Here is a 57671-nt window from a genome sequence, read left to right on the forward strand (position 1 = left end):
ATTCTAAGCGAAAATTATAATTTTGAAAATTTCATCATCGGCGACTCAAATAAATTTGCTTTTGAGTGTTCGATTACAGTCGCAAAAGAGCCCGGAATTCGCTTTAATCCGCTCTTTATCTACGGACCTAGCGGGCTTGGTAAAACTCACCTGCTTCAATCGATCGGAAATTACTGCATTAAAAAAGGCAAAACCGTCATTTGCGTCACCAGCGAGCAGTTTGCCAACGATTTTGTCTTTAACCTCAAAAATAACTCGATCGATAAATTTAAACAAAAATACCGTAATTGCGACGTTTTGCTCATCGACGACATTCAATTTTTGATCGGGCGCGACAAAGCTCAAGAGGAGCTTTTTTATACGTTTAACGAGCTGAAAGACAAAAATTGTCAAATCGTCCTTACCAACGACCTGCCGCCAAAATTCCTAAAAGGTTTTGAAAGTCGCCTGACGACACGGTTTGAAAGCGGCATAATAGCAAACATAACCCCACCGGATCTAGAAACTAAAATCGCCATTATCAATAAAAAGAGTGAAGAAAATCGCGTTAGAATCCCACACGACGTCGTAGAATATATCGCTGCAAATATGGGTGACAATATCCGCGAGATCGAAGGTGCAATTAATAAACTAAACGCCTACTCCTCAATACTTCGCACAAAGATCACGTTAGAATTTACCAAAAGTACGCTGCAAGATCAGATCCATCAAAAATATTCAAGCGTGAGCCTCGAACACGTCATAGAGGTGATTTCAAAAGAACTGAACGTAAAACCTAGCGAGCTAAAGAGCAAAACGCGAGCTAAAAACGTCGTCGAAGCGCGCCAAATTTGCATATATCTAACCAAACAGTTAACTCAAAACTCAATGCCTAAAATCGCCGCATTTTTTAATCTAAAAGATCACAGCGCCATCAGCAAAAATATCAAAAAAATCAACGAACTCATTCAAACCGACGAGATGTTAAAAATAAAGATCGAAGAGCTGAAAAACAAAATAACGAAAAAGGATAAGAATGAAATTTAGACTTTATGAAAATAAAGCAAAAAGGGTGAATGAAAGTGAATAAAACAAAGCTACTTACTCACTGGATAAACTACCTAAAGACAAGCTTTAGGGTAAGTTTTTCACAAAAACCACTTACCAACTACTACAACGATAAAAATTTAAAAGGATAAAAATATGAAAGTGTTAATCACTAAAAAACTTTTAGAAGAGATAGTTTCAAATACTAGTTCCTATCTTGATAAAAAAGATCTAAGCTCTATAACTTCGCATCTTTTAATGAGTGCTAAAGATGGAATTTTCAGTATAAAAGCTACCGATCACGAAATAGGCCTTAGCTATAATCTACAAAATATTTCAATAGAAACAGATGGAGAAGCTACAGCAAATGGAGGCAAGCTCCTTAGCGTTATTAAAGGTCTAAGCGACGATAGCGTTACTTTAGAAACTGTCAACGGAGCGCTATTTGTAAAGCAAAAAAAATCCAAGTACAAGCTTCCGATGTTTGAGACGAGGGATTTTCCGAGCTTTCCTACAATAAATGGTAAAAACAGCTTTGACGTAAATGCTGGAATTTTAGGCAGAAGCCTTAAAAAAATATATCCGTCGATAGACACCAACAATCCAAAATATGAGCTTAATGGCGCTTTAATCGACGTAAAAGAGGGCTTTATAAATTTAGTCGGAACCGATACGAAGCGACTTAGCGTTTATAAGCTAATAACTCAATCAAAAGCGGGCGAGCTCGATACTAAAATTTTAATCCCTAAAAAGGCAATAGGTGAAATTCAAAAACTATTTTCGGATAAAATTAAAATTTACTACGACGAAAACGTGCTATTAGCAGTGAGCGAGAATTTTGAGTTTTTTACGAAGCTTATAAATGGCAAATTTCCAAACTACGAGCGCGTTATTCCAAGCGATACGGCGTATAAAATTTTAATCCCGCGCGATAAGATGGTAAGCGGCGTGCGAGCGATAAACGCGATGTGCGAGGAGATGAAGGTTACCATTAAAAAGGACGGAATGATTTTTGAGAGCATTAATGAGGACAATTCCGAGGCAAAGACCGAAATTGAAGCGCTAATCGATATAAACGGAGAAATAGTTTTTGGTGTTAAAAATCGCTTCCTGCTTGATTTTTTAAGCAGCATCGAGAGCGAAATTTTTGAGCTTGATTTTAACAGCTCCGATACGGCGTTCGTGCTTAGCGCGGATGGTTTAAAAACGGTTATCATGCCGATAAATAATATTTAAAGGAAAATTATGAAGCAAAATTACGGCGCTAGTAATATTAAAGTTTTAAAGGGTCTTGAAGCCGTTAGAAAGCGCCCAGGAATGTATATTGGTGACACCAATATCGGCGGACTTCACCATATGATTTATGAGGTAGTGGATAACTCGATCGACGAGGCGATGGCAGGTTACTGCGACACAATCGATGTTGAAATCACTAGCGAGGGAAGTTGTATCGTTAGCGATAACGGTCGTGGAATCCCCGTTGATATACATCCGACTGAAAAAATTCCTGCCGCGACGGTGGTTCTAACCGTGCTTCACGCAGGCGGTAAATTTGACAAAGACACTTATAAAGTCTCCGGCGGTCTGCACGGCGTGGGTGTTAGCGTCGTAAATGCGCTCTCAAAAAAGCTCGTTGCTACGATCAAACGGGATGGAAATATTTATAGACAAGAATTTGCCAAAGGAATTCCTACTACCGAGCTTGAAAAGATAAAAACTACTAATCGCACGGGTACTACGATTGAGTTTTGGCCTGACGGCGAAATTTTTGAAATTTTAGAATTTGACGATGAAATTTTATCAAAAAGATTTCGCGAGCTAGCGTATCTAAATCCAAAAATTACGATAAATTTTAAAGATAATCGCACGGGCAGGGACGAGCACTTTCACTTTGAAGGCGGTTTGGAGAGCTTCGTAAACGATATGAATAAAGCGCCTGCCATATCCAAAGCCGTATCGTTTAGTGATAGCGCGGATGATGTTATGGTGGATTTTGCGCTTATGTATAACGAAACATATAGCGAAAATTTATTAAGCTTCGTAAATAATATCAAAACTCCGGACGGCGGTACGCACGAGGCGGGTTTTAGAGCGGGTCTTACTCGCGCGATAACAAATTATGTCGCGGCAAATGCGGCTGCGCGTGAAAAAGACACTAAGATCACCGGCGACGACGTTCGCGAGGGACTCATCGCGGTAATTAGCGTAAAGGTTCCCGAACCACAGTTTGAAGGACAGACGAAGGGAAAATTAGGCTCCAGTTATGTTAAGCCGATCGTGCAAAAGATGGCGTTTGAGGTGCTTAGTAAGTATTTTGAAGAAAATCCAATCGAAGCGCGCGCTATTATGAATAAAGCTCTTTTAGCCGCGCGCGGTCGCGAAGCGGCAAAAAAAGCACGCGATCTAACGCGCAAAAAAGACAATATAAATTCCGTCGGCACCCTTCCGGGAAAGTTAGCAGATTGCCAGAGTAAGGATGCAAGCATTAGCGAAATTTATCTAGTCGAGGGCGATAGCGCTGGCGGTTCAGCAAAGCAGGGAAGAGACCGCGTGTTTCAAGCGATCCTGCCGCTTAGAGGTAAAATTTTAAACGTAGAAAAGGCGCGCCTGGATAGAATTTTACAATCCGAAGAGATTAAAAATATGATTACGGCCTTTGGTTGCGGTATCGGCGAGGAATTTAACGAAGAAAAGCTCCGCTATCACAAAATCATTATTATGACCGATGCGGACGTCGATGGCAGCCACATCCAGACTCTGCTTTTAACATTTTTCTTTAGATTTTTGCGCCCTATCGTAGAAAACGGCTATGTTTATCTGGCACAGCCGCCACTTTTTAGATATAAAAAAGGCAAAAAAGAGATTTATCTAAAAGATGAAAAGGCGCTTAGCGAGTTTTTGATCGAAACTGGCATCGATATGGGCGAGTTTGAAGGCATCGGTAACGAGGATTTGATCGATTATCTAAAAATCGTCTCAAATTATCGCTCGCTTCTAAATGAGCTTAAAAAGCGCTTTAGCGTGCTTAGCGCGATCAGATTTTTGATAGAAAACGACGAAGCGCGAAGCCTCGGCTACGAGGAGCTATTTGAAATTTTAAAACCGCGTTTGGAAAGTGAAGGATTCAATATCTTAAATTCCTACGTAAATGATGAAGGCATTAGAATTTATGTCCAAACTCCGAGCGGCTTGGAACAGCTTGTGATAGATGAAAATTTATTCGGCAATTATATCTTTGAAGAGGCGATCAGAGTTTATTCAAAGATCAAAGAGCGAGATGTAAGCTTTGGCAAGGATTTTATTGAAATTTTAGATGAAATCGAAAAAAGCTCGAAAAAAGGCGCTTATATTCAGCGCTATAAAGGTCTTGGAGAGATGAATCCGGAACAGCTTTGGGAAACCACTATGAGCCCTGAAAATAGAAGGCTTTTAAAAATCAGCATTGCAGACGCACAAAGTGCTAGCGATACCTTTAATCTTTTCATGGGCGATGAGGTTGAACCGCGTAGGAATTACATTCAAGATCATGCCAAAGATGTTAAACACTTGGATATATAATGTCTGTTCTATTTAGTGAGACCAAAGAGCGCGAAAACCGCTTCATAACGGCGCTTAAAATTTCGGTGCCGTTTACCTGCGTTTTGATTGTTTTCGGAATTATTTTATTCCGAAATGGCGAGTTTAAATTTGATGACGTAATTTTGTTTTTGATACTTTTGATCTGCTATGTTTATTATGTCATCTATCAAATTTACTTCGGCTTTCAAAAAACGCTGATTGATCCCGTTACTCACGTATTCGTGCGCGAGGAGATCGAAAAAATTTTAAGCAACGATCTAGCTAAAAATCGTCAAATAAATATCGTTCTTTTGCGAATTAAAAATATCATTGACATAAACGATCGATACGGCTACAAAAACGGCGATGAAATTTTATACGAGTATTGTAAGGAACTTTCAAATTTTATGGCGGAACAGGGCTTTAAGGACCTTCCGATCGGGCGCTTTATAAACGGCTACTTTGTATTCGGCGTAGAATCAAAAGCTACAAATTTAAGTCATATTTTGCGAATGTTCGAGCATAAAATTTCAAGTCAAACGATTAAAAATGTAGAGATAAAAAGCGAATTTGCAATGCTTCCAAGCTCCTATGATCGCAATCTAAATAATATCGTAAATGCGCTATTTTATAAGATAAATCACCTGGACGACGAAGAGCACGGCGAGAAAGCGATCGACGTTGAGAAAGTGCTAATCGATGTGTTTTCCGCCGACGTTATGGAAGCGATCGATAGTGAAAATTTTAGCTTTAAATATCAGCGCGTTGCAGATAAAAACGGCGTAAAATCGCATATAAATTTGATCCCGAAACTCGATCTAAGAAGCGGCGAAAAGATCACGAAAAGTAGAATTTTAGATATTTTGCTTCTAAATCATTACGATATTAAATACGATATTTCGATGATGAGGCAGATTTCTAGGATCATCTATTTTAAAGATATTGACGCTAAAATTTTTATCGAGGTCATGCCTCAGACCCTGCGAAATAACGAGTTTCGCAATGAAATTTTAAAGCTCATCGATAATAATCTGATTGATCCGAAAAAGATCGTGTTTGAGTTTAACGAAAAGCTTATTTATTCGGAGATCAAGCGCTTTGATGAAATTTTAATTAAATTCCGCGAACTTGGATTTAGCTTCGCGCTGTCGCAGTTCGGCGGCTCAAACGCGAGCTTTGAGTATTTAAAATTTCTAAATGTCGATTTTATCGTTTATGACATAGAATTTAATAAAAATTTAGACGATGAAAAGATAAAAAATATTTTTATAGGCATCAACGAAGCCTGCGCAAAATCGGGCGTCAAAACCATAATGCGCTTTGTAGATAAGCAGGAATTTCAAATGAAACTTTATAAAATGGGTATCGATTATATTCAGGGATTTTGCGTCGAAAAACCGAATGATATATCGAATTTAAGGAGATCATAGTGAGATACGGCGAAGAGAAAATTGAGAAATTTGACATCGAAAATTTAGAAGTTTGGCCCAATAAACAGGAGCGTGATTATCTAATAAAAATCACCCTGCCCGAGTTTTGCTGCCGCTGCCCGCGTTCGGGCTATCCGGACTTTGCGACGATCTATTTGGAATATATCCCGGACAAGCTCGTAGTCGAACTTAAAGCGATTAAAATTTACATAAATTCCTTTATGAACCGCTATATCAGCCACGAAGATAGCATAAATGAAATTTACGGCGCGTTGCAAAGCAAGCTAAAGCCTAAATTTATGAAAATCAGGGGCGATTTTAATCCGCGTGGCAACGTCCATACGGTAATCGAAATAAACTCGGATCAAATTTACCGATGATAAGCTCAAATTTAGTCGAACAAATTTTTAAATCCGCAAGCATTAGTCGCTGGAACGATTACCCAAAGATGGTAAGTTTAGTCGAGCTCGACAAGCAGGCGCATAAATTTATCATCGCTTATTTTATTGCTAGCTTTGAGCGCGACGTGGATATCAACTACGTGATAGAAGCGGGGATTTTCGAGTTTTTAGCGCGCATTGTCGTGACCGATATCCGTCCGGACGTCTTTCATCAGATACAAAAAACCAAGAAAAAAAAGATCAACGAATGGGTTTTAAGCGTCCTAGAAAGCGATCTTTTGCCTATTCAAAATGGCGCGTTTCTCGAGCGATTTAAAAAATATCTAAATTCCAAGGATCATAAGAAAGAAGCAGTGATCTTAAAGGCGGCAAGCTACCTCTCTACGCGGTGGGAATTTAATATCGTATATCAAACGAGCCAGTTTTTAAACGATATTGAAGAGCTAAAATCCAAGGTCGAGGAGGAGCTCGAGGATTATTACGAGCTAATCGGCGTGCGAAAGATCGTGATGAATAAAAAACTTGCCCGCATAGTTGATCTTAGTGGCAGACTTCGTTTTCAAAAACGCTGGGCGCAGACGCCGCGAATTCCTGAGACATCGGTGCTGGGACACATGCTGGTAGTTGCGATTTTAAGCTACTTTTTCTCGCTTGAAGTGGGTGCGTGCCGCTCGCGCACGGCATATAATTTTTTCTGCGCGCTATTTCACGATCTGCCAGAAAGCCTCACTCGCGACATCATTAGCCCCGTAAAATACGGCGTCAAGGGCCTTAGCGACATCATCAGCGAATATGAGATGCGGCTAATAGACGATAAAATTTTACCTTTCGTGCCGGAACATATGAGAGATGATTTCAGTTATATTTTGGGTATCCGTAAAGAGGGCAGTAAATTTATAAAAGACGAGTTTGAAAACCGCACCTTCGAGCTAGGCAAGGAGCCTAAATTTGCAGAGGGCAGCCTGAAGATGTTTAACGAAGATAAATTTCGCGCAATCGACGGCAAAGCGCTTAAGTATTGCGACAAGCTAGCGGCGTTTTTAGAGGCGGGGATTTCGATCAGTTACGGCGTGAAAAGCAAGGAGCTGCTTAGCGGGTATAATTCGATGTTAGAGTTTTTCAAAGCCAAGCCGAAAATTGAAGGCGTCGATTTTCAGAGTGTTTGCGAGGATTTCAAAGAGCATTTCGGACTTAATAGGATCGATTTATAGAACCCCTTCCCAGATGGCTGCGGCACATGCGAGATCTAAGTGCTCTGCTGTATTCCTACCCTGAAGCGGTGCCTAAAAAAAGCATTGCACAGGTCTAAGAAAGGGCAATCGGGATTATATGGAAATGTTTCTTAAAGTAAGGTTATAAATGAATTTCAAAAATCATCTTTTATCCGTATTTCGCGAGGTTTTTATCCCTCATCATCGCTCTATCGAGTTTAGAGCCAAAATTTTTGCCGCTATGCTGCTTGCCAAAAAAAAGCAGACCGACGAGGATTACGACGTGATCAAAGATATAGCGGGCGAAATTTATCCGGGCGACGAACAGCGCATCGGCGTGCTGGTATCTATCGTAAAAGAGTATATTATAAAGGCGAAGACCTATAAAGGTCTAAATTTAGACTCGCTTTTAAAAGAGATCGACAGGGATATCAAAAATAACAAAAAATATATCAAAAAAATCGATTTTTCGCATCTGCGCCGTCTAATCGGCGACGATGACGAGGACGCGTTGATCCAACAGCGCGTGTATGAGTTTTTTGTCTGCGAAGTCAAAGAATACTCGTAAATTTTTATCTTAAGAATTTTTTTAGTATAATCATCAGTTTTTGAAATTATAAACGGAGAAAAATTTGGAAAATATCAGAAATATTGCGGTTATCGCGCATGTCGATCACGGCAAGACCACTATCGTAGATGAGCTTTTAAAACAGTCCGGCACCTTCGGTAATCACCAAGAGGTCGGAGAGCGCGTGATGGACAGCAACGACATAGAGCGCGAGCGCGGCATTACGATACTATCCAAAAACACCGCCATCCACTACGGCGGCGTTAAAATCAACATCATTCACTCCGGGCCACGCCGATTTCGGCGGCGAGGTCGAGCGCGTGTTAAAAATGGTAGACGGCGTGCTTTTGCTCGTCGACGCGCAAGAAGGCGTTATGCCTCAGACAAAATTTGTCGTGAAAAAGGCACTATCTTTAGGACTCAGACCTATCGTAGTCGTAAATAAAATCGACAAGCCTGCAGCCGATCCGGACCGCGTGGTAAATGAAATTTTCGATCTTTTCGTAGCGCTTGACGCAAACGACGAACAGCTTGAGTTCCCCGTCATCTACGCCGCGGCTAAAAATGGCTACGCAAAATACGATCTAAACGACGCAAGCACCGATATGAAGCCGCTTTTTGAGACGATTATCTCTCACGTTCCGACCCCTAGCGGCAGCGACGATAATCCTTTGCAGCTGCAGGTTTTCACGCTCGATTATGATAACTACGTCGGTAAGATCGGCATTGCTAGAATTTTCAACGGCACGATAAACAAAAACCAAAGCGTTATGCTAGCTAAAGCCGACGGCACGCATATTAACGGTAGAATTTCAAAACTGATCGGTTTTAACGGGCTTGAGCGCACCGACATTGATACGGCGGGCACGGGCGACATCGTGGCGATTGCGGGCTTTGACGCGCTTGACGTAGGCGACAGTATCGTCGATCCTAATAATCCGATTCCACTTGATGCGCTGCATATCGAAGAGCCGACCCTTAGCGTAATTTTTAGCGTAAATGACGGACCGCTAGCCGGCACGGAGGGTAAATTCGTAACCTCAAATAAGATCGACGAGCGCTTGGAAGCGGAGATGAAAACCAACATCGCGATGCGCTATGAAAACGCGGGCGAGGGAAAATTTAAAGTAAGCGGCCGCGGCGAGCTGCAGATCACGATTTTGGCTGAGAATATGCGCCGCGAGGGCTTTGAGTTCTGCCTCGGGCGCCCGGAAGTCATCATCAAAGAGATCGACGGCATCAAATGCGAGCCTTTCGAGCATCTAGTCATCGACGCGCCCGATGATTGCACCGGTACCGTCATCGAAAAGCTCGGTCGCAAAAAGGCCGAGATGAAGGTGATGAATCCTACCGGTGACGGGCAGACGCGCATGGAGTTTGAGATCCCCGCGCGCGGTCTCATCGGCTTTCGCTCGCAGTTTTTGACCGATACTCGCGGTGAAGGGGTGATGAATCATAGCTTTTTAGAATTCCGCCCCTTCATCGGCGCGGTCGAGAAGCGACAAAACGGCGCGCTCGTGAGCATGGAAAACGGAGTAGCGCTAGGATATAGCCTGTGGAACCTGCAAGATCGCGGCGTGCTTTTTATCGCTCCGCAGGCGAAGGTCTATCTGGGCATGATCATCGGCGAGCACAGCCGCTCGAACGATCTGGACGTAAATCCGATCAAGGGTAAAAATTTAACCAACGTCCGCGCCAGCGGCAGCGATGATGCGATCAAGCTCGTGCCACCGCGAGTATTAAATTTAGAGCGCGCGCTGGAGTGGATTGAAGAGGACGAGCTTGTGGAGGTTACGCCGGTAAATATCCGCGTGCGCAAGCGATACCTAGATCCTACGACGCGCAGACGAATGGCTAAAAAATAGAATTTCCAAAGGTTAATTATGGATTTAAGCGATTTTGTTTCTAAGGCCATACCGCATTTAGTAAAGGAATTCCTAAGCGATAATTTACCATCTAAAGCAGCGGGAATCATATCAAAACATGCTAAATTTGCAATTGCTCCAGCCCTTCTCGGGGGAATATTTCCCGTTGTGAACACCTTTGCAACTCCTACCATAATTACGATTACAGTTTGGCATATGTATGTTGAACTTAGTGATTTATTGAAAGTAAAATTTTCAGAGAATACGATAAAATCTATCGCTACTGGGGTAGTTTCCAATTTATCTTCTTATTTAGCTGTATCTCTCGGTTTGAATACAGCACTTTCATTTATCCCTTTTGTTAGTTCTATTAGCGGTGCCGCCGTAACTTTTATATCTGTTGCTATGTCGGGAATAATTTATTTAGAGATTATAGATAAACTCTTTGTATCTTATGGCGAAATTCCAGAAAAAAGCGCAGAAGAAATAAAAAGAATGGCGGATGATATAATACAAAAAGCAGATATTGATTCAATGACGAAAGATCTAAAAGAAATTTATACACAAAACGAAAATTATATAAAAGAAATAGCAGAAAAATAAAGTTAAGTGCCTTTATAAAGTCTACGTATAATTTGCACATAAAGTTAAATCATTTTCATATTTTTAACACAGAATGGAGGGATATATAATACAATGAATCTTGTTTTATTCGACTTTGACGGTACGATCACGCGCGATGATTCGCTACTTGAGTTCGTCGCCTACGTAGTCGGATTTAAGAAATTTTTTCGCGGGATTTTAGTGCTATCTCCCATTTTAGCGGCGTATAAGTTAGGTCTTGCGAGCAATAATTTTACGCGCAGAAAGCTCTTGGGCTACTTTTTTGCGGGCATGAGCGCCGATAAATTCGATAAAATTTGCAAAAAATACTCCACCACTCACATCGAAGATATCCTAAAACAAAGCGCGATGGACAAGATCGCAAGCTATAAAGCCGCGGGCGATAGGGTCGTTATCGTCACCGCCTCGCTCGAAGACTGGCTACGTCCGTGGTGCGAGGCGCAGGGCTTGGAGCTTTTAGGCACTAAAATACGACGCAAAGGCGGCATCATTACGGGCGAGATCGAGGGACAGAACTGCTACGGCGCGCAAAAGGTCGCTCGCGTGCGCGCAGCATATGACGTGAGCGCGTTTGATCGCGTCATCGCTTACGGCGACAGCAGAGGCGATCGCGAGATGCTCGAGTTTGCCGATGAGGCGCACTACAAGGCGTTTGAGTAAAATTTAACGCTGAAAGCTGAATAATACATCTGCGGCGACTGCGCTTTTGCTGAGAGCTAGATTTCTCCTCACGCAGAATTTTATCCTTTTAAATTTATCGCGCTTATCTGCGGAATTCTATACCGCACGATAAATTTTATATTTTATCGCAGCGCAAAAGCCATGAGTTACGAAATTCTGTTGCAGCACGGGATTTTAAAATTCTCGGTGCGGGTAAAATTATATCGTAGCGTGGAATTTCGTTCCGAATAGAATAGATATTTTGAAACCGAGCGTAAGATAAAATTTAAAATTTTACGGAATTTATTGGTTACCAAAATTTCAAAATTTGCAGATTTCAGAATTCCGCTCGCCGCGTGCGAAGCGGAATTTTAAAATTTCAAAATTCCGCGCCTTAGAATTCTAGGGTCTAAAGCATATTATAAATTCCGTCTAGCAGGAAGTATTTTTTATCCGCAGTGCCGCGGTAAAATGGCTCGAAAGTGTCCTCATAAGCCTTTTTGAAAAATCCCTCTTTGCTTAGCTTGATCAGATCAGCATTAATGAAATCAAGCAAGCTTTGATTGCCTTTTTGCACGCCGACGCCTAAGAATTCCGCCGCGCCTAGGTTTTTAAACGGCACTTCGAGCGTATCGTCCACGACGGCGTAGGCTAGGACGATGATGTTGTCATTGGCGTAGCCGTCGGCTCTGCCGTCTTTCATCATCGCATAGCACTCGGAGGTATTTTTGCAGTAAACTAAATTGCTAAATTTTTCCTTTCGCAGATAGCGCTCGGTCATCGAGCCGTTTGGGTTCTTTTCGATCGAAATCCTCATATCGCGAACCTGCGCGAAGTCCTTCACTTGATCCTCTTTACGCGTTACGATGCCAAAATTTACCGATAGATACGGAAGTGAGAAATCTACCTGCTTCTTACGCTCTTGCGTAATCATAAAGGTGCCGATAACCATATCAACCTTATTATTTTTCAAAAACGGTATTCTCTCGCCTGCAGTTACGGCTACGAACTGCACTTCGCCCTTTTTATCGCCGAAAATGTCTTTGGCGATCGAGCTAGCAAGCTCGATTTCAAAACCCTCAAACTTGCCGTTATTAGACTCGCTTAGCGGCGGACGACCTTCGCGCACGCCTACTCTGATGACCCCTGCCTGCCTGATTTCATCTAGTGTATTTGCAAAAATGCTAGCGCAAAATAAGGCTAAAATAAAAAGTAATCTCATAAAAAGCCCCCTACTTTTTAGTTTTCGGAATAATTATAGCACTATATATTTTAGAGAAAATAAATGCAAGCGGTTTAAAATTCAATTACTGCGCGTATGGAGGTTTGAAATTTAGAGGCGAAGTGGGGATTTAAAATTTCGCAAATTCGCTAAATTTTAAATCCCAAGATTTATTCGTTATGCAAGATGCCTACGATAAATTTTATATTTTAATTCCTAGCTCTACGCTTTTATAGCAAGTCATAAATTCCATCTAGCAGGAAGTATTTTTTATCCGCCGTACCGCGGTAAAAAGGCTCAAAGGTGTCCTGATAAGCCTTTTTGAAAAAGCCCTCTTTGCTTAGTTTGACAAGCTCTGCGTTGATGAAATCAAGTAGCTCTTTGTTGCCCTTTTGCACGCCAATACCTATGAAATCGGGCTTGCCGAAGTTTTGAAACGGCACTTCGAGCGTATCGTCCACGACGGCGTAGGCTAGCACCGTGATATTAAGGTTGATGTATCCATCAGCCTTACCGTCTCGGATCATCGCGTAGCATTCGCTAGTGCTTTTGCAGTAGCTTACGTTGCTAAATTTCTCTTTTTTGAGGTAATTATCTACGGTCGTGCCCTCTTCAGTGATGAGCCTCATATCACGCAAACGCGATATATCTTTAATGGCGTCCGCTTTGCGAGTTAGCACGCCGAGATTGGTCGAAAAATACGGCATCGAGAAGTCTACATGATTTTTGCGCGCCGAATCGATGACGAAGGTAGCTGCGACCATATCGACTTTATTATTGACTAGATATGAGACGCGATCGGCGGCGCTTAGAGAGACAAACTGCACTTCGCCTTGTTTGGCGCCGAAAATCGCCTTTGCGATCGCATTGGCAAGCTCGATCTCAAAGCCTTCAAATTTACCACCGCTAATCTCGCTAAAAGGCGGTCTGCCGTCTCTGACGCCGACTCTAATGACGCCGCTATTTCTGATCTCTTGCAGCGTGTTTGCAAAAAGCCCCGCACAAAGCAAGATCAAAGTAAAAAGTAGTTTCATTTGCTGCTCCTTTGTTTAGGTTATTTACGGCTAATTCTAGCGAAATTAAAATCAAAAGGCGCTTTTTTAGGCTAAATTTATTTGTCATTTGCTTTTTATGAAATTTCAAGACGCCGTTAAATTTAGCCTTAGATTTGATATAATCGCGCAAAATTTAAACGAGGGCGATATGAAAAATTTTATCTTTTTGTGGCTTTTACTTGCGGTCTGTGCTTTCAGCGCTGCTAAGGATGACGCGAGAGTTTCTGCTTCACAGCAGGCAGAGTCAAATTTATCGCAGCCAAATTTTGAAATTTTTTACGATGAAAATGCTAGCGATGCGCAGATAGATGCGGGCTTGGACGCGCTTTTGGAATTCGCGGCGCAAAACAGGGGCAGGATCGACGAGGATTTCGGGGAGTTTAAAGATAGAATTTTTACCGCTTTCATTTTTAATCCGAAGGTGCTGCGAAATTCAAAATTCGACTTCGAGCGGATAGAAAAAATCCTCAAATTTAAACCAAATCTCAATTACGGTGGAGACGGCGGTTATTTCTCGCCGCTAAAGCTCGCGATCTTTTTCGGCTCGAAATTTAGCGGTGAGATGGCGAAGCTTTATCACTTTGATAGCACCGATGCGATGCGGCTTTTAGAGCTTTTGGTGCGAAACGGCGCGGACGTCAAGGCTAGCGGGCTGCTACGAGATGCCGCGGCAAACGATAATTTCGAGGCATTTAAGTTTTTGATCGCAAACGGCGCGCGAGATACGAAAGACGTGGTCGGCTCGGTTGCGGGCAGCGAATTAATATTTTTAAGTGACAACAACGTTTCTATTCTCGGATATAAAGAGGCGCTGCCGCTTGCTGCGAGGGAGTTTGCTGCGGGAGCCAAATTTAAAGAATTCCGCGACGAGAGATTACGCTATTTGGACGAAATTTTAAAATTCCAAAGCTTTGCGAGCATTGATAAAAAGGAGATCGAAACGCTTATCAAAGTAGCTGTGGTGCTGGATGACGAGATGACGGCGAAATTTCTGCTCTCGCGAGGTCTGTGCGAGCAGAAGGAGCTTTGCGAGTTTCTAAAAGCGCAGGCAAAAACTTACGACGCTGTAAAAATTTCTAAAATTTTAAGCCGCAAAGAGAAGTAAATTTTAAAATTTAAGCAGTTACGGCGTGGCAAGCGGATAAAATCGCTATTATAATTGCGCCAGTCGCAGCCGCCCTACTTTGTCATTTAACGCGAGCGAAAAAGCAAAATCTGTTCCGCCTAATCTACTCTCCTCCGCTTATCAAACAGCTCGCTATTAAGTTCATTCGAGATAAATTTTAATGTATTTGCCAAATAGCGCGGCGGCGGAGGCAAATTTTAAAATTTAGCCGCTCGCTACTAAAATTTCAAGGTTGCTTTCAGCTTTAGTGCGCCGCAAAAGCGCAATATATATTGTGTTCAGACACAATCAAATAGCTTGTAAGATGCGAGCTTTTCAAATAGTCTTGCATTAAATTTACATCTGCCACGCGAATTCAAACTATAAAATTTTAATCCTATTGCCCTTTAATTTCACGATCTTTTTGTCATTTACTAGCTTCGTAATCGCCTGAGAGACGTTTTGGCGAGGCGCGCCGAGCAGGCTTGCCAGCGTCATTATATTAAAGGGAAGCTCCACGATCTTATCTGCGTTTGCGATGCGGTTTAGAAAATTTAAAATCCGCGTCTGGATTTTCGCAAAGACGATCTCTTTGATTAAGATTCGCTGCGAGTAGATATTTTTGATAAGCGCGTTTATGATCGAGCTTGCAAACTCGTCTCCAAGCAGCTCGAAAAGCTCCGAGATATTGATCTGCAGCGTCTCGCAGTCGCTTAAAATTTCAAGGCTCGTGTTTTTATCCAAGCAGATGTAGGCGCCGCTTTTTACGAAGCTAAAGATAAATTCCTTGCCGTTTTCGTAGCAGTTTAGCTTCGCCCTGCCACGCAGCAGAATGATAAATTTAAACTTCTGCGCGTAGATCACGTCGCCGCGAGCGTAGCTTTCGCGCCTAAATTTAGCAATCCGCTCCCTACTTAAAAAGTCGAATTTCTCGCTGTAATCGTTATTTAGTCTATCTATCATAGCAGCTCTTTGCATAAAATTTCACGTAAATTTTACATAAAAAGGATAAATTCGTCGCAATCGCGACAAATTTAAATTTATCTTTGATTTATAATTCGCGTTAAAGACAACCTAGAAAGGATACTTTATGAGGAAAATTTTTATCTCATTTATCTGTGCGTGTTCGCTTTTCGGCGGAGAGGTAATCTCTAAAACCGCTACGATCTCGCAAGACGGCAAAGCAATCGGCGAGGCTGAAATTTTAACGCCGATCGAGGTGATATCCAGCGATGGCGGCGTTACCAAGATTAAAATCAAAGGCGTCGTGAGCGAAAACTATCAGCTTCAAATCCAAAAAAATATGAAAGAGGCTGAAATTTACGCGATTTTTACGAACGAGGCCGAAGCGAATTTTAAAAAGGGCAAAAAGCTCGAGGACGATTACGGCGAGATTTGGTATGAGGCGGAGGGGATTTACGAGATAAGTTCGGATGCCGTAACTAAGGACGCTAAGGCGCTTTATGCGGAGGCAAAGACAAACTACGAGCAGATCTGCTCGGCGTGTCATAGGCTTCACGAGCCGAATAGCTTCACGGCAAATCAGTGGCCTGCGAATCTGCAAGAGATGATCAACGCAAACTACGTAGCGCTTGAGGGCGATGATTTAAATTTGATCGTAAAATACCTACAACACAACGCAAAAAAACCTGAATGATAAAGGAGATCAGATGAAAAGGCGAGACTTTTTAAAGGCAGGGATTTTAGGCGCAAGCGCGGCAAGCGCTAGCAGGATCGAGGGGGTCACGCAGACGATTTTCGATAATAGAAAGGTATTCGGCGCAAATAGATTCGGCACTTTTTGGCTAAATTTAAACTCGTCGCAGATCGTTTCGGTAAGCGATTTCGAAGGCGATAAATTTCCAAACACGATGAATTACAGCTTGCCCGATTCCGTGCAGAACGAAAACCGCGTGCTCTATCCGATGGTGCGCAAAAGCTATCTAAAGGCAAAAGGCGCGGCAAAGAGCGAACTGCGCGGCAAAGAGGAGTTCGTGCGCGTTAGCTGGGACGTCGCGCTTGATCTAGCGGCGAAGGCTTTGAAAGAAAATTTCGACAAATACGGCGCCGAGGCGATCTACGGCGAGTGCTACTGGTGGGGCGGTAGCGGCAAGATCGGCTGGGGACGCACCGTAGCGCACCGAATGCTTAAAATTTTAGGCGGCTACGTAGAGGAAAGCGACGATTACTCCACCGGCGCGGGGCTCGTCATCATGCCTCATGTGCTTGGCTCAAGCGCCGTTTACGACGCGCCTACTACGTGGAAAGCGATCGTCAAAAACGCTAAAAACGTCGTGTTTTGGGCGACTGATCCTGCGGTAACCAATCAAATTTCATCTATTCCGCCTACGCACGACGGCTACATTGGCATGCAAGAGCTTAAGAAATCGGGCATCAAAACCTACAGCGTAAACGTAATGAGAAACGACACCGCGCGCTACTTTGACAGCGAAGATATCATCGTGCGCCCAAATACCGACACCGCGCTCATCATCGGCATGTGCCATTATCTGTTTACGAACAACCTCTATGACGAGGAATTTATCAAAAAATACACCGTCGGATTTAATAAATTTAAAGCGTATTTTCTAGGCGAGGGCGATAAAATCGTAAAGGACGCCGCTTGGGCGAGCAAAATTTGCGGGCTTAGCGAGAAGGCTATTGCGAAATTTGCTACGGCGCTTGCAAAGGAGCCGAGCACGATCCTAATCGGTCGCGGTTTGCAGCGTGCCGATCACGGCGAGCAGCCTTTCTGGGCGCTAGTGGCGCTCAATGCGATGCTAGGGTATATCGGCAAGGAGGGTCTCGGCTTTGAATTTAGCCTAGGCTACGGCTCTGCGGGCGCTACGAATAAGGTGGCTCCGATTTTAAAGGGACTTAGCACTCGTATAGATGAAAAATACGAAAATACGGGCTCTGCGCCTTGGAAAAACGCGAAAAATATCACCATCCCGTCCTCTCGCAGCATAGAGGCGCTGGAGCATCCGGGCAAGCAGATCGATTATGACGGCACCAAGATCAAGCTGCCGCATATGAGAGTCGCATATATGGCGTGCGGATCGATGTTTACGCGTCATCAAGACGTGAATAATATTGTGAGGCAGTGGCGTAAATTTGATACCGTTATCACCGCCGAACCTTACTGGACGAGCACGGCGAAGCTTAGCGACATCGTACTTCCCGTCGCGATCGAGGTCGAACGCAACGACATCAACCAAACGGGCGCTACGGGCGAATATATAGTCGCTTACAGGCCCGCAATCGAGCCGATGGGTGAGAGTAAGAGCGACTTTTGGATCTGCGAGCAGATCTGCAAGCGCTGGGGATACGGCGAGGTCTTTAGCGAGGGCAAGGATGAGCTAGGATGGATGAAGGAATTCTACGCCGATGCCGTAGAGCAAGCTAAAGGTCTAAATATAACGATGCCTAGCTTTGAGGAATTTTACGACAAGGGCTTCGTGCGCTTTGAAAAGGACGACGAGAGCAGCGCGCTATACACGCGCCTTGCGGCATTCCGCGAAAATCCCGCCAAAAACCGCCTAGGCACCCCATCTGGCAAGATCGAGCTTTACTCACCAACGATCGCTAAGATGGGCTATGCCGACTGCCCGCCGATGCCTACTTGGATCGAGCCTAAAGAGTGGCTAGGCGATGCGAAAAAGACGGCGAAGTATCCGATCCACATCGTTAGCCCGCACTCTCGCTACCGCCTGCACAGCCAGCTAAACAACTCGATCATCAGAAATTTTGCCGAGGTTAGCGGCAGAGAGCCCGTGCTCATCAATCCAAAAGACGCCGAAGCTCGCGGGCTTGCGAACGGCGACATCGTGCGCGTTTTTAACAACCGCGGCGAAATTTTAGCAGGCGTGCTCGTTACCGACATCGTGCCCGAGCGCGTCGCAGCGATCTGCGAAGGCGCATGGTACGATCCCGAGGTTTGGGGCGAGAAGAGCCTCTGCCAGCACGGCTGCGTAAACGTGCTTACGTTTGATAAAGGCACGTCAAGTCTCGCGCAAAGTAACTCGGCTCACACCGTGCTAGCGCAGATTGAGAAATTTAAGGGAGAGATTAAGCCGATTACGGCGTTTGGTAAACCTAAAATTTTGCAGTCGCTATAAAATTTAGCGCGTCGTCTTTTAAGCGTCTTTGAATGAGCTAGAAAATTTCGCCCTGCGACAGGCTAATTGCCTAGTCTTGGGACGAAATTTTCGTCGCAACATTCAAATCCATCTTAAAATACTTCCGCTTGTCTTTTTTGCGTTCAAATTTTGTAATCCGTCAAATCGCGCTGCATTTTGTAAAGTAAGCATGGCAGAGTTTTTAAAATTTCGCTAAAATTCGCTCAAATTTAACCCAAAGGTCGCGCCGTGCAAATTCCGAATTTGATCCAAAATTTTATCCGCAAACGTATCGTTTCAGAGTGCATTTTACTGCCTTCTCTCTACCCCGACGAGGGCGAGTTTGACAGTTTTCAGGAGGGGTATAGGCTCGCTAGCCGCAAAACGGGCGAGGAGCTTGCAGACGATACGCCAGGCCAGTGGCGCAAGAGCTGGCGGGTCATCGCGCGTAACGGCATGGACGATCCGTTTTTTGTAGATTTTGCCCTCGGGGACGCCTTGCCCGTGTATTTTGCCTACCACGGCGCCGGCTCGTGGGAGCCGATAAAGGTCGCGGACGACATCGTTAAATTTGAAGAAATTTTAACCGCCCTTACTGCGCTTAAAAAACCATGCTCGCTTGAAGCGATCGCGCCGCTTGCTGATTTAAACAACGAATTTTACCGCGAGCTGGCGGACGACTACGCGCGGGAAGATGAAGTGCGTGAGGAGCCGGGATATAGATATTTCAGCGTTTTTATCGAGGATTTGGGCGCGGATAAGGTAAAAACGCTCGTGTTTTTAAAGAAATTTTTTGAAAACGAGAACTTTACGGCGACTAAAGAGAGGACGCAAAACCTGCCGCTTTGCGTATTTAGCGGCATAGAGGAGCTGGCGAGCCCGCTGCAAAACAAACTCGCCTCGCTCGGAATTAAATTTTACGCACGAGAGATAACTTTTAGCGAATTTATCGCGCGGAGTAGTTAAGCGGGCAAATTTTAAAATTTCAACTCCCGCTGCTGCTAAATTTAAAATTTAGCAGCAGGCGATCCTATAAATTTCATGCTCGTTCGCTTGCTATCGCAGTGCGCTAACAGCTTTGCGTACGCTGGAGCGCAAATTAAAGCATAAAATCAAAATGTAAAATTGAAGTAGAATTTTAAGCGCCCTACTTCGTTTTTTACTTGCAGTAGGGCGAATTTGCTTAAAGTAGTGAACTAAAGCGAGGCGAAAATTATCCAAACCTTGGATCTATTATCTTGCTCAGTTAGAGCAGCTGTTGCGAGCGACGAGCTCTGCAAAATCCAGCGCTGCGTCGTAGTCGGGCTCAGAGGCTATGTCGCTTACGAGCTCTTTATAAACCACAACGCCTGCGGTATCTATGACGAAGATTGCTCTGGCGCTAAGACCTGCTAATGCGCCGCTGGCGATGAGGGTGCCGTAGCGGCGGCAAAATTCCTTATCGCGGAAATCACTTGCAACGCGTAGATTTTTGATTCCCTCAGTCGTGCAAAACCTCCCCATCGCAAACGGCAAATCCATCGAAACGACGATTACTTCGGTGTTGGGAAGCGATGCGGCGCGCTCGTTGAACTTACGTGCCTCTGTCGCGCAGACGGGCGTATCTAGCGACGGCACGGCGACGATGATTTGCACGTGCTTGCCGCTAGCGATCTCGATTTCGCTTAGATCTTGAGCTACTAAGCGCACTTGCGGCGCGCGATCGCCTAGATTTATCTCTTGCCCGCTTAGCTCTACGGGCTTTCCTTGAAATGTTACTGTTGACATTTTTGTCCTTTGTTTTGAATTTGTAGCGGCGAATATACAAAAATTCCTTAAATTTCAGGTAAAATTGCTTTAAAAATCAAGGAGAGCAGATGGGCGAAGATATTTGGGGCAGCAGCAATCCTGCATCGCTAGCCAGTATAAGACGTAAAAGCGGTGAAGAAAAAAGGCCCCTGGATGAGAAGCCACAGGAGCAATCTGAGAATTTAGATTTAGCGCAAGAAGAACTTGCGGCGGATGATACTATAGAGCAAAATTCTGCGACTCAGAATTCTATAGAGCAAAATTCCACTTCCATAAGGCAAAATTTTACTCCACAAAATTCTGCGGAGCAAAATTTAGCTTTTGCAGCTCAAGGCTTGGATGAAGAAAATTCTATTTTGCGAGATTCTGCCGCGACAGGCTCTAGCGAGCAAGATTCTAACGCTAAAAGTTTTAATTCTACCGAGAATGCCGCAAACTCGCAGAATTTTACAGAGCAGAATTCCACTTGGCAAAATTTAGCTTCCTCAAATTCCGATAGAATTAACTCTACGCAAAGCTCAGCTAAGGCTTACGATCTAAATAAAGCCTACGTATTTTATATGTTTCTCGGGCCTTTCGGCGCGCATAGATTTTATCTTGGGCGTATAATTTCCGCGATTTTTCAGCTTTTAGGCGGGCTACCATTTCTCATCTGGCTTTTTTTAGTAGTGGTTACTGTCATGTGGACGAGTATAGAAGGTAACGAGCTGTTGGCGCTTATAAACTCATCTCGTCCGGATTTGGGCGTGCAAGCATCAGACCTAAAGGATATAGAACAGAGCTTTTTTCATTTTATGGTTATTTTCTCGGTGCCTAATGTTTTGTTTTTAATCTGGCTTATTAGCGACTTTTTTAGGTTGCCTGAAATGGTGCGAAAGCTAAATGCCTCCGTGGGTGTGGGAGATATTACCTATCTTTATGTGGACGATGTTATGGAATGTGGCGAGAGTCTATCTAATGCCGAAACCGCTCTTTATATAGCATTTGGACTTGAGGTACTAAGTGCAGTGAGTGGATATATTAAAAATGCGGACAAGACTGGTGCACTACAAGGTATCGGGATTATTTTGGTAATATGTTTAGCTGTAGGGCTATATTTTTTAGCGCGCGCAATACGCAGCACGGATTTGCTATCAAATGCTGCGATTGCTGGAGTTTTTTCGACTATAAGTGCGTTAATCATCGTATTTATAGGCTTTGGGCTTTTTAAGCCTTCTGTCTTTGCACTGTGTGTTTCTTGCGTGTGCATGTTGGTATATTTGATTTATCGGTTATTAATTAGCAAGGAGCTTTATGATTGTAGTGGCGAGAAAGACTATTTGAGAGCGTTTTATGTTATCGCAGCTACGGAGATGATAACTCTAGTTCTTGCGATACTTGGCTCGCAGCTTTTAGTTCTAGTATCCACCATAGGTCAGGTTGTCGCAGCAGTTCTAAATGTTTCGGCGGTTTATGGCACTAGGGAGGTTACCACTTCAAAAGGTGGCTACAATCTAGCGAATCTGGCGTATCACGTAAGGCAGATGAACGGGCGGGAGTTTTAGGTATTTAAATTTAAGGGGCGATTAGTATAATCCTACATTATTTTAAAAAAGGAGTTTAAAATGACTTTTATGGAGTCTGTGCAAACTTGCGTAAAGCAAAAATACACCGCATTTAGCGGGCGAGCATCGAGGTCGGAGTACTGGTGGTTTTTTCTATTTACCGTGCTTGGCGGGATTGTTTTGAGCTTGATAGATGGCGTTTTAGGCACTACAATAGGGTACAATCAAATAATAGTCGGCAAAATAGTCCATCAAGAAATCGGCATTATAGATGCGCTTTTTCAGCTAGCTATGCTCGTGCCAGCCATCGCCGTATCAGTCAGGCGATTACATGACACGGATAGAAGCGGCTGGTTTTTTCTGCTTATTTTAACGCCGATCGTGGGTGCTTTTTTCGGCGATATCGGACTTTTGGTGTCATTTGTGGGTTGGATAGTGCTGCTTGTGTTTTTCGTGCAGCGCGGCGATAGCGGGTCCAATCGCTTCGGATACGATCCACTATGATACAGCTCTAAACTTTGCGGAATTTTAGAATTCTAAAATTCCGTGCAGATAAAATTCTTTGTATTATCGTTTAAAATTCTACGCATAAGCACTTTGTAGCGCTAAATTTTTCTTAAAATAAGCTTTTCAATTACGCTTTAATTGATTGCCGTTATCTGTAACTTAGAATTTTTATATTATAATGGCGCTCAAAATTTTATTTCGGAAAGGATGAAAATGAAAGAGAGAATCGAGGCGCTGTTTGCGCAAAATCCTAAAATTTCGATCGCGCAGATCTGCAAAGAGCTCGGCGCGAAGGAGATCGACGTGCTGCTAAACCTGCCCGAGCGCTTCGGAAAGAGCGCGGGCGGCGATAAATTCTGCGAGGTCATTAGGGAGCTTGAGGGCTGGGGCGAGGTACTTTTCGTAAAAAATACGCCGAGCTTTATCATCGAGTTTAAAACCAAGATCCCAAGCGGCAAGAGCGCGCGCGGATATTATAATTTCGGCATGGGCGCAAACGGCGATGAGGCGCACGGGCTGGGCATTTTAGCGGGTCATCTAAAGACGGATGAGATCGATAAGATCATCCTCGTGACGCAGACTTTCATGGGGATGCTTTCGAAATTCGTGGGCTTTTACGACAAAGCGGGCGAGAATATCTTTAAAATTTACGTCTCGCGCGATGAGAAAGGACAGCTTCTAGCCGAGCAAGACGCTAAATTTGAAGCGCTAAAAGCCGCGATTTAGCGCTCGCACAAAACTCGTCTTGCGCGGCTCGCTCATCGCTTGCTTAACGGCGCGTTGAAATTCTACGGGGTGCCAACCAAGGCGCTTTAAGCTCGCCAATAAGATTTCAGGCAAAATTTTAAATTATCGTTGATGATAAAATTCCAAACTCGCCTCGTCACTATTTGCGTCTTAAAGGCGTTTGGAATTTCACGGGCTCGGCTAGCGCCCACTTTATTTGAAGCGGAATTTTGCCGCTTCAAATAGCTATTCTTTTCAAATTTACTTTCAACAATCTACTACTAAATTTTCAAAAACTAGGTCTATATTATCTTTGTACTGCTTATCGTCAAATTCTAAATTATTATTCGTAATTTCCCACCCGGTAATATCTCCAAGCTCCATAAGATACTGCTTGAGCTTTTCTAAAAATTTATCTGCATTTGCCTTTTTGTCGGAGCTCCACTCGTCTGAGCTAAAATGAATATACGCGATAATTTTTTTGCTTTTAAGATAATATTTCGGTTGATAAATTCCTGATTTCGGAAAATATCTCGACACTTCCCCACTCAAACAAAGGCAAATATCGATCTTTTGCAGCGAGTGCATTTCAAAGTTGCTAAAAACCCTTTTAATCTCTTGCCTTACCGCTCTTATAATATCCGGCATATAGATCGGCACATCATCCGCCCCGCCGATAACGGCATTTATGTTAAATTTCACACGGCACCTCGTCCTTAAATTATAAAGTGATATTATTCAAAATTTTGGCTCATTATATCATCTTCATAATATTTATCGAGTATCGGGGTTTCGAGGGTTTTAAAATCGGCATATTTTTCCTCAAAACAGAGCCGAATAAAGATAAATTTTATAAAATCTACCATTTTAATTTCATATTTCAAAAACGTTTCGCCGTTACGCAAGGAGCGACAAATTTTAAAATTGAAATTTTATACGTTAAGCTTAAAGTGTATAAAACTCCGATATTTAGGCAATGCAGACATGAATTTTTATCTTTTACTGCTATAATTCTCTCATAAATTTAAATTTTAAGATTAAAAAGTATTCTTAAGAATTTTATAAGACGGAGGAGATCTTGAATAGATTGATTTTGAAGATTTACGCGTGGCAAAATACCGCTACGCCATGGTTTTGGCTCTTTGTGATAAGCGCAGGCTATCTTGCGGTATCGTATTTTTTCTTTCAGCGCTGCCTTTTTATGTCGCCTACGCAGACGAGCGCCCTCGTGCGTCTGGGCTTTGCCGTAGCGGGCGTGGGCGCGCTCATCGGCTTGCTGCTGCCGTTTGACTTCATAACAAGGCTTGTTGCTTACGCGCTTGGCTTTGCGGGCACGATATACGGCTATTTACAAAGCTCCGCGCCGCACCCCGCCGCAGATACCGCAAATTGCCTCGCCGCACCCGCATTTCCTTTTGCGGCACCGCTTGATAGCCTGCTGCCGGAGCTATTTCGCCCCGCAAGTTGCACGGGCACCCCGTCCTTCCCCACAGGCACCGCGCTTAGCGATGTGCAGAGCTTTTTTGGCGGATTTTACGGCGAGGGATTTTATCTGGTGCCGAGCATTAAATTTGCAGACGCGGCGCAGTGCGCGCAGGTAGCGTTTGCGGCATTCGCGGCGATTTTAGCCGTGATGTTTGCGGGCTTTTTATACGGCAGATTTACGAGAAGTTTTTAAAATTTTAAGAAAGGATAAGCATGAAGTTTTTAAATTCTATTGCGGCCGTGGCGGCTCTTGCGGCTGCGATCGCAAGCTGTGCAAACGCCGAGGTTAAGGCGGGCGAGACGCTTTACGGCACGGTGCTAAAGCAGGTAAGCGTAAGCGGTGATTTGTCGCACAAGGACGGCAGGCTACTGCCTACGAATGCCATAGAGGTCTTGGAGGTTAAGGACGGAGTAGTGAAATTTTCGCTTACCGGCTATCAAAATCCAAAGGTGCCCAACGTTATTTATTTCACGCCTAAAGCGCGCATAATCGCGGTGGCGTTTTCGAAGCAGGCCAAATTTCAAAGCGAGAGTTTGGGCGAAGAGGACGGCTTTAATAAGGTTAAGATAACCGCCTACACCGACGAGGGCGCGCTAAGCGGCGACGTGGATAAAATTTTCGCCGAAGCCAAAGAAAAATTCGAAACCTCGTGTAGCGTCTGCCATGCCTTGCATCAGCCCGCAAGCTACGAAGCCAACAGATGGCCGGGCTACATCAAATCGATGCTTTCGCGCACGCCTATTAGCAAGGATGAGAGCTGGACGGTGGTGCAGTATCTGCAAAAGCACTCCAAGGACGTAAATTTAAAGGATATGAAATGAAAAGACGAAATTTTTTAAAGCTCGGCGCGGCGGTCTCGGCGCTTCCGCTCATTCCAAGCTCGATGCTTGCGGCAGATAAACTTACGGCGCTTAAGAAAAACGGCGAAATTTTAACCGCGGCGCGGTGGGGAATTTTAAAAGCAAGCGTTAAAAACGGCAAGATCATAAAATCCGCGCCGTGGAAGATCACCTCTAAAATTCCAAATACGCTTCAAAATACGATGGCGGATCTCGTTTATAACACGCGCATCAAAGCGCCGATGGTGCGAAAATCCTATCTCGCCGATCCCGATAATCCTAAGCCAGAGCTTCGCGGACTTGACGAATGGGTCGAGGTAAAATATGAAGACGCGATCAAACTCGTCGCGCGCGAGCTTAAAAAGACGCGCGAGCAAAAGGGCGCGGACTCGGTGTTTGCCGGCAGCTATGGCTGGCAAAGTACGGGCAACGTGCATGTCTCAAGGACGCTGCTTCATAGATTTATGAACTTAACCGGCGGCTTTACGGGCGTCACGGGCGATTACTCTACGGGCGCGGCACAGGTCATCATGCCGCACGTAACGGGCTCAAATCAGGTCTATGAGCAGCAAACCTCTTGGCCGGTGGTACTTGAAAATTCCAAAGTTGTAGTCTTTTGGGGATTAAATCCAATCTCTACGCTTCGCGTAGCGTGGACGAGCTCGGACGAGCAGGGATTTAAGTATTTCGAGCAGCTAAAAAACAGCGACAAAGAGATCATCATCATCGATCCGATCAAAACCGTAAGCGGCAAGTATTTCGAGGGTAAGGCGAAATGGATCGCCCCTCGCCCTAACACCGACGTAGCGATGATGTTAGGCATGGCGCAGCACCTATACTCGCAGGGTAAGTACGATAAGGAATTTTTGCAAAACTACACCGTGGGCTTTGAAAAATTCGTGCCGTACCTCACGGGGCAGAGCGACGGCGTGGCTAAGACGCCGGAGTGGGCTAGTGAAATTTGCGGCATTAGCGCGGACGTGATCAAAGAGCTTGCGATAAAATTTTACGAGAACCGCACGATGATAATGGCGGGTTGGGGTATCCAGCGCGCTCATCACGGCGAGCAGGTGCACTGGATGATCGTAACTCTATGTGCGATGCTAGGGCAGATCGGACTTGCAGGAGGCGGCTTTGGCTTTAGCTACCACTACGCTAACGGCGGCGCGCCTACCTGCGCGGGCGGCGTGATCGGCGGAATGAACGCGGCGAGCGTCGGCGTCGTTAAGGACGGCAAATTTTTAGGGCTTGTGCAAGATCAGAAGCAAGGCGGCGAAGCAGCCCAAGCGTGGCTGGTAAATACGGCGAAGGTTGCCTTTCCTTTAGCTCGTATCGCGGACGCGCTACTAAATCCTGGCAAGACGATCGACGCGAATGGCGAAAAGATCACCTATCCGAAGATTGACTTCATCTACTGGGTCGGCGGAAATCCTATCGTGCATCATCAAGACACCAACACCAACATAAAAGCTTGGCGCAAGCCGCGCACCATCGTAGTGAATGAAATTTACTGGACGCCTACTGCGAAGATGGCGGACATCGTGTTTCCGACCACGACGGAGTATGAGCGCAACGACATTACGATGAGCGGGGACTACTCCAACATGCACATCATTCCTATGAAGCAGGTCGTCGCTAAGCAGCACGGCGCGAAGGACGATTATCAAATTTTTACTGACCTTTGCAAGGCTTACGCTGAGGGGCTTGCCGAGGCTTATACGGACGGCGGCAAAACGGAGATGGATTGGATCAAAGAATTTTACGAAGGGGCAGCTAGCGCCGTGAATGCAAACACCGCTTTGGGAATACAGATGCCGAGCTTTGAGCAGTGGTGGGAGAAAAACGAGCCGACGGAATTTTACGAAACGCCAGAGAGTGCTGCGTACGTGACGTTTGAAGATTTTAGAAATGATCCCGTTTTGGAGGCTTTGGGAACGCCTAGCGGGTTAATTGAAATTTACTCCGATACGATCGCTGCGATGAACTACAAAGACTGCGGCGCGCATCCGATGTGGTTCGAGCCCGTCGAGTGGCTAGGTATGAAGGATAAGCCCGCGAAATTTCATCTGCTTAGCCTGCATCCGCTTGATCGCTTGCATTCGCAGCAGAGCAACACCTCAAATCGCAAGAGATACGCCGTCGCGGATCGCGAGCCGGTACTGATCAATACCGAGGATGCTAAGGAGCTCGGTATCAAGCAGGGCGATCTGGTGCGCGTGTATAACGCTCGCGGAGAAATTTTGGCGGGAGCCAACGTAAGCGACGACATAATGCGCGGCGTGGTGCAGATCTTTGAAGGCGCGTGGTACGATCCTAATGCCGAGGGGCTTTGCAAAAACGGAAATCCGAACGTACTTACGATCGATCTTCCTACGAGTGAGCTTGCCAACGGCAATATCGCGCACACGGCGCTGGTAGATATCGAGCTTTATAAACACAAGGCGGGCGAGGATATCAAACTAACCGCATTTATGCCGCCTAAAGGGGCGAAGTAGGGATTAGAAGCGGTCTGGGGTTTAAGACTGGCTCATTGCTGGCTTGGACTAGATACACCGATCCTCTACAGGCTTTAGCCAAACTCGCCGTGGTTTTGCTACGGCAAGGCATATCAATTTCGACTTGCCGCGGCTTTATATAGTCCGGCTGTGTATTGGGACCAATTTGCTTGCTACAGCCTCGCGACTGTAACGATAGGTCGCGGGGCTGATTTAAATTTTATAGCCTTGCGCTTGCAGTGATGACTGAGTTGATTTGACTTATCGTAACTTTGAGCTGTGGCAGGCTAGAGATAACAGCGAGCAATATTTGCCTCGCTGCCCCGCTCTACCCTATCTACTCGTGAAATTCTCGCTAAATTTAAGAACTTGCCGTTTGGGCTGGAATTTCAATCCAAACTAAAAAACCGCCTAAGCTTCCATTTAAAATTTTTCTTCGGAATTTGCGTATCGCTAAAATCGTCGCTGTAAATTTCGTTTTTATCGGTGAAATAGCCGCTGTTTTGAGCCTGCGGTATAAAGTCGGTCCGATCTTCTATTTTTACGTTTAGCGCCTTGAAATATTGCAGCAGCTCACGATACTCTTTTGCAGATACCGTATTTACTAAAAAGAAATTTCTGTTGTTAAATTTGATGACGAAATTTCTTTTTAGCAGCCAAGGTAAAATTTTGAAATTTACTGCTTTAAATCTGCACTGAATTTCAAAATTTTAAGCCATAAAATAAGATAAAATTTTAAAATTCTACGCCTTTTTTTGGTATGAAAGTTTTTATTTTGGGACAAATACTACCGCTTTGATATCGATGCTTTTGTACGTATTTTACTTATCTCCATAGTGAGTTTTACACTGAGCTATTTCTATGGCGCCATTAAATATCCTAAATACGAGCTGATTTTTTCCATCTATTCTAACACTATAAAGCCCCGATAAATTGCCCTTTAGCGCTTCGGGTTTGCCTATACAATCGTAGCCGTTACGCTCTATATCTAGGATTAACTTATTTATGCGCTTTAGAATATTTTTATCATTTTCCTGCCAATACAGATAATCTTTCCAAGCTTCTTGCGACCAGATTTTTTTCATTGATCCGCTTCTAACAAATCGTGCTCAATCCCGCTATTTTCCTTTAATTCGTCAAAAGAGCGCTTAAGATGAGATAAATTTTCGTGGCTGTAAAAGGGATCTGCCGTCAGCTCGAAAGGAATTTTGCGTTCTTGCAATACTTTTTTAGCAAATATTGTAAAAGCAGTAGTTAAATTTAGCCCCATTTCAGAGCATACTTCCTCTAATCCTTTTTTAAGCTCGGCATCCATTCTAAAATTTACGTTTATAGATCGCGTCATATTGTCTCCTTTTTGATTGCATTATACATTATTTATATGGATAATGCAATGATTTATAAATGTGCTTTGCTAAAATTCCATTACGAGAGAATACTATTAATGCTAAATCTAGCAAGATTTTAATTCAAAACGAAATATGCATACTAAGCGCGATTATGCATAAAAGTAGCGCCAGCGGGACATAAACAAAGCGCCCGATATCATACCAGAGCTTACCGCGAACCCTCTCTGCGCCCAGATTGATCTCATCTAAAATTTCATTCCGTTTGATTATCCAAAACCACGATATCGCGCCAATTACCGCTCCGATCGGAATGATATAAATCGATACGAAATCCATCCACGGCCCCCATGAACTTATCGCTTCCATACCAAGGCCCGCACCAAGGCAGATCGCGCACAATAACGCAAGCGTGAAGGCGCGGCTTAGCCTTGGAAACTTATGCATTAGCGATTCGGCGACTACTTCGAACATATTTTGAAGCGATGAAATTCCACCAAAAATCACGGCGGTAAATAAAATCACCGCAAAAATTCTACCACCTGCCATATCTTGTAAAATTTTAGGCAGAGTTACGAAAAGTAGCTTAGGTCCCGCCGCAGGATCCATTCCGTAAGCAAATACCGCAGGGATCATCACTAGCGCAGCTACCATCGCGGCTAGCGTGTCAAATAGCGCAGTATTTTTCGCTGCAGATACCACGTCTTCGTCCTTGGATAGATACGCGCCATAGACGATCATCCCTGAGCCCGTAATAGATAGCGAGAAAAATGCCTGTCCCATCGCAGAAATCCAAACCATCGGATCTGCTAGCTTAGTAAAATCGGCGCCGAAAAGAAACGCATATCCGCCTGCAGCGCCTTGCAGTGTCGCAACCCTAACCGCCAAAATTGCAAATAGCACGAAAAATAGCGGCATCATAATTTTATTCGTTTTTTCGATACTTTTGGCGCCGAAAAACAGCGTCAGCAACGTGCCTGCGACGATTATGCAGTGATAAGGCACCACGGAGTAGGGCGTCAGGGCAAAAGAGTTGAACCACGTATCGGTATTTTCGCTCATTAGCGAGCCGTCTATGGCTTGAACTAGCGCCTTTAAAACGTAGGCGATGATGACGGCATAGCCCACTGCAATACACATCGAACCGGCAAGTGGCAACCAGCCGATAACCTTACCGATAGCGCCCAGCCCGCGGCTTTTCCACGCGTATTCGTATGAGCCCAGCGTGCCTGTTTTGGCGCGGCGACCGATCGCGTATTCGGCGCTTAGGCCTACGTATGAAAACAGCGCTACGAAAAAAACGTAAATTAGCAAAAATGCGCCGCCGCCGTTCGTGCCGAGTTTATAAGGGAAGCCCCAGACATTTGCCATACCTACGGCGGAGCCCACGCAAGCGATGATAAAAGCCCAACGCGATGAGAATTTGTGTTTTGTCATAAAGCCATCCGTGCGAAAAATTTTCGTTATGGTAGCAAAAAGGAATTTAAGATTTATTTATGCGGAATTTTAAGGCGTGCCGATTTGATTACTTAGGAATTTTTAGAATTTAAAATCGCGAAGTTTTAAAGCAAGATTGGCGAAATTTTATGATCAAAATCGATAGAGTTAATTCTGCGATACTACGCGGCAAAATTTTATCTTTATAATTTTAGAATTTTACGCTTAGGCTTTGGCTTTAAAATTCGCTTAGCCTGGGCTTGCGGCGGGGATTGCTATTTAAGTTAGGCGAGAAATTTAGATCAATTGAAATTTTAAAATTCCGCAAAATTTTGAAATTTTCAAAATTTACGATCTCGCAAAATTTAAAAACAGGCTTATCAAGAAATTCTATCTAGCGCCGCTCTAGCAGAATTTTCGCGGTAGAATTTCGCCTTTCGTTTACAGCGCGCAGAAGGTTTATAAATAACACTTTTGTAAACCTTATAGGGCGCGGGCATTCCTGTGCTCGCTATTACGGCATCTATGTGGGAGCGGCGAATAAATTTTTGCCCTATATGGGGATTGAGAGCGTCGCAAGTGGCAGCATGTTTGAAATTTCCGGCGCACAGCATCGCAGGGCGGAATTTTATTAATCCACGCTCTTAGTTATTTTTCTCCGCTTCTTCGTTTTCTTTCGGCTGCGCGACTACTTTTTTGATCGCTTTTACGAGCGAAACTCTTGTGCCATCCATTCGCAGTACTTCGTAATCGCAGTTTTCATCGCTTATTTTATCGCCGATTTCAGGTAGGCTGCCGAAGAGATTAAAGACGTAGCCACCGATCGTTAGCTGCTCGGTCTCTTCGTCGAAGTCAATACCCATCACCTCCTCGACGCCTTCGATCTCGAAACGCCCTCTAAACTCAAAGGTATTCTCGTCTATACGTTTGAAATTTTGCGCATTCGCGTCGTGCTCGTCGTTGATGTCGCCAAAAATTTCTTCTATGATGTCTTCCATCGTCAAAAATCCCGCAGTGCCGCCGTATTCGTCGATGACGAGCGCGGCAAAAATGCGCTGCTTATTCATCATAGGTAAAATTTTAGAGATCGGGCTGTTTTCAGGCACGATGATGAGCTTGCGCACGATCTTATCGAAGCTTTTATCTCCCTTTTGCTGGATGATGTCGCGGATGTGGATGAGGCCTAGGACGTTATCTTTGCTGCCGTCGATATACGGAAAGCGCGTAAATTTCGACTGCAATACGGTTGCGTAGTTTTCGTCGTAGCTTTTTTGCTTATTTAGGCAAACTAGATCGCGCCTCGGCGTCATTATCTCTTTAGCGACGGTGTCGCTGAAATCGACGGCGTTTTTGATGATCTCGGTCTCGAGGCTATCGAGTACGCCGCCTTTTAGGCTCTCGCTTGCGATGATTTTGATCTCTTCGTCAGAAAGCGCGAGCTCGCTCTCTTTGGCGGGCTTTACGCCGATGATTTTAAGCGATACGGCAGCGATGAAGTCAAATGCCTTTATGATCGGAAAAAACATAATCCAAAAAATATGAAGCGGTCTGGAGATAAAAAGCACGATCTTCTCGGTTTTAGCAATAGCGATGGATTTTGGCACCAGCTCGCCGAGCACGACGTGAAATAGCGTAACGAGCGTAAAAGATATGACGAAGGCGATCGTATGTGCCGCCGCTCCGCCGCCTATGCCGATGGATCTTAGCGGCAGCTCGATCAGTCTCGATACCGCGGGCTCACCGATCCAGCCGAGGGCGAGCGAGCTTATCGTAATGCCTAGCTGAGTGGCGCTGAGGTAGGTGTCAAGGGAGTTTGAAATTTTAAAAGCGAGCTTTGCATTTGGAATTTTATCCTTGATAAGCTCTTCGAGGCGAGACTTCCTTACTTTGACGATTGAGAATTCCGAAAGAACAAAAAAAGCATTCATAAAGATGAATACAAAAGCTAAAACTAACATTAAAACCGAACTGTCCGTGTCCAAATTTTTTATCCTTTGAAATTTAAAAGTAAATATTTATGATTATATCTAAAAACGCTTTAAAATCCAAAAGATATGGAAAATGCCTCGCGCCCGCTCGTAGAATTTTGCGGTAATTTAAAATTTCGCGCCACGCCAGGCTTTTGTCTCAGCGAGATTTTATCGCGATAGAGCTTGCTCGCGGCGGCGGATAATCCTAGCGCCGCGCGCAAGTCCATTAAGAAATTTAAATGCGATGATAAAACCTGCTACTTAAAAAACCTCAGCGCGCAAACTCTAGCAAAATTTTGAATCACAAGACTATCTATTTCTTGTGGCGGCCTCGTAAAGCGGCAGAACTTTCGGCATCACCTCTTTTAGATCGGCGATGCGATCGTCGTTTGAAGGGTGCGTGGACATAAATTTAAGTGGATGACTCTCGTTTAGCTTATTCATCTTCTCCCAGACGTTTATCGCCGCCCTCGGATCGTATCCTGCGCGCGCCATCAGCTCGACGCCCATCAGATCGGCCTCCGTCTCATGCGTGCGCGAAAACGGCAGCGTGAATGTGTATTGAGCCGCCATGTTCAAAGCCGCTGAGCCTAGATCTCCAAGCCCTGCTGCGGAGCTTGCTACAGCGATACCGACATCTTTCATCTGTTCAGTCGAGGCTCGCTCGCGACTGTGTTCGCGCAGTGCGTGCGACATCTCGTGCCCCAAAATAGCAGCCAGCTCGGCATCAGTAAGCTTTAGTTTTTCGATGATGCCCGTATATACGACGATGCGACCGCCAGGCATGCACCAAGCATTGATCGTAGGGTCGTTGATGACGTTTACCTGCCAGTTCCATTTCAGTGCGTCTTTGCGAAATGCGCCAACTTGAGCGATTAGGCGCCTCGAGATACCTCTAACGCGATCAGTTAGCTTTTTATCAGTATTTAGGACGTGCTTGGCGTTTGCTTGGGCGGTAATCTGCCTGTAGGCAAGCGCGGCACTTTGATCCATTTCAGCTTCGCTTACTGTGATGAATTGCGAGCGGTCGATGCCTACGGCGCCGCCTTGCGTGGTGCTCGCGCAGCCGCTAAAAATCATCATCGCAGCAAAGGATATTAAAAGAGCTATTTTTTTCATCTTTTCTCCTTAAAATTTTGCGGCGATTTTAGCGAAATTTGATTAAATTTTTAGAATTTTATTTTGGATTGCCGGATTTTGCAGACGCGATCTATTTGGAATTTGTCCTGAAATTTAAGGATGCCCGTCGCCTTTAAAATAGGATTGGGCTTTGTAATTTAGGGATAAAATTTAGCGGTGATTTCGCAGAATTTTATCGCGGCGTAAACGAGGCATTGCTGTGTGAAAGTAGTGGGTTTAATCCAAGCGTGGCGCTGTATAAACAAGGCGCCTCTGCGCCTAAATAAAGCGGGGGCGCGGTTTTAAATTTATGCTGCGTAGGCTACGATAAATCCGGCGGAATTTTATTTGCACTAAGCGCTCGGTTTGGGCGGATAAGAGCAATTTGAAATTTATGTTTTCGCACAAGGCCGTTTTTGGTTTGGGCAGATAAGAGCAGTTTGAAATTTGCGCAATCAAATCGCGCGATAAAATGGGCTCGGATGTCGCTATGATTTGAGGTGAGTCGCGCTAATCTTTGCAATGCAAAATTCTAATTGTTAGCTTAGTGGTAGCTCCTCACATCGCATCTTACGCTGTAGCGGAATCGCGTTTTATTAGAATTGAAATGATCACAGAAATGTCAAACGCCATAAGTGCTTTTTCTTAGAATTTATCTCGCGAAATTTCATTTGCGCGTCGGGATAAAATTTCAAATTGCAAGTCGCACCGTATCATTTTGGATGGAATTTTAAAATTTTACGTGTTTAGAATTTTAAAATTCGGCTACGCAAATCTACGCGATGAAATTTTAAGCTTAAAAATCCGCGCCGTTTTTGGAATTTTATATATGCTCTGACAGCTATAAAATTTTACACTTAGAATTTTATCGCTGCGGCAAGATTTGGTTGGACCGGGGTCTCGCATCGCCGTAGGATTTTTGGCGGCACGGAATTTTGCAGCACGCATCTAAATTTAGCTATGCAAAATTCGTAAAATTCTTTATCAGTATGGAATTTTACAGCGCCGTTAAAACACATAAAGAATTCTGCGCAGGCCTCGCAAACTCTAACGAAAACTCCATTATTTGGAGGGTGCGGACTTTAAAGCAAGCGAGTAAATTTTGCAGCGCAAAGCAGCGAGCGCCGAGTGTTCGCCGCTAGGGATTTCGCACCTGTGGCGCCCATTTAGTCCTTTTTGGACTTTAGCTTGGCGATCGTTTCTTTTGCAGCCTCGTAAGCCTTAGCGCTCATCTCGCGCGCCCTTTCGCTTACGTTCTTGGCGACGTCAGAGCTTTTTAGCTCGGCAAATTTTTGGCTCATCTTCTTTTCAAACTCGCTAAGCTCTTTTTTGATTGCGTCCAGTTTCTCGTCCAGATCGAGGTTTTCGATGATTTTGGCGCTTTTTTGGCTCAGCTCTTGAGTGATTTCGCGCGCTTTGGCGCTCGCCTTTTTTGCGCGCTCGCCAAGCTCGATCTCGCCGATTTTGGCGCTTAGTTGCTCGGCAAGATCGCTTGAAATTTTTCTAAATTTAGCCAGGTAGCCGCCGAATTCTTCATCGGCGATCCTCGCGATCTCGCTTTTAGCGGGCTCCTCCGAGCTTGCGACCGCGTCGCTTAGCACGGCGCTAAATAGCTCGCTCATCTGCGAAATTTGAAGTCTTTCGTTCTCTAGGCTCTGTGCGTCGCTTGCTGGCGAGAAACTTAGCTCGTCGCGGTATCTTTCGGCGGCTTTGTTTATGCCGTCGTAGCAGCCTAAAATCGCGCCTCTAATCAGCGCAGAGGCGGTATTTTTGCTCTCGTTTGCGACGAAAATCGCGCGATTTATGATGATTTTTGAAATTTCTTTAGTGCGGAATTTCGTAAATTCTCCGTCGCAGATAGCCGAAAATGCGATGTTTTTCGCCGTTTCGTGCGCGGTATCCTCGATGTCGGTTCCGCTTTCGAGCACGCTTATGAAGGCTAGTTCGCTTGCTTCTTTTAGCACGTCCGCAAGCGGAAGTTTGCTCGCGATCGCTCGCTGTAGCGCCGAGCCTATGCGTTCTTTTAGCTCCGCTTCGCTTGCGTTTTGCAGCGCGGTATCCAGATCATCGTAGCTGCGCAAAACAAGTGCTTTAATAGCCTTTTGCTTACAAGCGATCTTTTTGCGCAGATCGTCGTAGTCGTAGATGAGCTTGTAAAGCCCCTGCTCGTCCTCGTCGCACAGCGCCTTTTTAACGCCGTTAAGTAGGGCTTCTGCCGTCTCATCGCTAAGCGCGCCCGCGTCTTTTAACTCGGCTGCGAAGTCTAGGATTAATTGCGTGCTTTTGGCGCTTTTACTCTCGTCGTCAAGCTCACACAAAGCCTTCGTGGCTTCTTGCAAGGCGAGCTCTTGCACATATGAGGCTAGCTCGGCTTGTGAAATTTGCGCGAGATCGGTGCCGAATTTTTTGATTATTGCTTCTTTCATTTCATCTCCTGTCACAATACATATTTAAAGTGGACTTTTAAGCGCTCGAAAATTTCGTTTCGATGCAAGTCGTCTTTAACGAAAACGCTTACGTTGAAGCTCATATATTTGCCGCCGTTTGAAAAGCGCGAAAAGTCTATTTTGTAATTTTCGCCCTTTAAAATTTCATCGATCTGCTCGCGCTTTTGGGTAGTCGCGTCTAGGACTACTTTATATTCCCAAAAGAGCGGATAGTCGATTTTTGGCTTTTCAGCCCCTAATATACACGCCACTCTTGCCCCCCTCTTTGCGTTGCAGCACGATGTCGGTAATCTGCATCGATTTATCTATCGCTTTTAGCATATCATAAATCGTCAGTAGCCCCACGCTCACGCCCGTTAGCGCTTCCATCTCGACGCCCGTTTTGCCCGTGATTTTTACAGTTACGAAAAGCTTAAATGCGCACTCGCTCGCAAGCTCCTCAATATCGGTTTTAATCGAAGTAATCGTAAGCGGATGGGTCATGGGTATGAGTTCGCTCGTCTTTTTAGCGCCCATTATCGCGGCAACGACGGCAGTTTGAAGCACGGGGCCTTTTTTGGCCGTGTTTTGCTTGACGGCGGCAAAAGCCTCCGCGCTCATTCGTATGATGCCGCTAGCGGTGGCTACGCGCTCGCTATCATCCTTGGCGCCGACATCTACCATGCGTGGCATATTGTTTTCGTCGATATGTGTAAGCATAAAATTCCTTGCAGTTTTTGGCGGGATTATAGCAGAATTTCGGGCATAAAAAAAGCCCGAGCTTTTAAACTCGGGCTTCATACAAAAAGGAGGTTTTATCTTGTCGGACAAAGACGATTATACTACCTAAACAGTAAATAGAAATAAAATATATCCTTTTTAGGCGAACTCTTTCGCGCTTAATTTATAGCCGTTTTTAAAATTTAATGGCATGCTATGGCGCGCTATGTGGGAATTTGAATGGGTAGCAAAATAAAACCGAGCCAAAGAGCGACTAAATTTAAAGCGGACGTTAAAGAGCAAAGACAAAATTTAAAGCAGAGTTTGTGGTTATTTTGGCTCAATATGGACGATCAAAAGAGCAGAGCAGAGCGCTCTGCAGAGGCAGCATAAATAAAATGCTACAAAGAAGCGGCTTAAATTTAAACGCCGTCTTGCTCTAAATTTAAGCTCGTTTTGCCTAAGCTCAAGACCTCGCGCGCAATGCAGTATAAATTTAAATTCTTCACGCGAGCGCTGTAGTGCGCAGGCGCGGATTAAAATAGCGCGCGCGAATTTAAACATCGCCGCGTTAAAATCCGGCCTGTATTTTAAATTTAGCCTAGTTTAAATTTTAAACGTTTTTAGCAGGCTGCCTAAATTTAACCCCTTGTCTTCGCCGTTTGCGCCGCCTCCTAAAAGATCGCCCAAAAAGCTACTTGCGTCGTTGATATCGATTTTGCCATCGCCGTTAAGGTCGAGCTTGGCGCTTGCGATTTTGCCGATCAGCGCGCTAAAATCCACGCCTTTGCTATCGACAGTGTTTGCTTGCACGTCCTCGCCGCCGCCCAAAAGTCCGCCCAGCATCGAGCCTAGCGAGCTAGATCCGCCGCTTTCGTTTTTGCTTAAAAAATTTGAGCTGATGCCCGCAATTATCGCATTTATCTGATCGTCGGGCAGGTCCACGCCTAAAAATTTTTCGATAAAAGCGACCGGACCGCTTTGAAATTCTCTTAAATTTTTATCGTCGCTTTTGAGCGCAGAGACCATATTTACAAGTCCGTTTATGTCCATTTACGCCTCCTTGATCTTGGCTTTCGGAGCCTGTTTTACGATAAGCTCTATTACTTTTAGAGCGTCCGCTTTGGCTTCAAAATCTTTGCTAACGGCGATGATCTGTCCGTTGCTGGCCGTTAGGCGAAAGCGAACCTTGTCTGCTTTATCGGTGTAAAGCTCAAATTTTGGATTGTTTAGCTTTTCTCCGCCCGCGATTTGATCCTCGATCTTATTTAGTGCGGCGTTTTTTGCGACGCTTTCGATGCCGTTTTTGCAAGCGGCCTTGCTCGTGTAAACCTCGGAGGTACATAGCACGTGTCCGTCATAAAGTAGATCGAATTTGCAGCCGTCTTTGGCGTCTTTGATTAAAAACTCAGCCATTTTTCATCCTTTCGTAGAAGATATCGTTATTTTAGCTAAAATTTTAATAAATATTTTTAATAGGTGCGGAATTTTCTGCTAAAATTGCGCACAAATTTCATTTACAAAGGAACATAATGATAAAGGCTCTACGTTTTAGCTTGATTTTAGCTGCTACTTTAGGATTTGGTGCGGATGATAGCGATGCATTATTTAAGGACATAAGGACGCGTCTGGGTTGCAATCTAGCCGCACAGGACTGCGAGACTAACGCTGGCGGGCAGAAGGCGCTCTTTAGCGTGGCGCGCCATCCGATCGAAGCGGGAGCAAACGAGCTAAAAATAAGCGGAATTTCGCGTGAGCTGAAAAATCCGAGCGTTAAAATTTCGGGCGTGAGTATGAATATGGGCAATGCGGAATTCCCGCTAAAGCGCAGCGCAGACGGCTATGAAGCGATGCTTGACGTTGCAGTGTGCACGCATGCCGTAATGCGCTACAAGCTTGAAATTTACGAGGATGGCGAGCCTAGTGGGCTTTTTGTGTATTTTGATCTGCGAAAGCGTGCTACGGATCGAGACCGCGGCGAAGACATCCACTTGCATCACCACGAGCATTAGACGCGCCCCGTTTGTGCGCGGGGAAAATTTACGCTTTTTTGAGACGTCTGCTAAAATTTACACGTTGCTCGAAAAAAATTTTATAAATTCTAAAGCGTCGCTCGCGATAAATTTTATGTATCTTTCGAGCGACGCACGTCGCGGGCAGATACGGGTGCCTGTGCGGCTCGCCGTAACGACCTGGGCGCGCTTCATGGGCGTTTGCAAGCACGTCATTATAAAAATCCCTGCGATTTACCGTACATTCGCCGCATATGTTTCGTAACCGCTACCGCAGCACATCAAATTTAGCCCCTCGCCGCCTTTAAATTTTAAAATTTTTAAAATTCGCTTGCGTTTCATACGCCTAACCTATGCGGAATTTTGAAATTCCTTGTATAATCTGAAACAAATTTTAAATCTAAGGAAAGCCATGCAAATATTAAGACAAAAGCACTTTAGCGGCGAGCGCGCGCTATTTTGCGCAAAGGATCTGCGGATCGAAAATTCCGTCTTCGGCGAGGGCGAGTCGCCGCTAAAACACAGCGCAAATATCGTCGCGCAAAACTGTAAATTTGAGTGGAAATATCCGTTTTGGTACGCCGAAAATATCCGCGCGCAGGACTGCTTATTCGACGAGGTCGCGCGCGCAGGGATCTGGTATAGCCGCGGCGTAGTGCTAAAAGACTGCCTCTACGGCGCGCCCAAGGGGCTTCGCCGCGTAAAAGATGCCGCGCTGCAAAACGTAGAATTTCATGATGCGCAAGAGACCTTGTGGCACTGCAGCGACGTGTCGCTTAAAAACGTTACCGCAAAGGGCGCGTATTTTGGGCTTGATTGCGAAAACTTAAGCATCGAAAATCTATCGCTCTTCGGGGATTACTGCTTTGACGGCTGTAGAAACGTAACGATCAAAAACTCCAAACTCCTATCCAAGGACGCGTTTTGGAACTGCGAAAATATCCTCATCGAGGACTGCTTCATCGCGGGCGAATACTTCGGCTGGAATTCTAAAAACGTAAAGCTGCGAAACTGCAAGATAGAGAGCCTGCAGGGCTTTTGCTATATGCAAAATTTACTCTTGCAAGACTGCGAGCTTATAAATACGACGCTAGCGTTTGAATACAGCGACGTCCGTGCCGAGGTAAAAGGCGCAATCGATAGCGTCAAAAATCCAAGCAGCGGGCTAATTCGCGCGGTAAGCATCGGCGAACTGATCCTAGACGGCGCAACGGACGCGTCTAAAACTGAAATCATTACTGAATTAAGGGCGTAAGATGGGACTTTTTGATTTTATAAGTGGCAAGGAGAAATACGACTTCGACACTCTGCCAAACCGCCGCGGCACGAAGTCGCTTAAATGGGACGTAGGCGAGAACGAGCTTCCGATGTGGGTCGCGGATATGGACTTTGCCGTAGCGCCCGAGATCATCGAGGCTCTGCAAAAGCGGCTAAATGAGCGGGTTTTGGGCTATTCGATTATCGATGATGAGTGGCGTAGCGCGTATCAAGGCTGGTGGCTCGCGCGCCACGATTATGAAATCCAAAAGGAGTGGCTGATCTATGCCGGCGGCACGCTGCCTGCGATCGATTCGATCATCCGTAAGCTCACCTCGCCCGCCGAAAACGTGCTGCTGATGAGCCCCGTTTATAACTGCTTTTACTACTGCATCAAAAATGCCGCCCGCGTGTCGATAGAAAACGAGCTTGCCTACGCTAACGGTGATTATAGCATCGATTGGGAGGATCTACAGGCTAAGCTCGCCGATCCACAGACGACGCTTTTTATCCTTTGCAACCCTCACAATCCGGTCGGCCGCACCTTTAGCAGGGACGATCTCGCCCGTATCGGCGAACTGTGCGAGAAGCACGGCGTGACGGTGCTTAGCGATGAGGTGCATTGCGATCTGACCGAGCCGGGCGTGCGTTACACGCCATTTGCTGCGGCAAGTAAAATTTGCGAGAGGATCTCGGCCAGCATAATCGCGCCAACCAAGGCGTTTAACATCGCAGGGCTGCAAAGCGCGGCAGTTTTTGCCGCGGATAAGCGCTTGCGTCATAAAATTTCAAAGGCGCTAAATTCCGACGACATCGCCGAGCCGAATTTTTTCGGCGTCCAGGGCGCTATCGCCGCATTTACGAAGGGTGCGGCGTGGCTGGATGCTCTGCGCGAATACCTCAGCGAAAATCGTAAATTCGCGACGGAATTTATCGCGCGTGAGCTTCCGCAGGTGCGCGTCGTGCCGCAAGACGCGACCTATCTGATGTGGCTTGATGCGGGCGCTTACACGCAGGATAGCGCGGAGCTTGCGCGCTTCATCCGCGAAAAAACAGGGCTGTATCTCTCCTGCGGCGCGCAATACGGCAAGGGCGGCGAGAAATTTTTGCGCCTAAATATCGCGACCTCTAGGGCGCTGCTAAAAGACGGGCTAGGACGGCTGAAAGAGGTGCTAAAGATTTGCCTGCATTAAACGAACTACGGCGCGGTAAAGACGAAATTTAAAATTTTATGGCGGCCAAATTTAAAGCGGCGGATTAAATTTTAAAATTTTGCGACAGGGCGCAAGCTTTACGCTAAATTTAGCGGCGATCAGGCGGCGCGCGAACGTTTAAATTACGCGCGACAAATAAACCGGCGGTTAAATGCGTTACAAAAGGCGGATTATGGATAGAAACGGCGATCTACAGGAGCTTTACCTACTTGAAAAACGGCGCGAAAAGTTCGCGCGCATTAGCAAGCTCGTCTCATTTTTGATAACCCTGCTGCTAGTCGGGTTTTACCTGTTTTTAAACACGAGGGCGGAGCCTGTCTCATTTGATACGAATTGGCTCATAGTCGCGCTTTTCATCATCTTCCCGGTTTTAAACGGACTGCTTTACCGTCTATTTTGCAGCTTGAGCTCTAGCAAAAACGGTGACGCGCAGCGCGCAAATTTTGATAAATTTAGCGGCTTTGATACAGCGCAAGATACGGACGCATTAGGGCAGGGCGCGGCGCAAGATGGTCAAATTTTAAGCGCTGATGCGAAAGAGAGGCAGGTATTAAAAGCCGAAGCGGGCGAGGGTAGAGGCTTTAAAGACAGCAATAGCCGCATGAGCGCTATTTACGGGAGGTTTGAGCCCAAAGCCGCCGAAGAAGAGGGCGGGAGCGAAAAAGACGGAGTAGTCGGGTCAAAATTTAACTTTCTAGCCGATCTACAGAGCCTAGAGGATGAGCGCGCGGCGCTGCAAAAAGCGGTGAAAAAGGCCGGTCTAATCGCCGCTGCCGTAGGGACCGGCGTGGGCGCGCTGGTGGCGCGCTTTTGGGACGAAGCGGCGGCCGGCGTATTTTTCGGCATCTCCGTTTACGGCGTCGTGAGCGCTCTTTTGACGGCGAGTAAAAGACGGAATTTCAGATCAAATTTTAAAAGCAGGATCGTCGCGAGCATCGCAAAAAGCTTCGGACTTAGCTACGATGAAAGTGACGGGCTGGGGACGGACAAGTTTTTTGAAATTTACGACTGCTACATAAACGAGCAATCGAGCGAGGATATGATGAGCGGGGAAGTGCAGGGCGTGCGCGTTAGATTTAGCGACTTTTATGCCGCCGAAAAGGTGCGCACCAAAAACGGCACTCGCACCGACGTAAAATTCCACGGAGTGCTTTTCGTCGCGGATTTTCACAAAAGGCTTAACTGCGAGGTGCGGGTGTGCCACAAAAACTCGCGAAATCTGCGCAAATACGGGCAGCGAGCGAATATGGACGACGTGAAATTTGAGGAGTTTTTCGACGTCTATACGACCGATCAGGTAGGCGCGAGATACGCCCTAACGCCGCTTTTGATGCAGCGACTGACGGAGGTTTATCTAAGACTGGGCTCGCAGATAAACGCGGTGCTAAGGGAGGATAAAATTTACGTGGCGATCGAGACCTGGCGCGATAATTTCGAGCCTAGAATCGACTGCTCGCTAAAGCAGGATGCCACGATAGCGCTTTACGTAGATGAGATCGGTGCGCTTGTGAGTATCGTGAGCGAGCTAAATTTGAACCGCAAAATTTGGAGCGAATGAGGCGGGCGGCGGCGCGGTGGAGTATGGCGGAGGCGGCGGGCTGCATACGGCTCCGGCGACACACAGATATGCAGACAAAGTGCGCGGGATCGTAGGTTTAGCGGCACAGATGCGCTGTATAGCTGAGCGTGGAAATGGATGCGTTGCGCGGATTGTGCGTTTAGGTGGACATGTGATCGCTCCTTCGCGCGAGCCAATCGAAAGATAGAACGCACGCGGGAGGCGTTCGTATAAGATTTTGCAGGCTGCATGAGCCGATAAATTTTTAAATTCCCGCTCCGTTTAACGAGCAGGCGCTTGCGATTTATCATCGCTTGCACGGCAAAATTTTTATCGCACGAGCAGTTTGCGTTGGAATTTTACTATTGCTTGAAATTTTATGCCGCCGTGCGCGACTTAAATTTTGCCGCGACGACCCGCGCTAAGCTTGCATTTTGGCTCGGCTAAATTTTGTCGTGCGGAAGCAAAACTTTGCTGCTAGATCGATAAATTTAGCTAGCTTATAAAAGCACTCGCCGCCTATGGGCGCGTTTATAGGCGCCGTTTCTGTAAAGCTACAACGCCTCGTCGCTGCGAGCTTGCGGGGCTTAGTAAAATCGCTCCGCTAAGCTAGACGGCGAATCTAAATTTATAACTTCCCGCCCTCGATTACGACGTCGTCAGCCTTGATGTCGTCGCCGTATACCGGCGCTAGCGTCGCATCGTAGTCGGCGTGGAAAAATTTCTCATCCTCGAGCTTTACGATTAGATCGTCAAGCCATTTGCGAAGCTCGTCGTTGCCCTTTTTGACCGCAGGCGCGATGACGTCCTGATCGCCCAGCGAGCGGATACCTACCTTAAAGCCAGGGTTTGACTTAGTCCACGCGAACAAAAGCGTATTATCATGCGCGATCGCATCGCCCCTGCCATCCAGCATCGCACCGAAAGTCTCGGTATTTTGGTCAAATTTTAAAAGCTTGATCTCGGGATGGTTTTTCGTAAAATACAGATCTGCGGTTGTGCCTTTGTTGATTAAAAGCGTTTTGTCCTTAAGCTGCGAAACGTCGGTGATATCGCCGTCCTTGCTCGCGACGCCGAGGGCTACCTTCATATACGGCAGTGCGAAATCCACGACCTCTTTACGCTCCGGTGTGACGGTAAAATTTGCAAGCGTGATATCGACCTTATCCGACGCCAAAAATTCCGCGCGATTGGCGGCCTCTACGAGCACGAACTGCACCTTGCTCTCATCGCCTAAGAGCTCCTTTGCGATACGTTTTGCAAAATACACGTCATATCCCGCGTTTTTGCCCGCCTCATCGATGTAGCCAAACGGTGGCTTGTCGCCGAAAACCGCGATCCTTACTACGCCGCGCTTTTTAATCCCGTCGATATAACTTTGCGGCGCGGCGGAACCTTGCGCGGAATTTGAAGAGCCTTTGCCCTCGTCGTTGCAACCTGCGAAAAATAACGCACCTAAGATAAAAAGCGTGCTTAGCGTTTTTTTCATCTTTTCTCCTTTATTAAAATTTATTTTTTAAATTCGAACATATTTAGAAATTTCTTCGCGCGCTCGCTCTTTGGAGCGGTAAAGAACGCCTCCGGTTTGTTAATCTCCACGATGCTTCCCTCGTCCATAAAAACTATGCGATCGGCTACAGCGCGTGCAAAGCCCATCTCGTGCGTTACGATTAGCATCGTCTGCCCCTCTTTGGCGAGATTTAGCATTACATCGAGCACCTCGCGCACGATCTCGGGATCAAGTGCTGCGGTAACCTCGTCAAAAAGCATGATCTTGGGCTTCATCACCAGGCTTCGTACGATTGCGATACGCTGCTTCTGCCCGCCACTAAGCTCTTTGGGGTAGGCTCGCTCTTTATTTTCTAGTCCTACGATTTTGAGCCAATGCCTGGCTAGCTCTACAGCTTGCTCGCGTGGTACGCCTTGGACTTTCACGGGACCTAGGATTATATTATGTAGCACATTTAAGTGGTCGAAGAGCTCGTAGCTTTGAAAGACCATACCGATCTTTTGTCTGATCCTGCGCCACTCTTTGAAATTTTGATCGATCCGCTCGCCCTCTATTATAAAATTTCCGCTTTGTACCGGCTCTAACCCGTTTATCGTGCGAAGTAGGGTGCTTTTACCGCAGCCGCTAGGGCCTAGGATTACCACGACTTCGCCCTGCGCGACGCTAAGACTGACGTCTTTTAGCGCGTGCAGCTCGCCGTAAAATTTATTGATTTTATGAAGTTCTAAAATTCCCATCAGCTCCACCTGTTTTCTAGTTTTTTCGAAAGCGCCGAGATCGGATAGCAGATCAAAAAATATACGAAAAATATCGCTCCGTAGATGATTAGCGGCGCGTAATTGTCGCGGAAGACATTCACTTCGATGATCTGCTGGCCTACTTTGACGAGCTCGATGACGCCGATTAGTACGGCGATCGAGGTTGTTTTTATCATCCTGCTGAATAAATTTATCGTTGCGGGCACCAGGCGTCTCATCGCAAGAGGCAGGATGACGTAGAGATAAATTTGAGATCTGCTAAATGCGAGCGCTTCGGCGCTTTCAAACTGATGCTTAGGGATGCTAAGCACGGCGCCGCGCACCAGATCCATCATCTCAAAAACGCCCCAGATACTAAAGACGATGATCGAAGCCGCGATATTTGAGATGTGGATGCCAAATGCCTTGCTCGCGCCAAAATATACGATGAATAGCCAAACGATGGGCGGCATGATGCGCACGATCTCCAGGCAAATTTTAAGCGGGATGTATAAGGCTCTGCGCCCAGAGGCCATTAAAATTCCAAGCACCAAGCCTAGAGCGAGCGAAACCGCGATCGAGATGAGCGCGATTTGCAGCGTGATCCCAAGCCCGCCAAGAAGCCTGATTAAATTTTCGCCGCTTAAGAGTTCCATCGCTAGCCTCTCATATACGCAAGGCGCTTTTCAAGCAGCGTAAGCGCTAGCGAAAGCGGCAGGATTATGATCAGATACGAAACGCTTAGCATAAATAGCGCCTCGTTCGTCTTATAATACAGCCCGATCACGTCCTTTGCGGCATAAACGAGATCGGCAAGCGCTACGATGCTAACGATCGAAGTTTCTTTAAGCAGAAAGATTATGTTTGCGCTGATGGAGGGCAGGGCGATCGCAAAGGCGCGCGGCAGCACGACGTAAAAGACTATCTGCGCTTCGCTTAGCCCCAGGCTCATAGCGCTTTCAATCTGGGATTTTTTTATCGCCTCAAAACCGAGCCTAAAGCTCTCGCTCATATAGCTTCCGCCTAAAAACGCAAGACCTACGATCGCGCAGGTAAAGCCAGAAATTTGAACGCCCAGCTTCGGCAGACCGTAGTATAGAAAAAATAGCTGAATTAAAAGCGGAGTGTTGCGCGACAGCTCGATATATGCGCTCACAAGTGGGCTTAACAACGGCAATCTTTTATATTTTATCAGCGTGCAGATAAAACCGATGATGATGGATAGTAAAATTCCGTAAAATGCGAGCTTCAGCGTTAAAACACCCGCCTTTACGAACATCGGGCTAAATTTAGCTATAAAATCAAAATCCATAAATTCTTCTTTCCATAAAATATGCGTATTATACAGATAACTGATTAAAATAGTATTAAATCAGAATTTTTTTATAAAAATTCCGAAAATTTAGGAGTTTAAAAATATATCTTATAAATATATTTAGTCCGAGCAGATACCCGGACTATAAAATTTTTAACGTAATTTTACGAGTAAAAAATATACGCGTAGCCGGAAACTAAAATCGCGGAAAATATCGCTAAAATTCCGCCGCTTCGTACCATCTCTATTTGTCGGATGCGTCCCGTACCGAAAACCAAAGCATTTGGCGGCGTCGCTACCGGCATTACGAAAGCGCAGCTCGCGCCCACGCCGATGATGATCGTAAGAGTTTCTTTCGGTAGTCCCATCTGAGCCGCTACACCCGCAAATACGGGCACTAAAAGCGCAGCAGAGGCGGTATTGCTTGTAAATTCCGTAAGGCAGATGATGAAAACTGCTGTTACCAAAAGTACGATGTAAGTAGGCGCTCCGCCGAAAGTGTGCGCGACTAGATCGCCAAGCACCTTAGAAGCTCCGGAATCGCCTAAAACCGCACTTAGCGTAAGTCCACCGCCGAAAAGCAACAGCACGCCCCACTCGGTGTTTTCGGCGATGTCGTGCCATTTAGCAAGCCCTAGTATGACGATTACGACTGCCGAGCAGATGGCGACGTAAGCATCATCCACTTTAAAGCCCACAAGGGCTGAAATTTGTTTCGAAAATATCCAACCAAGCGCCGTTAGAGCAAATACGACGATCGTAATAATGCGCTCGCGCGTCCAAGGGATATGCTCCAGATCCATCTCTATTTTATGGCTTAAATTTGGCTTGAAAATTATATAAAGCACCACAAGCATTATTGGCAGCATCACGCACATTAGCGGCAAACCTACCTTCATCCAGTCCGCGAAGCTGTAGTACAAGGCTTGAGCCACGATTAAATTTGGCGGAGATCCCACGAGCGTGCCCAGACCTCCGATGCTTGCAGAATACGCGATGCCTAAAAGCAAAAACACGAGCGTGCCGCGATCTTTGCTCTCGTCCATGTTGGCGCAAATTCCAAGCGCGATTGGAAGCATCATAGCAGCAGTTGCGGTGTTTGAAACCCACATTGAAAGGATCGCCGTAGCAAGGCAGATTAAAATCGCAGCCACGCCCAAGCGACCGCCTGCGCGGGCGATTAGCCACATCGCGATCTTTTTATCGAGCTTTTGCATATGCAGAGCCGTTGCCAGAGCAAAACCGCCGAAAAAGGTAAAGATCGTAGGGTTTGCAAAATTTGCAAGCGTGCTTTTGATGGTGGCAGCCGTGAAAGTGCCATCTTTAGCGAATTTGCCAAGTCCGATAGCTACCGCAAGCACCGGCACCATAAGCGCGGTTACCGTGATATGCACGGCCTCTGTAAGCCACATAATCGCGATAAAAGCAAGTAACGCAAGGCCTTTTTTGACATTGGGCTCAAATGGTAACGCGGCATATAGCGCAAAGCCCACTGCAGCGGCAATCGCCATAATGATGACGCCGCGCTTAGGAAACGGCACGGTGTCGGTGAGCCTGTCTAAACCCAGCTCGTCTACGTCTGAGTCCAGTGGTCCTTGTAAGCGGGAGTTGCGTAACTCCACTTTGTGTTCTTCCATAGATACTCCTTTTTTGGATTTGGCTTATGATACAAAAATGAGGCGGGAATTTTATAAATTCCAGATCAAATCGTCTTAAATTTTTAAAAGTGCAGTTACTATCGGTAACATGGTACTTATCTCGTGTGTAAATTTTAAATTATACATAAAAACGAACAACTAAGTAAGCGCTTTAAATTTCATCACAGATTATTTTTTAATGACACCCGAGATTAAATTTGTTAACTGCTCAAGGGGAGGCGGCGTAGAATTTCGTCGAATTCCGTGCTGGCAATCAAGATAGAATTCTGTCCTTAGTAAGCGAGATAAAATTTTATCCAATGCGAGTGAGATAAAATTCCAAGTCTTGTCGCGAAATTCATCGAAATTTCAAAAAAAGGATATTATAATCGGCAAATTTTAAATGCGCTTGTAAGCGAGCTTGGCGGAAAATACTTAAAGATAGCAAGCGGTAAAATGGCAAAAGCGGCGGCGGTGGAAAGCCCGAAATTATAAATTGTAAGGAGAAAATGTGAAAAACAAAATTTTAATCGCGGCGTTTGCCGCTGCGGTGTGCGCAAGCTCAAGCTTCGGCGAGGGGATATTTTTAGGGTTAGAAGGAGATTATTCTTTTAAATCCAGCATCACTACTAAATGGTCTGACGAGGAAGATTCTGGCACGAATAAAGATAATAAGGGGCAGGCTGCGCTCGGCTTTAAAGGCGGCTATGATTTTGGTATAGCTAGGGCGTACGGCGAGTACTTGTATGATTTCAAAGCTTCGAAAACTGGCACTGACGAGGAGGACATCATATTTAAACACGAGTGGAATAAGCATAGCTTGCTCGTAGGCGGGGATTTTACGCCTGAGATTACAAACGGCTTTAAACTCGTAGCAGGCGCTTATACAGGAGTTTCATTTTTGAAATATAAAATTTATTCGTATGACGAATCTAACGGAAGCAGCGATTCGCTTTCAAAGACTCTGCCTGGCTGGGCAATCGGCGCAAGACTGGGCGGGCTATATAGCTTTGACGAGCATAACGAGATCGAGTTTGGCTACAAAGCGGACTACACGAGATACAAGGCTAGTAAGCTTGGAGAAGGCGTAGACAAGGTATATGAGACCAACCATGGAATTTATCTGGGGTATAACTTTAAATTTTAAAAATTCTAACGTGCTAGCGCAGGATGGGGCGAACGAACTCCCGCTCCATCCATTTTAAATTCCAAATAATTATTAGACGTCAAATCGCAGGATTGTTTAATCCGAAATTTGCTAGCAATTCAGACGTAATTATATGATAATCAAGGGTGCTGCCGGTACTAGACATCAAATTTTACCCGCTTACGCGTATAAAATTTTAAAATTTTTAAAAATATCATTACACAAGCTTAATTTCCTATTTTTAGTGCTATCTGGTAAGCACTTAAATTGATGGAATTCATGAAATTTTACTCAATCCGCTTTTTTCTAAGAATCGTTAAAATCTCAAGTTGAAAAAGCGGAATTTTATCAATGTCCCCATTTGCCACTTTAAATTTGTTTCATAATTGTTTCGGATATCTCACGACCCCTAGTTCGAGTACGACACAGAAAATGCTATTTTGCTTTATGGAAATCTCGCATTTACATCTTCGGGATTAGCACTTAAATTTTGCGGTAAAATTCTAAAACTACTACACCTAAGAATTTTACCGTTTTAAAGCATTAAATTTTTACGATTTTAAGGTTAGTTGCAACCGTAGAAAAATTCGCGGTAAAAGTGGCGGATGCCTGTCGTGCGGATTTAGATGCTAGATTAATCCGCAAGCGCTACGCTTTTACTAAAATTTTATCTTTATCAAAATTTTAAAATTTCAATCGCTGTTTTTAAAGTGCTTCGGCGCAAACATAAATTTCTAGCCACTTCGCTATATTTTGTAGGCCCGTTCGGAGCTTTAAAATAGCAAGCCACGTGTCTGCTATTTGCCAAAAACCCTAGCGAAAATCGCGTCCACGTTTTTGGTGTAATATCCGTAGTCAAAGCACTCTTTGATCTCGCTTTCGCTTAGCTTTTCTCGTAGCTTTGTATCTGCTAGCAGATTTTGCAAAAATAGGCTATGCCCTTGCTCATCTATAGCTTTTTTGCCCTCTTGCAGATCCGCCCAGACCTTCATCGCATTACGCTGCACGATTTTATAAGCATCCTCTCTGCTAACTCCTCGTTTAGGCAGCTCTAGCAGTACGCGCTGCGAAAACACGAGCCCACCGGTTAAATTTAGATTTCTCATCATATTTTCGGGATATACGAGCAGTTTTTCGATCAAGCTCGTCAAGCGATTTAGCATAAAATCAGCAGTTATAAAGCCATCAGGGAGGATAAATCGCTCGACCGAGCTATGGCTGATGTCGCGTTCGTGCCATAGCGCTACATCCTCCATCGCGGGTATTGCGAAGCTGCGGATCATACGGCATAGTCCCGTTACGTTTTCGCTAAGCACAGGATTTCGTTTGTGTGGCATCGCAGAGCTGCCCTTTTGACCTGGGCTAAAAAATTCCTCTGCCTCATAAACCTCGGTGCGTTGATAGTGGCGGATTGCGATGGCGATCTTTTCGCAGCTGGAAGCTAAGATCGCAAGTGCGCTCATTACCTGTGCGTAGCGATCGCGCTGGATGACTTGATTGGACGCGGGGGCGGGCTTTAACCCCAAATATTCACACACTAGCTCTTCCAGCTCTAGTGGAGCGTGGGCGAAATTTCCCATCGCACCGCTTATTTTACCGTAGCTGATGACGCTTTTTGCATGTTGTAAAAGCTCTAGCGCGCGATTTATCTCATCATACCAGACCGCAAGCACGAGCCCGAAAGTGATCGGCTCGCCGTGGATACCGTGGCTGCGCCCGACCATCAGCGTCATTTTATGCTTCATGGCTTGAGATTTTATCGCGGCTTTTAAATTTTGCACATCCTCAATGATGAGCTCCATGCTTTCTTTGATTTGTAGCGCGACGGCAGTATCGATGCAGTCACTACTAGTCATGCCGTAATGCACGAAGCGGCTCTCCTGCCCAAGGCTCTCACTCACGCTCGTTAGAAACGCGATGACGTCGTGCTTGGTCGTCTTTTCGATCTCATCTATCCGCTCGATCTTAAAGCTTGCGTTTTGTAGAATTTTATCTTTATCGCAGTCGCTTATTAGACCTAGTTTATTCCACGCCTTAACCGCCGCAAGTTCGACTTTTAGCCACGCGTCGTATTTGGCTTGCAAGCTCCATTTTTCAGACATCTCTTTTCTTGCGTATCTTTCGACCATTTTAGTAGCCTTTCGGTTAGAATTTCTTGTATAATGATGGTAAAAATTATATAAAAATGGGGCTGAAAGTTTAATATGGGTTATGAGAAAAGAAGCTTGGGAAGCTTTGAGGGACGCAAAATTTACGAAATTCTGCTTAGCCTCGGATACGATATGAAATCCGCGCAGCGCATCTGTGACAAGCATCGCTTAACCGATGCAGAGGATCGGAATTTGCATAAAAACTCCGTCGCGCACGGAGAAATTTTTTTGATCGATTACAAATGCGAGCCGCGCGGACTGAAGCCGATCTTTGAGTGCGATGCGTTTGCGGCATTTGACAAACCAAGCGGAATTCTTAGCCATCCAAGTGGACGTAACTCGCCTTATAATATGTATGACGAGATCTGGTCGCTATACGGGCAGGACGCGTGCGTGGCGCACAGGCTCGATCTCGAAACCAGCGGCGTTTTGATCGTCGCTAAGGATAAAGACGCGGCGCGCGAGCTTAAAGAGTGCTTCGAACAGCGTAGAGTGATGAAAAGCTATCTAGCGCTCGTACGAGGGGATTTGAGAGAGGGCTTGCGAGGGGATTTGCAAAGTGTTGCTTGCAATGGTGAGATAGAGAATTGCTATGCTCTAGGCTTTGATGAAATTTGCGGATCAAAATTTGCGGACGATGCTGTGAGTTTACCAGATAACGTATCGGATCTGCGCGATACACTAGCTCTAAAAGGAGCAGGCGATAAATTTGGATTTAATATCTTGTCCAATGGTGCGAGTAGGGGATTATGGTGCAGCACTCTATCTGGCGGCGCGCAGGCTAAATTTAAATCTGGCGCTCCCACTGGCGATGTTGGCAGCGGATCTGAATTTGATGCCTTATCTGTGGCTAAATCTTTGCCGGCTACTTCTACGGGCTACGTAAATTTGAAAAAATTCGAGCCTACAAAATACGCAAAATTTAGCGAAAAACTGAAATTTTTAAAGGATTTTGAGGGATTTGTGATCGATGCTCCGATTGCTCCTAGCGACGAGTTTGCCGATCTTAAAATTCGTATGAAAATATCGCGCGACGGCAAGGAGGCGATCACGCTGATACGCCCGCTACGATATTTCTCGGACATGGACGCTAGCCTGATCGAGTGCTATCCGCTGACGGGTAGGCAGCATCAGATCAGGCTGCATCTATTTGCCGCGGGCGCGCCGATACTGGGAGAGCCGCTGTATGGGCTTTCGCGAGAGCAAGTGGAGCGGATATTGGATAAAAAGATGGATGAGACGGAGCGGATCAGGACGACAGGGGCGCCGAGATTGTTACTGCACGCGAATGCGATTTGCTTTGAACTGAGTGGCGAACGATACGAGATAAAAACCGAATTTGACGCCGCAAGAGAGTTTTATAATCTTGCGAAATCGGTAAAATTTAAGTAACTCAATAAAATTTTGAGGTGGCGGCGATTATTTTTATGACCAGAATTTTGCTTTTGCCGGTTTTTATAAAATTTTGTGGTTACAACGGCGTTAATTATTAATTTCTCATCTATAGTTATTTGAAAATTTTAAGACGATTTTATTTTTCGATAGCTATATTGGGAAAAAGCGTTACAGCTATAAAAGCACGTAATTCAGCTTAGCTAGACGGTGGGTTTCATATATTTTTATTTTCGGCAGCGAAGATTACGGTAAATTTGAGCTCAGAGCGCATAAATATTGGATGTTTCAAGATAAGTTGGGCGGTAGTATAAAAGATTTTAAATCCGATGTTGATTCTTTTAAAAAATGCAATAAAGAATATGGAATATTTAAAAGAGAATTTGACGAATACGCCAATTTTATATTTAAGCAAAAGGACGGGGCGGGAAGCTCTGTTAATTTAGAAAGCTCGGCATTGATAGCAAGCATAGGGAGCAAAACGGTAGTTGCTTCTTTTGTGGAATATTGCAAGAGGGTACTTGGTTTGGGCATAGACCGTAGCATAGAACAAAAACAAACAATAGAAATATCGCAAGATATTGGCATGAGACTTGGATTGTAATTGTTAATTTCTATGAAAATTTGAAATATTAAGGGTAGATAAGAAGGAATTCGCGGATAATTTCCGCCTTTGTAATCTTGGATTTTTTAAGCAGCGATCTGTCTAAGAAAACGCCGATCTCATCCATTATTTTTTGCGCGTCCATTGCTGCTCCTTTATAAATTTTTTGCCGATCTGCCTTACGGTCTGAAAATAATCGCCGAATTTTTCCTCTACTTGTTCGAAATTTTATCGGCACTGATACCACTTTGAGCCGGAATTTTACCTTGCTCGTTTCTTTGCTTGAGCTGTCCGCACGCCGCACTGATATCTAGCCCCTTGCTCTGCCGGATCGTGCAAGTAATGCCGTGTGCGCATAGATAGTCCTGAAATTTTACCATATTTTCGGGGCTTGGTCTGCCAAAGCTCGAGCCTTCGTGCGGATTAAAATAGATCAGATTTACTTTTGCGCGAATGCCGTGCAGAAGCTTCACTAGCGTTTTGGCATCGCTTGAACGGTCATTTATCCCATCGATCATTAGATATTCAAACATCACGCGTTTTCGCAGATCGATTGGGAACTCGCGCACCGCCTGCATGATCGATGCAATATTGTAGGCACGATTTATAGGCATTAGTTTTTCACGCAGTTCGTCATCCACTGCATGCAGTGAGATCGCGAGTAGCACGCCAAGATCCATTTCGCCAAGCTTTTTTATCTGCGTAGAAAGTCCGCTCGTACTTATCGTTTGGCGACGCGGCGCTATGGCGAGTCCATCGTTTTCTTTTAAAATTTGCACGGCTTTGGCAACGTTGTCTAGGTTATTAAGCGGTTCGCCCATCCCCATATACACGACATTGACGCGGCGTTCGTACGGGATCGCGTTCATTTTCTTGATGAGCCAAATTTGAGCCACGATTTCGCCTGGAGTTAAATTTCGTACGAAACCACCTTTTGCTGTCAGACAGAAGCTGCAGCCAATTTTGCAACCCACTTGCGAACTTACGCAGATTGAGTAGCGCGCGTGTCTTATAATTTTTTCGTTTTCATCTCGCAGCTCATCCTTCATCGGTAGCAGGACACTTTCTATCGTCTTGCCGTCTTTGAGAGCGAAAAGGTATTTGATACTGCCATCGCTACTTGTTTCGGATCTGATACATTTAAGCGGGTCTAAATAAAAATTTTGAGCTAAACCTTGACGGATCTCTTTTGGTAGATTTAGCATTAGTGCAAAGTCATCTACATTCTTTTTGTAAATCCATTCGTAAATTTGTTTGGCTCTAAATTTTGGTTCGACGAAATTTTCAAGCTCTTTCATCGTAAAATCAAAGATGTTTTTCAAATTAATGCCTTAGTTTTTAGATATTTAGTTAAATTTTCTTTTGCGGCGGCGTGATTTTTTAAAAAATCCGTGTGAGCAGTTGAATCACAAAAATTCGTCGCACAAAAAATTCCGTAAGCGGGAATTTGAAATTTTTGAGCTACCTTGAGAACCGCAAAAAATTCCATATTTTCTAAAAAATAACCTCGCTCAAAGAATTTTAGTGCGGATTTTTTATCGGTCGTGATAAAAGTTGAGCTATTAGTTATTGTTTCATATGAAACATTGGTAGAATTCCTAGCTAAAATTTCATAGTTAATTGGAGAGTATGAAAGTTCATAAAGCGCCGATATCTCGCAGTTTGCAGCCGATCTGCTTTCATAAATTTTTAGAATTTCACCCTCTTTGTATAGCCCTGCAGAACCCACGAAAATGATTTCGCTCGGCAAGCTTTGTCTATTTTCACATAAAAATTTAGTCAAATTTATACTCATATCCACTAGCCCCACGCCCATAGGCAGGGCAAAATCAAAAATTTCATTTCGTCCGGCAGAGATTATCATTTATGGATCCACGCTTTCGTTATTTTTCACTAATCATAGCAAAATGACGATAAATTTAAAGCTAAATTTTGAAATTTTTTCGTCGTAAAGTATCGGATGAAATTAAAATAAATCGAGTAAATATCTATGAGAGCTGTACCTTTATCTTCCATAATGGTAGTAGTGCAGGTGGCGGGTAGAAGATGGAAAAGTATCATAAAAAAAGCTTATAATTTAGCTAAAACGAAGAAATTTTATCTAAGCAAAAACGATGCTTGCAAAAAACTTGCAAGATAATAAAGGCTGAAATAAAATTAATTATTTGGTCGCTTTGGCGGCTAAGTTTCAACCCTGCGGTATAAATCTGACCAAATTTACAGTCTCACTTCAATATTTTGTTTTTGCAAATACGCTTTTAGTGCCTTGATTTCGATTTCTCTGAAGTGAAAAATCGATGCCGCCAGGCATGCGTCCGCACCCGCTAAAAATGCGTCTTTGAAGTGCTCTATTTTACCAGCACCGCCGCTTGCGATCACAGGGATATCAAGCGCGCTAAAAATCCGCGTCAAATTTAACTCAAATCCATTTTTAACGCCGTCGCAGTCCATCGACGTGAGTAAAATTTCGCCTGCACCACGTTCCTGCGCTTCTTTCGCCCAAGCAAGCGCATCTTTGCCCGTGTCTAGCCTACCGCCGTTTATAAACACGCTATAGCCGCAAAACTCGCAGTTTCCAGTTAAAATTTCATCCTGCGCGCCGCGTGAGATCTCTCCAAAATTCCGCGCCTCACCGCCTAAATTTGTGTCTGGATTTCGCATGCCGCCGTGTAAATCTCCGTTTGAATTCCTCGCCTCGCCATATAAATCGCCACGCGAAATTTCACTAGAATTTCGTTTCGCGTCGATCGCGACTACGACGCACTGCGAGCCGAATTTATTCGCCGCTTCGTCTATTAAATTCGGATTTTTTATCGCGGCGGAGTTGAGACTGATCTTATCGCAGCCGACGTTTAGCAGGCGAGAGATGTCATCGATCGTGCGGATGCCGCCGCCCACGGTCAGCGGGATAAAAAGCTCGCGCGCAACCCGTTCCACGACGTCCACGATCGTATCGCGCCCCAGATGCGACGCCGTGATATCTAGGAAGCACAGCTCATCCGCGCCCTCTTCGTTGTAGCGTTTGGCGACCTGCACCGGATCGCCCGCATCCACGAGACCTACGAAATTTACGCCCTTTACTACTCGTCCGTCTTTGACGTCTAGGCATGGGATTATGCGTTTTGCGAATCTATTCAAAGTAGCCCTTCGGAATAAAATTTTTTATGATTTTAGCCAAATTTTACTTAACATAATGACTTTATAAGTAAAATTTGGCTAGACTCTCGCGATGATTAGGGCGAAAAAAGAGTTCGGGCAAAATTTTTTAAAGGACGAAACCGTTTTAAGCAAGATCATCCAAGCGATTCCCGAGAATGTACAGAATGTCGTTGAGATCGGGGCTGGCTTAGGTGATTTAACTCGTAAGCTTTTGGAATTTTACAGATTAAAAAGTTTCGAGATAGATGAAGATTTATATCAAATTTTAAGCGCTAAATTTGCGCAGCAGATCGCTAGCGGCGAGCTTAAGCTCGTTTTGGGCGATGCTTTGCGGATTTGGCAGCAGCGGGGTCTTGGCTGCGGCGAATATTTTTTGGTCGCAAATTTGCCCTACTACGTCGCTACGAAGATGATTTTGCAGGCGATCGACGATGAGCTATGCGGCGGATTTTTGGTGATGATCCAAAAGGAGGTCGCTTTAAAATTCTGCGCCAAAGCCGGGCAGAGCGATTTTAGCGCTCTTTCGATCCTGGCCGATCTTGCGGGCGGCTGCGAGCTTTTGTTTGACGTTGAGCCCAGCTGCTTCGAGCCCGCGCCGAAGGTGACCTCATCGGTAATCAGGCTCGTAAAAGGCAAAAATTTTAAGCCAGGCACCGAGATAAACGCAGACGGCCTCGGCGTAAAAAGTTGCGCCCGCTTCCAAAATCTCGATGAATACGAGAAATTTAAAAGC

Annotated in this window: 53 protein-coding genes, 1 other RNA gene and 2 pseudogenes (1 of these 56 running past the window's edge); 30 read left to right on the forward strand and 26 right to left on the reverse strand. The window is 45.2% G+C overall.

What is annotated here, in order from left to right:
- The 7 genes and pseudogenes from dnaA to Q0274_RS02960 form a co-directional block, all read left to right on the forward strand.
- Positions 1-1026: chromosomal replication initiator protein DnaA (gene dnaA, locus Q0274_RS02930; RefSeq protein WP_298027565.1), on the forward strand; the 1026-nt coding region annotated here is incomplete at its 5' end.
- A 29-nt stretch (positions 1027-1055) separates the two neighbouring features.
- Entirely contained in the window at positions 1056-1178 is a 123-nt protein-coding gene (locus Q0274_RS02935) for a hypothetical protein (protein ID WP_298027567.1), read from the forward strand.
- 4 nt (positions 1179-1182) lie between these two features.
- Positions 1183-2262: a DNA polymerase III subunit beta gene (dnaN, locus tag Q0274_RS02940; RefSeq protein ID WP_298027569.1), complete on the forward strand. Its 1080-nt coding sequence runs from the start codon at positions 1183-1185 to the stop codon at positions 2260-2262.
- Positions 2263-2271: 9 nt separating this feature from the next.
- Positions 2272-4584 (forward strand): DNA topoisomerase (ATP-hydrolyzing) subunit B, encoded by a 2313-nt coding sequence (gene gyrB / locus Q0274_RS02945; RefSeq protein ID WP_298027570.1) that lies wholly within the window; start codon positions 2272-2274, stop codon positions 4582-4584.
- Positions 4584-6014, forward strand: a complete 1431-nt coding sequence (locus Q0274_RS02950; RefSeq protein WP_298027572.1) for an EAL domain-containing protein — start codon at positions 4584-4586, stop codon at positions 6012-6014. Before gyrB ends, Q0274_RS02950 begins: the two co-directional genes overlap by 1 nt.
- Positions 5993-6391 (forward strand): annotated as a pseudogene (gene queF, locus Q0274_RS02955) (preQ(1) synthase); the annotation flags it as partial. The gene Q0274_RS02950 and the pseudogene queF, both read left to right, overlap by 22 nt.
- Positions 6391-7626, forward strand: a complete 1236-nt coding sequence (locus tag Q0274_RS02960) for an HD domain-containing protein (protein ID WP_298027576.1) — start codon at positions 6391-6393, stop codon at positions 7624-7626. The pseudogene queF and the gene Q0274_RS02960, both read left to right, overlap by 1 nt.
- A gap of 3 nt (positions 7627-7629) precedes the next feature.
- Here the strand turns inward: Q0274_RS02960 and ffs are convergent.
- An RNA gene (ffs, locus tag Q0274_RS02965) (signal recognition particle sRNA small type) lies at positions 7630-7727 on the reverse strand.
- 47 nt (positions 7728-7774) lie between these two features.
- Here ffs and Q0274_RS02970 point away from each other — a divergent pair.
- From Q0274_RS02970 to Q0274_RS02985, 4 genes and pseudogenes are all read left to right on the forward strand, one after another.
- Positions 7775-8194, forward strand: a complete 420-nt coding sequence (locus Q0274_RS02970; RefSeq protein ID WP_298027577.1) for a hypothetical protein — start codon at positions 7775-7777, stop codon at positions 8192-8194.
- A 64-nt stretch (positions 8195-8258) separates the two neighbouring features.
- Positions 8259-10059, forward strand: a pseudogene (gene typA / locus Q0274_RS02975) (translational GTPase TypA).
- An 18-nt stretch (positions 10060-10077) separates the two neighbouring features.
- Entirely contained in the window at positions 10078-10662 is a 585-nt protein-coding gene (locus Q0274_RS02980; protein ID WP_298027578.1) for a hypothetical protein, read from the forward strand.
- A gap of 93 nt (positions 10663-10755) precedes the next feature.
- Complete coding sequence (locus Q0274_RS02985; protein WP_298027579.1) at positions 10756-11343, forward strand: HAD-IB family hydrolase; 588 nt, start codon at positions 10756-10758, stop codon at positions 11341-11343.
- A gap of 409 nt (positions 11344-11752) precedes the next feature.
- On the opposite strand, the gene Q0274_RS02990 is transcribed toward Q0274_RS02985, so the two are convergent.
- Both Q0274_RS02990 and Q0274_RS02995 read right to left on the reverse strand, forming a co-directional pair.
- The gene (locus Q0274_RS02990) at positions 11753-12565 is read right to left on the reverse strand and encodes a transporter substrate-binding domain-containing protein (protein WP_297987633.1); all 813 of its coding nucleotides are present in this window, start codon (positions 12563-12565) and stop codon (positions 11753-11755) included.
- Positions 12566-12795: 230 nt separating this feature from the next.
- Positions 12796-13599, reverse strand: a complete 804-nt coding sequence (locus Q0274_RS02995) for a transporter substrate-binding domain-containing protein (RefSeq protein WP_297896878.1) — start codon at positions 13597-13599, stop codon at positions 12796-12798.
- A 97-nt stretch (positions 13600-13696) separates the two neighbouring features.
- On the opposite strand from Q0274_RS02995, the gene Q0274_RS03000 reads away from it, so the two are divergent.
- Positions 13697-14725, forward strand: coding sequence for a hypothetical protein (locus Q0274_RS03000; RefSeq protein ID WP_298027580.1), 1029 nt, complete (start codon positions 13697-13699; stop codon positions 14723-14725).
- Positions 14726-15106: 381 nt separating this feature from the next.
- Here the strand turns inward: Q0274_RS03000 and Q0274_RS03005 are convergent, their stop codons facing one another.
- Positions 15107-15688, reverse strand: a complete 582-nt coding sequence (locus tag Q0274_RS03005; protein ID WP_177386915.1) for a Crp/Fnr family transcriptional regulator — start codon at positions 15686-15688, stop codon at positions 15107-15109.
- Positions 15689-15815: 127 nt separating this feature from the next.
- Here Q0274_RS03005 and Q0274_RS03010 point away from each other — a divergent pair, with 127 nt between their 5' ends.
- From Q0274_RS03010 to Q0274_RS03020, 3 genes are all read left to right on the forward strand, one after another.
- On the forward strand, positions 15816-16382 hold the full coding sequence (locus Q0274_RS03010) for a hypothetical protein (protein ID WP_298027581.1): 567 nt from the start codon (positions 15816-15818) through the stop codon (positions 16380-16382).
- Positions 16383-16395: 13 nt separating this feature from the next.
- Positions 16396-18843 carry a molybdopterin-dependent oxidoreductase gene (locus Q0274_RS03015; RefSeq protein ID WP_298027582.1) on the forward strand — a complete coding sequence of 816 codons (2448 nt, stop codon included), beginning with the start codon at positions 16396-16398 and terminating at the stop codon, positions 18841-18843.
- Between the two features lie 249 nt (positions 18844-19092).
- Positions 19093-19809, forward strand: coding sequence for a hypothetical protein (locus Q0274_RS03020; protein WP_298027583.1), 717 nt, complete (start codon positions 19093-19095; stop codon positions 19807-19809).
- A 276-nt stretch (positions 19810-20085) separates the two neighbouring features.
- On the opposite strand, the gene tpx is transcribed toward Q0274_RS03020, so the two are convergent.
- Positions 20086-20610, reverse strand: coding sequence for a thiol peroxidase (tpx, locus tag Q0274_RS03025; RefSeq protein ID WP_297921832.1), 525 nt, complete (start codon positions 20608-20610; stop codon positions 20086-20088).
- Between the two features lie 89 nt (positions 20611-20699).
- Between tpx and Q0274_RS03030 the strand changes: the two genes are divergently transcribed.
- The 3 genes from Q0274_RS03030 to hutX all read left to right on the forward strand — a co-directional run bounded on the left by Q0274_RS03030 (position 20700) and on the right by hutX (position 23408).
- Entirely contained in the window at positions 20700-22175 is a 1476-nt protein-coding gene (locus Q0274_RS03030) for a TM2 domain-containing protein (protein WP_298027584.1), read from the forward strand.
- Between the two features lie 60 nt (positions 22176-22235).
- A complete protein-coding gene (locus tag Q0274_RS03035) occupies positions 22236-22679 on the forward strand; it encodes a DUF805 domain-containing protein (protein ID WP_298027585.1) in 444 nt (147 codons plus the stop codon).
- 216 nt (positions 22680-22895) lie between these two features.
- Complete coding sequence (hutX, locus tag Q0274_RS03040) at positions 22896-23408, forward strand: heme utilization cystosolic carrier protein HutX (protein WP_298027586.1); 513 nt, start codon at positions 22896-22898, stop codon at positions 23406-23408.
- Positions 23409-23675: 267 nt separating this feature from the next.
- On the opposite strand, the gene Q0274_RS03045 is transcribed toward hutX, so the two are convergent.
- A complete protein-coding gene (locus Q0274_RS03045; protein WP_298027587.1) occupies positions 23676-24110 on the reverse strand; it encodes an Imm12 family immunity protein in 435 nt (144 codons plus the stop codon).
- A 32-nt stretch (positions 24111-24142) separates the two neighbouring features.
- Positions 24143-24274: a hypothetical protein gene (locus tag Q0274_RS03050; protein ID WP_298027588.1), complete on the reverse strand. Its 132-nt coding sequence runs from the start codon at positions 24272-24274 to the stop codon at positions 24143-24145.
- Positions 24275-24486: 212 nt separating this feature from the next.
- On the opposite strand from Q0274_RS03050, the gene Q0274_RS03055 reads away from it, so the two are divergent.
- From Q0274_RS03055 to Q0274_RS03065, 3 genes are read left to right on the forward strand one after another with little or no spacing between them, the layout of a single operon-like run.
- On the forward strand, positions 24487-25086 hold the full coding sequence (locus Q0274_RS03055; RefSeq protein ID WP_298027589.1) for a disulfide bond formation protein B: 600 nt from the start codon (positions 24487-24489) through the stop codon (positions 25084-25086).
- A gap of 20 nt (positions 25087-25106) precedes the next feature.
- Positions 25107-25715: a cytochrome C gene (locus Q0274_RS03060; protein ID WP_298027590.1), complete on the forward strand. Its 609-nt coding sequence runs from the start codon at positions 25107-25109 to the stop codon at positions 25713-25715.
- Entirely contained in the window at positions 25712-28228 is a 2517-nt protein-coding gene (locus tag Q0274_RS03065) for a molybdopterin guanine dinucleotide-containing S/N-oxide reductase (RefSeq protein ID WP_298027592.1), read from the forward strand. Before Q0274_RS03060 ends, Q0274_RS03065 begins: the two co-directional genes overlap by 4 nt.
- 821 nt (positions 28229-29049) lie before the next feature.
- Here the strand turns inward: Q0274_RS03065 and Q0274_RS03070 are convergent.
- From Q0274_RS03070 to moaC, 8 genes are all read right to left on the reverse strand, one after another.
- Entirely contained in the window at positions 29050-29313 is a 264-nt protein-coding gene (locus tag Q0274_RS03070) for a Txe/YoeB family addiction module toxin (protein ID WP_298027594.1), read from the reverse strand.
- A complete protein-coding gene (locus tag Q0274_RS03075) occupies positions 29310-29573 on the reverse strand; it encodes a type II toxin-antitoxin system RelB/DinJ family antitoxin (RefSeq protein ID WP_295152683.1) in 264 nt (87 codons plus the stop codon). Before Q0274_RS03075 ends, Q0274_RS03070 begins: the two co-directional genes overlap by 4 nt.
- 124 nt (positions 29574-29697) lie before the next feature.
- Positions 29698-31011, reverse strand: a complete 1314-nt coding sequence (locus Q0274_RS03080; RefSeq protein WP_298027595.1) for a sodium-dependent transporter — start codon at positions 31009-31011, stop codon at positions 29698-29700.
- Between the two features lie 644 nt (positions 31012-31655).
- On the reverse strand, positions 31656-32969 hold the full coding sequence (locus Q0274_RS03085) for a hemolysin family protein (protein WP_298027719.1): 1314 nt from the start codon (positions 32967-32969) through the stop codon (positions 31656-31658).
- 321 nt (positions 32970-33290) lie between these two features.
- On the reverse strand, positions 33291-34100 hold the full coding sequence (locus tag Q0274_RS03090) for a M48 family metallopeptidase (RefSeq protein ID WP_298027597.1): 810 nt from the start codon (positions 34098-34100) through the stop codon (positions 33291-33293).
- A gap of 1166 nt (positions 34101-35266) precedes the next feature.
- Complete coding sequence (locus tag Q0274_RS03095; protein WP_298027599.1) at positions 35267-36526, reverse strand: hypothetical protein; 1260 nt, start codon at positions 36524-36526, stop codon at positions 35267-35269.
- An 11-nt stretch (positions 36527-36537) separates the two neighbouring features.
- Positions 36538-36798 carry a DUF493 domain-containing protein gene (locus Q0274_RS03100; RefSeq protein WP_298027601.1) on the reverse strand — a complete coding sequence of 87 codons (261 nt, stop codon included), beginning with the start codon at positions 36796-36798 and terminating at the stop codon, positions 36538-36540.
- On the reverse strand, positions 36776-37246 hold the full coding sequence (moaC, locus tag Q0274_RS03105; protein WP_298027603.1) for a cyclic pyranopterin monophosphate synthase MoaC: 471 nt from the start codon (positions 37244-37246) through the stop codon (positions 36776-36778). The genes Q0274_RS03100 and moaC overlap by 23 nt, the downstream gene beginning before the upstream one ends.
- A 240-nt stretch (positions 37247-37486) precedes the next feature.
- On the opposite strand from moaC, the gene Q0274_RS03110 reads away from it, so the two are divergent.
- Positions 37487-37639, forward strand: a complete 153-nt coding sequence (locus Q0274_RS03110; protein ID WP_298027605.1) for a hypothetical protein — start codon at positions 37487-37489, stop codon at positions 37637-37639.
- Positions 37640-37852: 213 nt separating this feature from the next.
- Here Q0274_RS03110 and Q0274_RS03115 read toward each other — a convergent pair whose 3' ends face one another.
- Both Q0274_RS03115 and Q0274_RS03120 read right to left on the reverse strand, forming a co-directional pair.
- Complete coding sequence (locus Q0274_RS03115) at positions 37853-38299, reverse strand: hypothetical protein (RefSeq protein WP_298027606.1); 447 nt, start codon at positions 38297-38299, stop codon at positions 37853-37855.
- Positions 38300-38662: a DUF1508 domain-containing protein gene (locus Q0274_RS03120; RefSeq protein WP_297921438.1), complete on the reverse strand. Its 363-nt coding sequence runs from the start codon at positions 38660-38662 to the stop codon at positions 38300-38302.
- A gap of 116 nt (positions 38663-38778) precedes the next feature.
- Between Q0274_RS03120 and Q0274_RS03125 the strand changes: the two genes are divergently transcribed.
- The 4 genes from Q0274_RS03125 to Q0274_RS03140 all read left to right on the forward strand — a co-directional run bounded on the left by Q0274_RS03125 (position 38779) and on the right by Q0274_RS03140 (position 43287).
- Positions 38779-39258: a hypothetical protein gene (locus Q0274_RS03125; RefSeq protein ID WP_298027608.1), complete on the forward strand. Its 480-nt coding sequence runs from the start codon at positions 38779-38781 to the stop codon at positions 39256-39258.
- A gap of 412 nt (positions 39259-39670) precedes the next feature.
- Complete coding sequence (locus Q0274_RS03130; RefSeq protein ID WP_298027610.1) at positions 39671-40513, forward strand: DUF3737 family protein; 843 nt, start codon at positions 39671-39673, stop codon at positions 40511-40513.
- A gap of 1 nt (position 40514) precedes the next feature.
- Entirely contained in the window at positions 40515-41708 is a 1194-nt protein-coding gene (locus tag Q0274_RS03135; protein ID WP_298027612.1) for a MalY/PatB family protein, read from the forward strand.
- 193 nt (positions 41709-41901) lie between these two features.
- Entirely contained in the window at positions 41902-43287 is a 1386-nt protein-coding gene (locus tag Q0274_RS03140) for a DUF3137 domain-containing protein (RefSeq protein ID WP_298027614.1), read from the forward strand.
- Between the two features lie 628 nt (positions 43288-43915).
- On the opposite strand, the gene Q0274_RS03145 is transcribed toward Q0274_RS03140, so the two are convergent.
- The 5 genes from Q0274_RS03145 to Q0274_RS03165 form a co-directional block, all read right to left on the reverse strand.
- The gene (locus Q0274_RS03145) at positions 43916-44776 is read right to left on the reverse strand and encodes a cysteine ABC transporter substrate-binding protein (protein WP_298027615.1); all 861 of its coding nucleotides are present in this window, start codon (positions 44774-44776) and stop codon (positions 43916-43918) included.
- 20 nt (positions 44777-44796) lie between these two features.
- A complete protein-coding gene (locus tag Q0274_RS03150) occupies positions 44797-45534 on the reverse strand; it encodes an amino acid ABC transporter ATP-binding protein (protein WP_298027616.1) in 738 nt (245 codons plus the stop codon).
- Positions 45534-46190, reverse strand: coding sequence for an amino acid ABC transporter permease (locus Q0274_RS03155; RefSeq protein WP_297962176.1), 657 nt, complete (start codon positions 46188-46190; stop codon positions 45534-45536). The genes Q0274_RS03150 and Q0274_RS03155 overlap by 1 nt, the downstream gene beginning before the upstream one ends.
- Before the next feature lie 2 nt (positions 46191-46192).
- Positions 46193-46846, reverse strand: coding sequence for an amino acid ABC transporter permease (locus Q0274_RS03160; protein WP_005873050.1), 654 nt, complete (start codon positions 46844-46846; stop codon positions 46193-46195).
- A gap of 167 nt (positions 46847-47013) precedes the next feature.
- Complete coding sequence (locus tag Q0274_RS03165; RefSeq protein ID WP_298027720.1) at positions 47014-48360, reverse strand: DASS family sodium-coupled anion symporter; 1347 nt, start codon at positions 48358-48360, stop codon at positions 47014-47016.
- A gap of 637 nt (positions 48361-48997) precedes the next feature.
- Here Q0274_RS03165 and Q0274_RS03170 point away from each other — a divergent pair.
- On the forward strand, positions 48998-49633 hold the full coding sequence (locus Q0274_RS03170) for a hypothetical protein (RefSeq protein ID WP_298027617.1): 636 nt from the start codon (positions 48998-49000) through the stop codon (positions 49631-49633).
- Positions 49634-50430: 797 nt separating this feature from the next.
- Here Q0274_RS03170 and purB read toward each other — a convergent pair.
- Positions 50431-51762: an adenylosuccinate lyase gene (gene purB / locus Q0274_RS03175; RefSeq protein ID WP_295152648.1), complete on the reverse strand. Its 1332-nt coding sequence runs from the start codon at positions 51760-51762 to the stop codon at positions 50431-50433.
- A gap of 75 nt (positions 51763-51837) precedes the next feature.
- Between purB and Q0274_RS03180 the strand changes: the two genes are divergently transcribed.
- Positions 51838-53175 carry an RluA family pseudouridine synthase gene (locus Q0274_RS03180; protein ID WP_298027618.1) on the forward strand — a complete coding sequence of 446 codons (1338 nt, stop codon included), beginning with the start codon at positions 51838-51840 and terminating at the stop codon, positions 53173-53175.
- A 283-nt stretch (positions 53176-53458) separates the two neighbouring features.
- The gene (locus tag Q0274_RS03185; RefSeq protein WP_297917411.1) at positions 53459-53779 is read left to right on the forward strand and encodes a hypothetical protein; all 321 of its coding nucleotides are present in this window, start codon (positions 53459-53461) and stop codon (positions 53777-53779) included.
- A 212-nt stretch (positions 53780-53991) separates the two neighbouring features.
- Here the strand turns inward: Q0274_RS03185 and rlmN are convergent, their stop codons facing one another.
- The 3 genes from rlmN to hisF all read right to left on the reverse strand — a co-directional run bounded on the left by rlmN (position 53992) and on the right by hisF (position 56917).
- Complete coding sequence (rlmN, locus tag Q0274_RS03190) at positions 53992-55101, reverse strand: 23S rRNA (adenine(2503)-C(2))-methyltransferase RlmN (protein ID WP_298027620.1); 1110 nt, start codon at positions 55099-55101, stop codon at positions 53992-53994.
- Positions 55098-55643, reverse strand: coding sequence for a purine-nucleoside phosphorylase (locus tag Q0274_RS03195; RefSeq protein WP_298027621.1), 546 nt, complete (start codon positions 55641-55643; stop codon positions 55098-55100). The genes rlmN and Q0274_RS03195 overlap by 4 nt, the downstream gene beginning before the upstream one ends.
- A 353-nt stretch (positions 55644-55996) precedes the next feature.
- Positions 55997-56917, reverse strand: a complete 921-nt coding sequence (gene hisF / locus Q0274_RS03200; RefSeq protein ID WP_298027622.1) for an imidazole glycerol phosphate synthase subunit HisF — start codon at positions 56915-56917, stop codon at positions 55997-55999.
- Between the two features lie 91 nt (positions 56918-57008).
- On the opposite strand from hisF, the gene rsmA reads away from it, so the two are divergent.
- Positions 57009-57671, forward strand: partial view of a 16S rRNA (adenine(1518)-N(6)/adenine(1519)-N(6))-dimethyltransferase RsmA gene (gene rsmA, locus Q0274_RS03205; RefSeq protein ID WP_298027624.1) — the 5' portion only. Its footprint extends 198 nt past the window's final position; only the first 663 of its 861 coding nucleotides appear in the window; it begins with the start codon at positions 57009-57011; its stop codon lies beyond the right edge, outside the window.

Origin of the sequence: uncultured Campylobacter sp., assembly GCF_937973075.1 — a bacterium.
Classification (GTDB): domain Bacteria; phylum Campylobacterota; class Campylobacteria; order Campylobacterales; family Campylobacteraceae; genus Campylobacter_B.

What these genes read in the sequence shown, in the direction of transcription:
- Q0274_RS03155 (WP_297962176.1), bottom strand. Translation starts at nt 46,190, where the DNA reads ATGGAACTCTTAAGCGGCGAAAATTTAATCAGGCTTCTTGGCGGGCTT.
- Q0274_RS03140 (WP_298027614.1), top strand. Translation starts at nt 41,902, where the DNA reads ATGGATAGAAACGGCGATCTACAGGAGCTTTACCTACTTGAAAAACGG.
- dnaN (WP_298027569.1), top strand. Translation starts at nt 1,183, where the DNA reads ATGAAAGTGTTAATCACTAAAAAACTTTTAGAAGAGATAGTTTCAAAT.
- Q0274_RS03145 (WP_298027615.1), bottom strand. Translation starts at nt 44,776, where the DNA reads ATGAAAAAAACGCTAAGCACGCTTTTTATCTTAGGTGCGTTATTTTTC.
- Q0274_RS03160 (WP_005873050.1), bottom strand. Translation starts at nt 46,846, where the DNA reads ATGGATTTTGATTTTATAGCTAAATTTAGCCCGATGTTCGTAAAGGCG.
- Q0274_RS02950 (WP_298027572.1), top strand. Translation starts at nt 4,584, where the DNA reads ATGTCTGTTCTATTTAGTGAGACCAAAGAGCGCGAAAACCGCTTCATA.
- Q0274_RS02935 (WP_298027567.1), top strand. Translation starts at nt 1,056, where the DNA reads ATGAAAGTGAATAAAACAAAGCTACTTACTCACTGGATAAACTACCTA.
- hutX (WP_298027586.1), top strand. Translation starts at nt 22,896, where the DNA reads ATGAAAGAGAGAATCGAGGCGCTGTTTGCGCAAAATCCTAAAATTTCG.
- Q0274_RS03085 (WP_298027719.1), bottom strand. Translation starts at nt 32,969, where the DNA reads ATGTTAGTTTTAGCTTTTGTATTCATCTTTATGAATGCTTTTTTTGTT.
- Q0274_RS03060 (WP_298027590.1), top strand. Translation starts at nt 25,107, where the DNA reads ATGAAGTTTTTAAATTCTATTGCGGCCGTGGCGGCTCTTGCGGCTGCG.
- Q0274_RS03130 (WP_298027610.1), top strand. Translation starts at nt 39,671, where the DNA reads ATGCAAATATTAAGACAAAAGCACTTTAGCGGCGAGCGCGCGCTATTT.
- Q0274_RS02995 (WP_297896878.1), bottom strand. Translation starts at nt 13,599, where the DNA reads ATGAAACTACTTTTTACTTTGATCTTGCTTTGTGCGGGGCTTTTTGCA.
- Q0274_RS03075 (WP_295152683.1), bottom strand. Translation starts at nt 29,573, where the DNA reads ATGACGCGATCTATAAACGTAAATTTTAGAATGGATGCCGAGCTTAAA.
- Q0274_RS03065 (WP_298027592.1), top strand. Translation starts at nt 25,712, where the DNA reads ATGAAAAGACGAAATTTTTTAAAGCTCGGCGCGGCGGTCTCGGCGCTT.
- Q0274_RS03135 (WP_298027612.1), top strand. Translation starts at nt 40,515, where the DNA reads ATGGGACTTTTTGATTTTATAAGTGGCAAGGAGAAATACGACTTCGAC.
- Q0274_RS03090 (WP_298027597.1), bottom strand. Translation starts at nt 34,100, where the DNA reads ATGAAAAAAATAGCTCTTTTAATATCCTTTGCTGCGATGATGATTTTT.
- Q0274_RS03180 (WP_298027618.1), top strand. Translation starts at nt 51,838, where the DNA reads ATGGGTTATGAGAAAAGAAGCTTGGGAAGCTTTGAGGGACGCAAAATT.
- Q0274_RS03125 (WP_298027608.1), top strand. Translation starts at nt 38,779, where the DNA reads ATGATAAAGGCTCTACGTTTTAGCTTGATTTTAGCTGCTACTTTAGGA.
- Q0274_RS02985 (WP_298027579.1), top strand. Translation starts at nt 10,756, where the DNA reads ATGAATCTTGTTTTATTCGACTTTGACGGTACGATCACGCGCGATGAT.
- Q0274_RS03035 (WP_298027585.1), top strand. Translation starts at nt 22,236, where the DNA reads ATGACTTTTATGGAGTCTGTGCAAACTTGCGTAAAGCAAAAATACACC.
- Q0274_RS03095 (WP_298027599.1), bottom strand. Translation starts at nt 36,526, where the DNA reads ATGAAAGAAGCAATAATCAAAAAATTCGGCACCGATCTCGCGCAAATT.
- Q0274_RS03005 (WP_177386915.1), bottom strand. Translation starts at nt 15,688, where the DNA reads ATGATAGATAGACTAAATAACGATTACAGCGAGAAATTCGACTTTTTA.
- Q0274_RS02990 (WP_297987633.1), bottom strand. Translation starts at nt 12,565, where the DNA reads ATGAGATTACTTTTTATTTTAGCCTTATTTTGCGCTAGCATTTTTGCA.
- Q0274_RS03120 (WP_297921438.1), bottom strand. Translation starts at nt 38,662, where the DNA reads ATGGCTGAGTTTTTAATCAAAGACGCCAAAGACGGCTGCAAATTCGAT.
- Q0274_RS02960 (WP_298027576.1), top strand. Translation starts at nt 6,391, where the DNA reads ATGATAAGCTCAAATTTAGTCGAACAAATTTTTAAATCCGCAAGCATT.
- Q0274_RS02980 (WP_298027578.1), top strand. Translation starts at nt 10,078, where the DNA reads ATGGATTTAAGCGATTTTGTTTCTAAGGCCATACCGCATTTAGTAAAG.
- Q0274_RS03030 (WP_298027584.1), top strand. Translation starts at nt 20,700, where the DNA reads ATGGGCGAAGATATTTGGGGCAGCAGCAATCCTGCATCGCTAGCCAGT.
- Q0274_RS03195 (WP_298027621.1), bottom strand. Translation starts at nt 55,643, where the DNA reads ATGATAATCTCTGCCGGACGAAATGAAATTTTTGATTTTGCCCTGCCT.
- tpx (WP_297921832.1), bottom strand. Translation starts at nt 20,610, where the DNA reads ATGTCAACAGTAACATTTCAAGGAAAGCCCGTAGAGCTAAGCGGGCAA.
- Q0274_RS03115 (WP_298027606.1), bottom strand. Translation starts at nt 38,299, where the DNA reads ATGGACATAAACGGACTTGTAAATATGGTCTCTGCGCTCAAAAGCGAC.
- Q0274_RS03000 (WP_298027580.1), top strand. Translation starts at nt 13,697, where the DNA reads ATGAAATTTCAAGACGCCGTTAAATTTAGCCTTAGATTTGATATAATC.
- Q0274_RS03070 (WP_298027594.1), bottom strand. Translation starts at nt 29,313, where the DNA reads ATGAAAAAAATCTGGTCGCAAGAAGCTTGGAAAGATTATCTGTATTGG.
- Q0274_RS03050 (WP_298027588.1), bottom strand. Translation starts at nt 24,274, where the DNA reads ATGGTAGATTTTATAAAATTTATCTTTATTCGGCTCTGTTTTGAGGAA.
- Q0274_RS03080 (WP_298027595.1), bottom strand. Translation starts at nt 31,011, where the DNA reads ATGACAAAACACAAATTCTCATCGCGTTGGGCTTTTATCATCGCTTGC.
- moaC (WP_298027603.1), bottom strand. Translation starts at nt 37,246, where the DNA reads ATGCTTACACATATCGACGAAAACAATATGCCACGCATGGTAGATGTC.
- Q0274_RS03010 (WP_298027581.1), top strand. Translation starts at nt 15,816, where the DNA reads ATGAGGAAAATTTTTATCTCATTTATCTGTGCGTGTTCGCTTTTCGGC.
- Q0274_RS03165 (WP_298027720.1), bottom strand. Translation starts at nt 48,360, where the DNA reads ATGGCGATTGCCGCTGCAGTGGGCTTTGCGCTATATGCCGCGTTACCA.
- Q0274_RS03150 (WP_298027616.1), bottom strand. Translation starts at nt 45,534, where the DNA reads ATGGGAATTTTAGAACTTCATAAAATCAATAAATTTTACGGCGAGCTG.
- gyrB (WP_298027570.1), top strand. Translation starts at nt 2,272, where the DNA reads ATGAAGCAAAATTACGGCGCTAGTAATATTAAAGTTTTAAAGGGTCTT.
- Q0274_RS03185 (WP_297917411.1), top strand. Translation starts at nt 53,459, where the DNA reads ATGTTTCAAGATAAGTTGGGCGGTAGTATAAAAGATTTTAAATCCGAT.
- Q0274_RS03110 (WP_298027605.1), top strand. Translation starts at nt 37,487, where the DNA reads ATGGGTAGCAAAATAAAACCGAGCCAAAGAGCGACTAAATTTAAAGCG.
- Q0274_RS03015 (WP_298027582.1), top strand. Translation starts at nt 16,396, where the DNA reads ATGAAAAGGCGAGACTTTTTAAAGGCAGGGATTTTAGGCGCAAGCGCG.
- purB (WP_295152648.1), bottom strand. Translation starts at nt 51,762, where the DNA reads ATGGTCGAAAGATACGCAAGAAAAGAGATGTCTGAAAAATGGAGCTTG.
- Q0274_RS02970 (WP_298027577.1), top strand. Translation starts at nt 7,775, where the DNA reads ATGAATTTCAAAAATCATCTTTTATCCGTATTTCGCGAGGTTTTTATC.